Below are 56,374 nucleotides of genomic sequence, written 5' to 3'. Positions count from 1 at the left end.
CGCACCGGGTCCAGGGCACACGATGGGACCAGGCCATGTCGTCGATCCGAGGGAGCGCCGGATGGCAGCGCACCGGCATGCCTCCGGGCCGCCCACGGAGGAACTGCTGCGGGAGTGCGCCCGTGACGTCGTGGACGTCGCCGAGGGCATCCGCGAGGTGTGCGCACGGACCAGCTCCGTCCTGTTCGCCCCGGCGCTGACGGGTTCCGCGCGCCGCCGCCCCCGCACCGGCTACGCAGCCCGCTGGGCGCTGCTGCGGGCGCTGACCAACAGGCAGGGGCTCGGCGGCGCGGCGATCGTGGCACCGGACGGCGTGGGCCGTCTCCTCGGCGCGGCGGGGGAGGCGCTGGGCCGGGAGTCCCTGGCCGCGCTGGTGGCGGTCACCTCGCTGCGGCTCAGGATCGCCGCCGTCCTGCTCGACCACCCCGAGTTCCGGCACGACCCGGGCATGCGCCGGCTGACGGCCGCGGTCACCGCCGACCGGGACTTCGAGGCCGTCCGCGCGCTGCGGGCCCTCTTCAAGGACCAGGACGCCCGGCGGGCGCTGTCCGCACTGGCCCCGATCCTGGCTGAACTCCTCGCCATCCGCGGCCTGTTGGGCGAGGACCCGGTCAACGACGAGACCGCCTGGGCGCTCGCCGCCGGCCGTGAGCTGACCGCCGACCCGGCGCGCGGCATCAGCGCCGCCCACTCCTCGGCCCCGGACCGGGGCGAGGGCGCCGTCCAGGCCGTCGAACCGTCCGCCCGGGAGGCCCAGGGCCTCGCCACCGAGGGCTCCCTGCTCGCCTTCCTGCGCAACCTGGACGTCCTCGACGCCGAGGGCCGCGTCCTGGTCCAGGAGGTGCGCGGCCCCGACGGCGTGCTCCGGTACGTCGTCCAGGCACCCGGCACCGCCCCCGGCCGCCCCCGCGACGACTCCCCGCAGGACTTCGCCGACGCCTGGCGCAACCTGTTCATGACCGACTCGCCCTACACCCGCTCGATCCTGCTGGCGATCCGGGACCACGGCGTCCCGCGCGGCGCCGACCTCGCGCTCGTCGGACACGGCGAGGGCGCGATCGCCCTGCTGAACCTCGCCCAGGACGAGGAGTTCTGCCGCGCCTACCGGGTCACCCACGTGGTCGCCGTCGGCGCGCCGATCGACCGCCGGGAGCCCGCCGACCCGCGCACCTGGGTCGCGGGCATCACCAACCGGCACGACATCGTCCCGGCCCTGGACGGCCGCGGCACGGGCGCCGCCTTCGGCCCGCGCCCCAACCGGTACCGGGCCGACTACTCGGGCCCCGACCACGAGTTCCCGCGCTGCCACCTGCTCCGCGTCTACATCGACCACCTGGAGACGGTGATCCCGCAGGTCACCCAGGACGTCGACCAGGCCCTCACCCCCTACCGGGGCCCCGTGGAACGCACCCGCGTCTACCGGCTCAGGGACCGCTCCCACCCTCCCCAGGGCTACCCCCTGCTGACCGTCCCCACCACCAGCGTCCCCACCTCGGCGGGCCCGGTCGACGTGCCGGTCCGCTACTACGACTCCTCCGCCGCCCACCTCTGCTACCCGGTCGACGCGGACGTCGCCCGCAGCCTGCTGCCGGACGTCACCTGGATGGTCCCCACCCGCTTCGGCCGCCGCGCCCTGGCCGTGCTGTCCCTGTACGAGCACCGCTGCACCACCATCGGCCCCTACACCGAACTCGGCCTGTCCGTCCTGGTCGACGACCTGTGGCGGCCGCACGCCTACGACCTCGCCAGGGACCTGCTGCGCCGCGTCGACCTGCGCCGCACCGGACGGTACGTCGTCGCGCTCGCCGTCGGCACCCGGGAGGCGCGGGCGGTGGCCGAGGAGCTCTGGGCCCAGCCGGCCGTGCACGGACCCGCCGAGGTCGCCCTGCAGGGACGTGAACTCCGGGTCGAGGCACCGGAGCTGGGCCTGAGCGTCGAGGGCAGCCCCGGCCCCGGTGTGCGCTGTCCGGAGGCGGAGTGGGTGCTCTACGGCCGCCGGGGCGACAACACCGTACGCACCCTGGTGCGCGCCGACGGCCGACCGCGCGTCCACACCCGCCCCCGGGTACGGCTGCGGCTCGACGGCGGGCACGGGCCGCTGGCCCGCCAGCTCCAGATCCTCGAACTCGACACGGTCCGGCCCGGGTTCGTCCTGACCAGCCCACGGTTCATCGCCCACAGAAGCGCCGGCGCGCCGCTGCCGCGCTGAGCCGAGAACAGGTGAGCCCTCATGGTGACCGAACCCCGTCCCGCCACCGCCGCCCCCGAACTCCTCGCGTACGTCGACGACCTGAGAGTCGACGCGGACCGGATGGACGGCTACGCGCGACGGCTGCGCGGTGCCGCCGTCACCCTGGCCGGCTGTGCCGAGGCACCGGAGTGGAGCGGGACCACCCTGGAGCGGCAGGCGACGGCCTGCGCGGCCGCGGCGGCCCAACTGCGCTCCGCGGCGACGGCGTTGCTGTCCCACGCGACGAACTGACCGGCGGCCGGCCGGGCGTATCGCGGTGCGCCCTGCGTCAGCGGCGCAGTGCCGCTTCCAGGACCAGCAGGCACGTCTCACCCGGTGCCGAGGAGTCGTCGGGCAGCGCGTACAGCCGGAGCCGGTCGGTGCCGGCGATCTCGAAGTCCACGGCCCTGACGGTGACCGCGCGCCCGGCGGGGGAGCGGGCGGTGACCGCCGCGCAGTCCTGGACACCGACGTGACGGCTCGGCACGGGCGCCCCGTCGACGGGTTCGCCGTCCGTGGACAGCACCAGGACCCGCCGGCCGCCCCAGGTCGCCGCGTGCAGCAGACCGGTCTCGGGGTCACGGGCGATGTCCCGGAGGTGGTCCGGGTACCGGAACATCTCCTCCACCTCGCCGGCCGCCGGGTCCAGGCGGTACACGATGGACCGCGAGTCGGGCCGGTCCTCGGCCACCGCGACCCACACGAACTGTCCGTCGTGGGTGAGACCGCCGGCGTGGTAGACGGTGTCCTCGCCGATCTCCCAGTGCCGCAGCAGCCGCCCCCGCCGGCTCATCTCGAAGAGGTGCCCACGGCCCGTGCCCGGGGTGTACGACGTCCCCTCCGGTCCCGCGGTGGCCCCGGCCGGCCGCAGGATCTCCGAGCTGCTCACGAAGAAGCTGCCGTCGGCCCGGTCCATGCCCTGGGGGCGATGGCAGACGAAGTCCAACGGCACCGTGTCCACGAGGATCCACTCGGCGGCCCCGGCCACGCGGGCGATGGCCTCGTCGACCGTCGGTTTCATCGAGGTGCCGCCTTCCGCCGCGGGCCCCTTCCCTCGATGATGCGGCGCGACCCCGACGGCCGCATCCCGTGCCGGCGCCCGCCCTGCACACACGACGGCCCGGGCCTCGCAGGAGGCCCGGGCCGCGGGGCGTGACGGGGAGCGGGGTCAGCCCGCCGGGGTGGTGTGGGGTTGTTCGGGGCCGGGCTTCGGACGGGTGCGGGTCCAGGACGGGTCGGCAGCGAGGTCGGGATCGGGTGCGGGGGGATGGTTCATGGGACGACGTGCTTCCTGAGATGTGGGGGAGAAAGCGGGGAGGTCAGTCCGGTGCCGTCGACAGCTCGGCCCAGACGACGCGTGCGGAGGATCCCTCCGGCGCGACCGTGACGCCCCAGTCGAGGCTGAGCGCGTCGACCAGGAACAGTCCGCGCCCGTTCTGCTCGTCGGGTCTGGCCTGCCGGGGCGCCGGGAGCGTGAAGCTCCCGCTCTGGTCCTCGACCTCGATACGGATCCGGTCGGGGACGGCGTGCACCCGGCAGATGATCCGCCGGCCGGCCGAGTGGACGATCGAGTTGGTGACCAGTTCGGAGGTCACCAGGACCGCGTTGTCGCAGGCCTCCTCGCACACGCCCCACGAGGCCAGCAGCTCGCCCACGCTGCGGCGGGCGTTGCCCACCGCCCGGGGCGTCGGCGCCAGGTCGAACGCCAGGCTGTGCGGGACGGGCCGGTCCCCGGAGGCGAACCGGTCGAGGCCTTGCGGCCCAGGGAGTCGACCGAGGCGTTCGCCTCCGGGTGGTCGGGGGATGCCCGTCGCGTCCGACGGGCGGTGCGGGCCCTCGGCGGCGGCCGCGAGGGCCGGTCGGGGCAGGCCGGGTATCCGGTCGTCGGGCAGTCGGTCGAGCGGCTGGGGGAGAGAGGGCGGGGCCATCGCCGTGCGCCTTTCGTCCGGCTTCGCAGCGTGGGGGGCTGAGCGGTCGCATCCGCCCCTGCCGCACGCGGGCAGACGACGACCCGTGCCTGGGCGACACCGGATCGCAGCTCAGTCTCCCCCAACTGGACTGCTTCGCCTGCTCCTTGGTCGGTCGGAGCAGTAGGTCCACTCTGGCATCTGCCAACATCGCCTCGCAACCAGCAAGTTGAAAATTGCAAGAAGTGAAGTGCATGCTGCTCCCGACAGGAAGTGATCGAATGAGTCCGCGAGCCGATCACGAACGCGTGAGACGGTGACCCTGAAACCTGGTGCGAGGGGGTAGGGCGTGACCTCGGAGACCGACTGGGGCGGTGCCCCTTCCGTCCTGCGCATGATCCTCGGCCGGCAGCTGGAGGAGATGCGGACCCGGGCGGGGCTGACCTACGAGCAGGCCGGCACCGCGATCGGCGTCAGCCACTCCACGATCCGCCGGATGGAGGCCGCCAAGGTGGCCCGGCTCCGGCTGGCCGACGCCGAGAAGCTGCTGCAGATCTACGGCGTGACGGACCGCCAGGAGGTCGACACCTTCCTGCAGTCGGTGCGCGAGGCCAACAAGCGCGGCTGGTGGCACACCTACCGCGACGTGATGCCGGACTGGTTCGCCGCGTATCTGAGCCTGGAACAGGCCGCGTTGCAGATCCGCGCCTACGAGAACGAGTTCGTGCACGGCCTGTTGCAGACCCGGGAGTACGCCGCCGCTCTGCTCGGCGCCGGCAACCCGCACGCGCCGACCGAGGCCACCGAGCGCCGGGTGGCGCTGCGCATGCGCCGCCAGGAACTGCTCACCCGCGAGGCGCCGCCCAGGCTGTGGGTCGTGATGGACGAGACGGTGCTGCGCTGGCCGGTCGGCGGCGCCGGGGTGATGCGCGCCCAGATCGACCATCTCATCGAGATCAACCGGCTGCCCAACGTCACTTTGCAGATCATGCCGTTCGCCAACGGCCCGCACCCGGCGATGCGCGCCGGTGCGTACCACCTCTTCCGGTTCCGGGCCCCCGAACTGCCCGACATCGTCTATCTCAACGGCCTGGTGGGCGCCGTCTACCTGGACAAGAGCGAGGATGTCGTGGTCTACCGCGAGGCCCTGGACCGGTTGGGCGCCCAGGCGGCGCCCGCCAGGAAGACCGAGGTCATCCTCGGTGCGATTCGCGAGGAGCTCTGACGTGCACCACCCCGTACACAACGGCATTCCGTCCCGGCAACTCGGCGCGCGCGGCTGGTCCAAGCCGTGGAGCGACGACGCCGGCGGCGCCTGCGTGGAAGTGAAGAAGCTCGCCGACGGGCGGATAGCGGTACGCCAGTCGACCGACCCGGACGGCCCGGCGCTGGTCTTCACGCCCCGCGAGATGACCAGTTTCCTGTCCGGTGTGAAGGCGGGTGACGCCGACTTCCTGATGTGAGCCCTGTTCCCGGAACTTCCTTGCTATAGCTGATCGTTGACCAACCCCCCCCACACCTCACACCCCCACACCTCTCACCCCCCACCGGCACCACCTCGCATCGGTACCCCCTCGGTACCGCCTCTCCACCCCCCGCACCCCCTCACCCGAATGGGAGACACGGCGTTGCCCGACAACGGATGGCCGGCCGACCGCATCGACACCGAGAACGCGCACTCCGCCCGGATCTACGACTACATCCTGGGCGGCAAGGACTACTACCCCGCCGATCAGGAGGCGGGCGACGCCATGTCCCGGGAGTGGCCCGCGCTCCCGGTCCACATGCGTGCCAACCGCGACTGGATGAACCGTGCCGTGCGCTGGCTCGCCGAGGAGGCGGGGGTGCGCCAGTTCCTGGACGTGGGCACCGGCATACCCACCTCCCCGAACCTCCACGAGATAGCCCAGGCGGTCTCCCCCGACTCCCGGGTCGTCTACGTGGACAACGACCCCATCGTCCTCACCCTGTCCCAGGGCCTGCTCTCCAGCGCGCCCGAGGGCAGGACGGCTTACATCGAGGCCGACTTCCGCGACCCGGCGGCCATCCTGGACGCCCCCGAGCTGCGCGACACCCTCGACCTCGACGAGCCGGTGGCGCTCACGGTGATCGCCATCGTGCACTTCATGCTGGACGCGGACGACGCGGTCGGTGTCGTACGACGGCTGCTGGAACCGCTGCCCTCCGGCAGCTACCTGGCGATGTCCATCGGCACCGCCGAGTTCGCGCCCGAGGAGGTGGGCCGGGTCGCCCGCGAGTACGCGGCCCGCAACATGCCGATGCGGCTGCGCACCATCGACGAGGCCCACAAGTTCTTCGAGGGCCTGGAACTGGTCGAGCCGGGCATCGTCCAGGTGCACAAGTGGCTCCCGGACGGCCATGGCGAGGAAGGCATCCGCGACGAGGACATCGCGATGTACGGAGCGGTCGCCCGCAAGCCGTGACCCAGAGCTCCGGGGGGGGGGGCCGCGGACGAGAACCGGGCCCGGCCGCGCGGGTGGGGGGGGCCGGGGGGGCCGGTGCCGAACACCCGGCCCCCCCCCGCGGGCCACCCCCCCCCCCCCCCCCCCGCTCCTAGCCGCGCCCCGCCCCCCCCCCCCCGCCCCCCCCCGCCCCCCGCGGGGCGCCCCCCCCCCCGGCCGCCCCGCCCCCCGCTCGTCTCACGGGTACCGTGAGGGCATGACCAGCACGCGCGTCACCCGGCGGGTACAGGCGCCCCCGGCCGCCGTCTACCGGGCGCTGCTCGACCCGGAGGCGGTCGCCGCCTGGCGGACGCCCGACGGCATGACCGCCCGGGTGCACGCCTTCGACGCCCGGGAGGGCGGCGAGTTCCGGGTGTCCCTCGACTACGACGACCCCGGGCGCGCCGGCAAGTCCGGCGGGCACACCGACACCTACCGGGGGCACTTCGCCCGGCTGGTCCCGGACCGCCTCGTCGTCGAGGTCATCGACTTCGAGACCGCCGACGACGCCGTGCGCGGCACCATGACGATGACGACGGCCCTCACCGCGGCCGACGGCGGCACGGACATCGAGGTGCTGCACGAGGGCGTCCCCGAAGGCGTCCGCCCCGAGGACAACGAACTGGGCACCCGGATGGCCCTCGACAACCTGGCCCGGCTCGTCGAGGGCCCCACCTGACTCAGGCGTTCGGGTCGAACGAGATCCCGGACGGCATGGAGTACGACAGGTTGGAGTTGAACGAGCCGTCCTTGATCTTGATGGTGGCGTCGCCGAAGTCCGCGTTCATCAGCTTGTCGCGGTAGCCCGCCGGGTAGCCGTCCCAGCCCACCAGACGCGGGTAGAACCAGCCGCCGGTCACGTTCTCCGGCGGGTCGTCGTTGGAGTTGGCGAAGCGGAAGTCGTGGGTGGACACGCCGTCCTTGTGGTAGACGATCTTCGGGTGGGTGCCGTCGAACCGGATCGCCGAGGCGGCCGCCACCTGGTAGCTGCTGTGCTGCGACACCGAGACGTACTGCACCTGGTTGTTCTGGATCCACACGATGACGTGTTCCCAGTCGTGCCGGTGCCCGATGGCCAGCGGCCCGAGCGTCGCCTGGTCCTTCTCGAAGTAGCTGGCGTACATCACCGCGCACCAGCCGTTGTTGCACTTCTCGCGGGAGTAGGTGTTGGCGTTGGCGAGCTGCGCGTAGTCGTGGCAGTGGCCGTTGACGTCACCGCCGAGCGCCAGGCCGGGGTTGATGGTGCCGTCGGCGCCGATCGCGGCGGTGGTGTAGCAGCCGTCGCCGTCGTAGTCGTAGGCCGGGGAGAAGGTCTGTTCCAGTCCGTCGGCGTTCTGCGGCAGCAGGGTCAGGACGTCGGCGTGCGCGGTGGCGGGCACGGCGACGACCAGCGCGAGGGCGCCGAGGGCGGCGGCCAGAGCCTTGCGCAGCGGCCGTCTGCGGGTGGGGGACTGCAGGTTGGGCATGTCGACTCCCTGTCTCTGAAAGGCGAAGCGGAGTCTGACAGTCAGCCAATGGTCAAGACCACCCTTACGACTTAACTTTGACCCAAAGACAATTGAACAGCTCGGTCAACTCCATTGCTGTCAGAGGCTGTTGACCTGCTGTGAGTAGCTCGGATGCGCTTGCCGCGCCACCCGGCCCGACGCCAGGCTTCTCGTCGGCTCGCCCCCCCCACGACCCGAAAGGGAGCCCGGTGAACGACAGAGACATGCCTCCGGCCGCGCTGAACCGTCGCGGCTTCCTCGGCGCCGCCGCGGCGGCCGGGCTGCTCGGCACGCTGCCCACGCCGGCCGAGGCGGCCCGGAGCGCGGCCGACGCCGACCCGGTCACCACCGAGTCCGGCCGGGCCACCGGAGTCCAGGGCGGCCTGCGGGGTGTCACCGTCTACAAGGGCCTCCCGTACGCCGCCTCCACCGCCGGCGCCAACCGCTGGCGCCCGCCGCAGCCGGCCCCCTCCTGGGACGGCGTCCGCGCCGCCGACAGCTGGGGCCCGGCCTGCCCGCAGCCCGTCACGGGCATCCCGGCCGACCAGGTGCCCGAACTCGGCGAGGACTGCCTCAACCTCAACATCTGGACGGCGGCGACCGGTTCGGGCAACAGCCGTCCCGTCCTCGTCTGGCTCTACGGCGGCGAGCAGGCCCTGTGGTCAGGCCAGGAGATCTACGACGGCTCCCTGCTCGCGTCCAAAGGCGTGGTCGTCGTGACCCCCAACTACCGCGTCGGCCCGCTCGGCGGTCTCGCCCACCCCGAACTGACCGCCGAGTCCACCTACGGCGGCTCGGGCAACTGGGGGATCCTGGACGCCGTCGCCGCCCTGGAGTGGGTCCAGCGGAACATCGCCGCGTTCGGCGGCGACCCGGACCGGGTGACCCTGGCCGGCTGGGCGCAGGGCGCGTCCGTCGCCAACACCCTGCTCGCGTCCCGGCGCGCCAGGGGTCTCTTCCACCGTGCCCTGCTCTCCTCCGGCGTCCGGTACACGAAGGACCCGGCGATCGCCCGGGAGACCGGCCGCTACCGGACCCTCGCCGACGCCGAGGCCAACGGCACCGGCTTCGCCGCCCGGCTGGGTGCCGACAGCCTCGCCGCACTGCGCGCGCTGGGCGCCGACGACATCGTCGCCGGGGCCCTGGCGGACTCCTCCGCCGACTTCGGCCAGGTACTCGACGGACACGTCCTGCCGGACACCTACACGGCCGTGCTGGCGGCTCGCGCCGAGACCGACGTGCCCGTCCTCACCGGTGTCTGCCAGGACGCGAACGGCGCCTCGCCCGGACTGAGGACGACGCTCGACGCGTTCCAGGACCACGCCCGGTCCGAGTTCGGTCCACTGGGGCTCGCCGACACCTTCCTGGAGCTGTACCCGGCGGACAGCGACACGGCGGCGGCCCAGCAGTACAACGCCTACGCCCGTGACGAGGAACGCGTCTCCGCCTTCCTGTGGGCGACCCAGTTCAAGGACACCGCCGGCAACACCGGTCCCGTCCACACCTACTTCTGGACCCGTGTCCCGCCCGGCCACGACGCCACCAACCCGGCCATCGGCACCGACGTGACCGGCGCCTTCCAGGGTTCCGACGTCTACTACCTGCTCGGCTACCTCTACAGCACCGACCGCCCCTGGACCTCCCAGGACTACGACATCGCCGACACCACCGCCTCCTACGTCGCCCGCTTCGCCGCCACCGGCGACCCGAACGGCGGCTCCCTGACCGACTGGCCCGCCCTCGCCACCGACACCCCGCGGACGATGGAACTCGGCGCGGACTTCGGCACGTTCGCGGTGGCGGACAGCGACGCGAAGCTCGCCTTCCTGACGACCTACCTGGAGTCACAGACCAGGGAGTTCTGAGACGTCCCCGGTCCGGGCGCCGCCGTGGCCGAGTATCCCGTGGTGACGGCGGTGCACGCTCGGGGTGCGGTGCAGGGCGATCAGGGCCGCGTCGTCGCCGAGGTGGCCGCCGGCATGGGTCAGCAGATCGCGCCGCACGTGGTGGATCAGGGCCTCGGGAGAGCCGTCGGTCCACTGTGCCACCCGGTCCGCGAGCGGATAGAAGCGGCGCCGGACGTCCCGCGCCTCGGTGACCCCGTCGGTGTACAGCAGCAGGGTGTCGCCCGGCTCGAAGGAGAACACGTCCAGCGTGTACTCCGTGGCCCGCGACCCGCGCACGCCCAGCGGCGGCGACGGATGCAGGCTCGGGACGGTGACCGCGTTCCCGGGGCTGAGCAGGAGGGGCGGCGGATGGCCGCAGCTGGTCATCCGGGTGACCGGGTCCAGATCCGGGATCTCGATCAGCAGGGCGGTCGCGAACCGCTCGCCCGCCTCCTCCGGCGACTCCAGGTCCGCCGCGTACCGGGTCACGCTCTGCTCCAGGACGGCGGCCAGCTCCGGCAGGCTGATGTCCCGGTGCGCGGACTCCCGGAACGCGCTGAGCAGCAGCGCAGCCTCGCCGATCGCGGCCAGCCCCTTGCCCCGGACATCGCCGATCAGGACCCGGACCTGGCCGTCGGCGCGGGTGACCGCGTACAGGTCGCCGCCGATCTGGGCCTCGTCCTCGGCGGCCAGGTACAAGGAGGCGATCCGCAGCGGGCCGATCTGCTCGGGCAGCGGCCACATCAGCACGTGTTGCGCGGCCTCGGCGACCGAGCGGACCTGGGCCAGCTGGGCACGCCGCCGGTCGCGGATCGCGCTGTAGACCACCACCATCACCGAGAGCAGCGTCAGGGTGACGATCTGCACGATGTGGTTCGCGGTGGCCAGCCCGCCGTGGAACACGGCGATCACCACCTGGGCGGCCACCGCGAGTGCCCCGACCAGCGCGGTAGCCCGGGGGCCGGAGAACGACGGGGTGAGCGCGGGGGCGATGACCAGGGCGGGACCCAGATGGATGTTCTCCGGCGCGCGCAGGTCCGCCACCGCGATCACCACGATGAGTGCGATCGGGAGCAGCAGCAGCGCGTGGGACGACTGCCACTGCCGCCGCAGGACCGCCGCACAGCTCCGCAGCTTCCCCATGCCACCAGCGTGCCCCACCCCCCATCGAGCGGCCACCGAGAGCGGAAACCTAGAGGTTCACGCTGTTCATCCCGGCCTCGTCGTAGCGCTCACCCGCGGCCTTGGGTACCTCGGTGTCGATGCGGGCCAGGTCCTCCTTGGTCAGTTCGACGTCGACGGCGCCGGCGTTCTGCTCCAGGTAGGTACGGCGCTTGGTGCCCGGGATCGGGACGATGTGCTCGCCCTGGGCCAGCACCCAGGCGAGGGCCAGCTGGGCCGGGGTCACGCCCTTCTCGGCGGCGATCTCCTTCACCTTGTCGGCGAGCCGCAGGTTCGCCTCCAGGTTGTCGCCGGTGAAGCGGGGGCCGGTACGGCGCCAGTCGTTCGCGTCGAGGTCGTCGGGGGAGGAGAACCGGCCGGCCAGGAAGCCACGGCCCAGCGGCGAGTAGGGGACGAACCCGATGCCCAGCTCCCGGCAGACCGGGATCACCTCGTCCTCCGGGTCGCGCGTCCACAGCGAGTACTCGGTCTGCACCGCCGCGATCGGGTGTACCGCGTGGGCCCGCCGGATCGTCTCGGCGCTCGCCTCGCTCAGTCCGATGTGCCGCACCTTGCCCTCGGCGACCAGCTCGGCCATGGCGCCGACGGTCTCCTCGATCGGCACGTTCGGGTCGACGCGGTGCTGGTAGTAGAGGTCGATGTAGTCGGTGCCGAGACGCTGGAGCGAGCCGTGCACCGAGCTGCGCACGTGCTCGGCCGAGCCGTCCTGCGGACCGATGCTGCTCATGTCGCCGGGGACGGCGTCGTCCATCCGGTAGTTGAACTTCGTGGCGATCACGTACTCGTCCCGGTGCCCCCGGATCGCCTCGCCGACCAGCGTCTCGTTGGTGAGCGGCCCGTAGAGCTGCGCGGTGTCGAGGAAGGTGATCCCGAGTTCCAGCGCACGGTGGATGGTCTGCGCGCCCTCGTCCTGGTCGGCGGTGCCGTAGAAGGCGGACATTCCCATGCAGCCGAGGCCGATGCTGCTCACCTGAAGGTCTCGCAGACTGCGCTTTCGCATGTCACTCCCAGCCTTTCGTTCCTGCTCGGGTCGGGCTCCGGTTCCGGACGGCCCGCGTGCCCCGTTCCATTCAGCTGCGGAATCCGCGCATCGGCATCCCGGCGCCCAGGGCATGGTCCGGTGGAGCGCTTCGGACGCTACGGCTTCGAGCGCACTCGATGTCAAACGGCCGCGCCGGGCCCGCGTTCCCGGTGCGTACCCCCGTCCGGTGCACGTGGACCCCGTGCACGTGTACCGAATCCACATGGACCCGGTGCACGTAGATCCGGTGCACGTGGACCCGATGCACGTGGACCCGGTACACGTGGACCCGGACACGGCGACCGCCGTCGATCCGCCGCCGAGCCCTCCCGGGAGGCCGCATGCTGCTGCGCCGGCTCGAATACCTGGTCGCTCTCGCCCGGGAACGGCACTTCGCCCGCGCGGCCGCCGCCTGCCACGTCTCCCAGCCCTCCCTGTCCGCCGCGATACGCAGACTGGAGCACGAGCTCGGTGTGCCGATCGTGCGCCGGGGCCGCCGCTACGAGGGACTGACCCCCGAGGGCGAGGTGGTACTGGCGTGGGCGCACCGCATCCTCGCCGAGCGGGACGCACTGCGCCAGGAGCTGTCGGCCCTGCGGGACGGCCTGACGGGCACCCTGCGCCTGGGGATCGTCCCCACCGCGGTCCCCGTGGCCGCGCTGCTCACCGGCCCGTTCTGCGACCGGCATCCACAGGCCCGGGTGGCCATGGAGTCCCTGTCGTCCCTCGACATCCGGCGCGGTCTGGCGGAGTTCGAGCTGGACGCGGCCATGACGTACCTGGACGACGACGAACTGCGCCAGGTCCGCCGCTTCCCGCTCTACGAGGAGCGCTACGTCCTGCTCACCCCGGTCGGCGGCCCCCTCGGCGACACGGCCACCGCCACCTGGTCCCAGGCCGCCGCCCTCCCGCTGTGCCTGCTCGGACCGCGGATGCGCAACCGGCGGATCATCGACGACTGCTTCGCCGCCGACGGTGCCGCGCCGGTCCCGGCGGTCGAGTCCGACAGCGTGGCCGGCCTCTACGCCCACCTCCCCGGCGGCCGCTGGTCCAGCGTGATCTCGCACGCCTGGCTGCACATGTTCGGCGTCCCGGCGGGCATGCGCGTGGTCCCCCTGGAGGGCCCGGCCCACGGTCCCCGGGTGGGCCTCGTGGTCGCCCGCAGCGAACCCCAGTCCGTGCTCGCCGAGGCCCTGGTGAAGGTCGCCCGCCAGGCGCGGCTGCGGGACGCGCTCGACACCCTGCTGACCGCCCACCTGGACGGCCCCGACTGATAGCCGCGGGCTATGAGCACATAACAAAGTTCGCTTTGACCTGCGCAGTTGCCCCCGAGGATCGTGAAGGGAAGCCATCCGCAACGGAGTTGAGGAGCCGCCACCATGGCCAAGGTGCTCTGCGTCCTGTACGACGACCCGACCGACGGATACCCGAAGAGCTACGCCCGCGACGACGTCCCCGTCATCGACCACTACCCGGGCGGCCAGACCACCCCCACCCCCGAGGCGATCGACTTCACCCCCGGCCGTCTCCTCGGCAGCGTCTCCGGCGAACTCGGCCTGCGCTCCTTCCTGGAGAAGGCCGGCCACACCCTCGTCGTCACCTCCGACAAGGACGGGGCGGGCTCCGTCTTCGACCGTGAGCTGGCCGACGCGGACGTGGTGATCTCGCAGCCGTTCTGGCCGGCCTACCTCACCCCGGAGCGGATCGCCGCCGCCCGGAACCTCAAGTTGGCGATCACCGCCGGCATCGGCTCCGACCACGTCGACCTCGACGCCGCGATCGCCCACGGAGTGACGGTCACCGAGGTGACGTACTCCAACAGCATCAGCGTCGCCGAGCACGTGGTGATGATGATCCTCGGGCTCGTGCGCAACTACCTGCCCGCGCACCAGGTGGTGCTCGACGGCGGCTGGAACATCGCCGACTGCGTGAGCCGTTCGTACGACCTGGAGGGCATGCACGTCGGGACCGTCGCCGCCGGCCGGATCGGTCTCGCGGTGCTGCGCCGCCTCGCGCCTTTCGACGTGAAGCTGCACTACACCGACCGCGCCCGGCTGCCCGAGTCCGTCGAGCGCGAGCTGAACCTGACCTTCCACGAGAGCGCCGCCGCCATGGCCCCGCACTGCGACGTCGTCACCATCAACGCGCCCCTGCACCCGGAGACCGAGGGTCTGTTCGGCGACGAGCTGCTGGGCACCATGAAGCGCGGCGCGTATCTCATCAACACCGCGCGGGCCAGGATCGCCGACCGGGACGCGGTCGACCGGGCACTGCGCAGCGGGCAGCTGGCCGGGTACGCGGGCGACGTCTGGTTCCCGCAGCCCGCGCCCGCCGACCACCCGTGGCGCACCATGCCGCACCACGGGATGACCCCGCACATCTCCGGCTCCAGCCTCTCGGCGCAGGCCCGCTACGCGGCCGGCACCCGGGAGATCCTGGAGTCCTGGCTCGCCGGCCGGCCGATCCGCGACGAGTACCTGATCGTCGACGGCGGCGGGCTGGCCGGCACGGGAGCCAAGTCGTACTCCGTCAAGACCGGTTAGGGGTCGAGCCGGACGGGCAGCTCGAAGAGGTCGTTCTGGGTGACCACCGGCTTGTTGCGCAGCTCGGACGCCGGTACCGCGAGGTCCAGGCCGGGGAAGCGTTCGTACAGGGCGGGCAGCGCGACGCCCGCCTCCAGCCGGGACAGCGCCGCGCCGGGGCAGACGTGCGGGCCGTGGCCGAAGGAGATGTGCCGGTTCTTCAACTCCCGGGTGACGTCGAACTCCCCGGCACTCGCCCCGTGCGCGTCCTCGTCGCGGCCTATCGCGGCGTACGACACGATCAGCGCGTCGCCCGCCGGCAGCACCTTGTCGCCGACCGGCACGTCCTCGGTGGCGAAGCGGATCAGCACGTGCGAGGTCGGGGTGGACCAGCGCAGGGTCTCCTCGACCACCGCCGACCAGTCCACCTCGCCGGAGAGCACCCTGGCCCGCTGGTCGGCGTGGGTGGAGAGGTTGACCACGGCGTTGACGATCAGGGAGATCGTCGTCTCGTGTCCGGCCGCCACCATCAGCTGGAGGGTGGAGACGATCTCCTCGTCGGTGAGGTGGTCGCCGTCCTCGGAGGCCAGGATCAGCGCGCTGGTGAGATCGTCGCCGGGCTCGGCCCGCTTGGCGGCGACCGTCGCCGCCATGATCCCGGCCAGCTCGGTGAGGGTGGCGATGACCTCCGCGGGCGGGGTCTGGGTCGAGAAGAACTTCTCGAACAGCACCTTCAGACGGGGCAGTTCGGCCTCGTCGATGCCCATCAGGTCGGCGACCACGAACATGGGCAGCGGATAGGCGAAGGCCGCCTTGAGGTCCAGGGTCTCCTGGTCAGCCGGGAGAGCGTCCAGCAGGTCCTGGGTGAGCTTCTCGATCCGTTCCCGCATCTGCTCCACCCGGCGCGGGGTGAGCGCCTGCGCGACCAGCGCGCGCATCCGGCGGTGGTCGGCGCCGTCCACGGTCAGCATGGAACGGCCGGGGTTGGCGAGGCCGATCAGCGGCCAGTCCGGCGGGATCTCCCCGCGCTGCCAGGCCCCCCACACGTTGATGTCCTTGACCAGACGCGGGTCGGTGAGCAGTGCCTTGGCCTCGGCATGACGGGTGACCGCCCAGACGGGTACCCCGCCGGGCAGTTCCACGGCGGCGAGCGGACCGGCGGCACGCAGCCGCGCGCTCTCGCCGTCCAGGTCGGTGACGAAGGGGTCGAGGGCGATCCGGGCTTGTTCGGTACCGGTCGTCATCGTGACGTGCCTCCCAGGGCAGGGTCGGAGTACTGCGCCAATCGGTGCTGTGCCTGACCGTCGGTCGGATTACAGGGCGGGTACGGGCGTGAACCGGACGGGAAGCTCGGTCAGCCCCCGCAGCCAGGGCGAGGGCCGGCGGGCGAGGGAGTCGGCGGGCACCGCCAGATCGATGTCCGGCAGCCGGTCGAGGACCACCTCGATACCGGTCCGGGCGATCACCTCGGCGACCTCCTGCGCCGGGAACGGGCAGCGGTGCTCGCCGTGCCCGAAGGAGAAGTGCGCGCTGTTGCCGCCGGTCAGCGCGGAGGCGTCGGTGCGCACCTGCGGATCGGAGTTGGCGCCCTGGAGGCCGAGGATCAGCAGGTCACCGGCGCGGATCCGGCGGCCGCCCAGCTGGGTGTCACGGGAGGCCCAGCGGCCCGCTATGTTCTGGCTGGGAGTGTCCTCCCAGAGCACCTCGTTCATCGCCTCGGCGACACTGTTGCGGCCGCCGAACAAGGAGGCCGCGAACCGGTCGTCGGTGAGCATCAGGCGCAGCGAGTTGCCGATCCAGTCGGCGGTCGGCTGGTGTCCGGCCGCCATCATGACCATCAGGTCCTGGGAGATCTCCTCGTCGGTGAACCCGCTCTTGTCCTGGAGCATGCGCGACACCACGTCGTCGGCCGGGTCCGCCTTCCGGTCGGCCAGCAACTGCGCCATGGACGTGGCCAGATGCATCTGCCCGGCGATCGCCCGCTCGCGCCCGTCGATCATGTCGTTGAGCGCGGTGACCAGGCCGGGGCCCTCCTCGTCGGAGAAGCCGTACAGCCGTGCCAGCACCCGCACCGGCAGCAGCATCGCGTACTGGCCGACCAGGTCCGCCTCGCCGCTGGTGCACAGTCCGTCGATCAGCTCGTCCGCGAACCGCTCGGCGTGGCCCCGCAGTTCGAAGGGGTCGACGGCCTCCAGCGCGTCGCTGATCATCCCGGCGCGCTCGCGGTGCCGCTCGCCGACCGTGTAGAGGATCGACGGCTGCTTGCGGCCGATCATCGGCAGCAGCGGCCAGTCGTCGGGGATCACGTCCCACTGGTTCCACAGGTCGGAGTCCCGGCTGAACAGCACCGGGTCCCCGGTCACCTGGTGCAGCTCGCGGTAGCCGACGACCAGCCAGGCGGGCACGTCCCCGTCGAGCACGACGGGGGTGACGGCGCCGTGGTCGCGCCGCATCTCGCGGTACAGACGCGCCGGTTCGGTCTGGAACCGGGGGCCGCCGAGCGGCACGGCTTCGGGAATCACACGAACTCCTGTCGGGGCAGGTCCGCCGGTGCCGAGGGGCCGGCGTACCGGTTCTTGACGTGCTGGACCAGCTGGATGAGCACCTGTTTGCCGGACTCCCGGGAGCGGGCGTCACAGGTGACCAGCGGGATGTGCGGGTCCAGGTCGAGCGCGTGCCGGACGTCCTCGGGCGTGTGCACGGGGCCGCCGAAGTCGTTGCAGGCCACGATGAACGGGGTGCCGTGCTTCTCCAGCCGGTCGATGGCGTACCAGGAGTCGTCGATCCGCCGGGTGTCGACGAGCACCACAGCGCCGAGGGTGCCGGAGAACAGCCGGTCCCACAGGAACCAGAACCGCTCCTGGCCCGGCGCCCCGAACAGGTACAGCACGTTGCGGGCGTCCAGCGTGATCCGGCCGAAGTCGAAGGCGACGGTGGTGGCGGACTTGCCGCGCACCTCGCGGATGTCGTCGACCTCCTCGCCGGCCTGGGTCATCGTCTCCTCGGTGTTGAGGGGACGTATCTCGCTGACGGAACGGACCAGGGTGGTCTTGCCGACGCCGAAGCCGCCCACGACCACGATCTTGAAACCGTTGTCGGCGGAGGCACCCAACGGGGTGCGCGCGTCAGAGGTTGCGGAGTCCAACGAGCACCTGCTCCAGGATGTCGGGGTCGGTGATGGCCGGCCGGTACGGATGGCGGGCGCTGACCCGGCCGGCCGCCTGCAGGTCGCACAGCAGGACCTTGGTGATGCTCACCGGCAGCTTCAGCTCCGCGGCGATCTCCACCACCGAGGTCGGGAACTCGGCCAGCCGCAGGATCGCCGCGTGCTCCGACTGCATGCCCGGGGTCGGCTCCGACTCGGCGACGACCAGCGTGACCAGGTCGAAGGGGCTGTCCGCTCCGGTGCTGCTGCGGCCGCCGGTGATGGTGTACAGGCGGTCGGGTGCGTCGTCCCTGCCGGGCCGGCTCATGACGTACGGGGTGGCGCGGTCAGGTGTTCGCCGAGCTGCTCGACCAGTTCGCTCATGTTGTGCCCGACCAGCCCCGGGTCCGCGTCCTCGCTGGTCACCACGGCCAGATGGGCGCCGTCGCCGGCTTCCACGATGAACAGCACGCCCCCGTAGAACTCGGTCATCGCCGACCGCACGCCGCCGCTGCCGTCGCCGAACTCGACGGACGCCCCGTGCGACAGCGACTGGATGCCGGCGGCGATCGCCGCGAGCTGGTCGGCCTGGTCGACGGAGAGCTCCGGAGTACGGCAGAGCTTCAGCCCGTCGCGGGAGAGCACCAGGGCGTGCCGCGCGCCGGGGGTGCGCTCCAGGAGGCCCTCGATGAGCCAGGTGAGCTTGTCGTCGGCGGTGGTCCTGCCGGTCATGAAGTGGTGTCGCCTTCCGGGTGCGCGTGCGGGTGGGACGTGGGCTCGGGGCCGGACTCCGGGTGGGGCGCGGGGACCGGGTCGTGCGCCGGGGTGGGGGTGTACGGGGCTGTGGCGGCGTCGGCCGCGCCCTGGGCCTCGGCCGAGCCGGGCGCGCCGAGGGCGTCGGCGTGGTCGGATGCGCCCGGGGCCTCGGCGGAGTCGGCCGCGCCGGGGCGGACGGCCTGCCGGAAGCTGTTGAAGCGGGCGGCGCGGACCCGGGCGTCCTCGGCGGCGGGCACCGGGCGCGGCTCGGCCGACTGGGGCGCCGAGCGGCGCTCGGCCTCGGCGAGGGTCCGGCCGCGGCGCCGTCTGGGCAGCCCGGTGGGGCCTTCCTCGTCCTCGTCGGGCTCCGCGGACTCGTGCACGGGTACCGGGTCCGACGGGGCCGGCACGGGTTCGGCCGCCTCCGGCTGCCTGGGCAGCGCGGGTGCGTCGGCGACCGGGCGGCTCAGCAGGTCCTGCGGGACCAGCATCAGCACCCCGGTGCCGCCGCGCGCCGATGGCCGGAACGACACCTTCAGACCGTGCTTGCCGGCCAGCCTGCCGACCACCGCGAGCCCGAGCCGGGTACCGGTGAGACCGCCCAGCTCGGTGGTGTCACCGGCGACCGCCCGCTCGGCGCGGCGCAGCTGCACATCGCCCATCACCAGCCCGCTGTCCTCCACGGACACGATGACCCCGGCCGGCACCTCCTCCACATAGACGTGGACTTCGGCCGTCGGGGGCGAGAAGTTCGCCGCGTTGTCGAGGAGTTCGGCGAGCGCGTGCATGACACCCTCGGCCGCGTGCCCGGTGACGGCCGTCTCGCTCACCGAGTGCACCCGCACCCGGCGGTATCCGCTGATGCGTCCCATCGCGCCGCGCAGGATGGACTCCATGCTGATCGGACGCGCCCAGCGGCGGCCGGAGCGTGCCCCGGTCAGGACGGCGATGGAGTCGGCGATCCGGCCCGCCTGGGCGGTGCGGTGGTCGAGGTGCAGCAGGTCGGCGAGCACCGCCTCGTCGGTGTGCCGCTCCTCCATGGCCCGCAGGTCGGCGAGGGTGGCGGTGGCCAGTGCCTGCATCCGGCCGGCCGCGTTGCCGGCCGCGGCGATCGCCGCGGCCCGCTCCCGGGAGGCCTGCTCCAGGTCGGCGGCGAGCCGGCCGTTCTCCTGCCGGTACCAGTCCAGCTCCTGGCTGCTGCCCTCGTGGATCCGCACCCGCTCCTGCTCGAAGGAGTCCGCGAACTCGCTCCGCTGCTGGGCCAGTTCGTCGATCAGCCGCTGCTGCTCCTGGCGCGCCTCCTCGGTCGTGCGGGCCTGTTGCTGAAGCAGCCGACCGATGTCCTGGCTCACCGTCTCCAGCCGGCGCCGGGCGCGCCGGGCGGCCCGCGCCGCGTGGACGGCCCAGGTCACCGCCGCGCACAGCACCAGCGCGGCCGCACTGGCCCCCAGGGCGAGGGGGGTGCGGACCGAAGGCGGCGCGGCGGTCACCGCGGCGACGACCACGAGGGCCGACACCACCGCGGTCGGCGCGAGGGTGAGAACGAGCGTACGGAGGGCAGGTCGATCGCCGGTATGCGTGGGCGCGGTCATCGGTCCGGTCTGGTCCTCGGAGCGGGTAGGGATGTGGTTCCGGTGAAGGAGATGTGACGCTCGGTACTGAACTGGCCGTCACTATACGAGAGTTCGTGATCGAAACAGAACAGTTCCGGTCCCCTTGCGGGAAACCGCTGTCCGCGACGCCGACTTGCGGTGTTCCGACTGTGAGCGATTCTACGAATCGCCTCGCATGAGCACATCAGCCACCACGGCGGCCGCCTCCTTCACCAGCGCCGAGTCGGCCTGGGCGGCGGGGTCGGTGTGGGTGGACAGGACCGCGACGACGACCGGGGCACGGCCCGGGGGCCAGGCGATCGCGACGTCGTTGGCGGTGCCGTAGGCGCCCGTTCCGGTTTTGTCGCCGACGGTCCAGTCCGCGGGGAGCCCCGCGCGGATCCGCTCCCCGCCGGTGGTGTTGGCGAGCAGCCAGCCGGTGAGCCGCCGCCGGTCCGCACCGTCCAGGGCGTTCCCGACGGCCAGCCGCGCATAGCTGGTGCCGATGGCCAGGGGAGTGGTGGTGTCGGTGACCCGGCCGGGCTCCGCCGAGTTCAGCTCCGGCTCCCACCGGTCGAGCCGGGTCACCCGGTCCCCGATCGAACGGCACAGCCGCGTCACCGCCATCGGGCCGCCCAGTTGCTCCAGCAACAGGTTGGCCGCGGTGTTGTCGCTGTACGAGATGGCCGCTGCGCACAGCTCCGCGACCGTCATTCCGGCGGCGAGGTTCTCCGGCTTGCCCGTGATGGGCGCCCCGCCCGACTTCTCGACATCGCTCCGGTCGTAGTGGACGACCTCGCCGAGCACCTCTTCGTCCAGGTCCCGCAGCACCGCGGAGACCGCGAGCGTCTTGAACGTCGAACACATCGGGAAGAGTTCACCGCAACGGTGCCGGACCCGGGCTCCCGAACCGGTGTCCCGGGCGAACACCCCCAGCCGGGCCCCGTGCGCGCGCTCCAGCGCCCGGAATCTGCCCGTGGTGTCCGGGGCGGTGCGGGCGGGCAGTGCGGTTCCCAGGGCCGCGGTCAGCACAACACGGCGCGACGGCTGCTGCATTACCACTCCTTTGCCGAGGTTTCGATGAGGGGGACGTGATCACGCCCCCGGGGGTTCCGTCGTGGACGGGTGACAATCCCGACGCCGATATCCGACCGGTAGTAGCTCCCGCATCGTCGCAAATGATCCAAACGTCTCTACGATGACGCGTGGAACGGCCGGGGAGCGGAGAGGCTCTTCAGGGGCGCAGGGCCGACGGCCGGGGGCCGGTGTCGAGGGGACGATGCCTTTCATGACGGGGAACGGAAGCCGGAGGACGGCGGCCGCACGTGCGGTCCGGTTCGTAGGGCGGACCCTGCGCGACGAATGGCGCTCCATAGTCGTGGTGCCGGTGCGGCAGCTCGTACGGCGTGGTCTCTCCGGGATCGTGCTGGCGTTCGTGGCCGCGTTCGGCGTCATCTTCTTCCACGGCATCGCCCAGCACCCCTTCGGCAGGAGGCTGGTGTGGCACCTCGGCGGTGTCACCGCCGACCTCCCCCTGTGGCTGTCCCTGCTGCGCACCCCGGTCTCGCTCTACGTCCCCGCGCTCGACCTCCCGGTCTGGGCCGGCATCACCCAGCTCTTCCTCGCCTTCGCCCTCGCCGAACTCGCCCTGGGCCGCGCCCGGACCCTCGCCGTCGCGTACCTCACCACCCTGGCCGGCACCATGACCGCCCGGGTGATGGTCGCGCTGGGCCCCGGCTGGTGGGGCTTCGGCCTGCCGCCCCAAGCCGGCCGGATCCTCGACACGGGGCCGTCCGCCGCCGTGGTGGGCCTGTTCACCTATCTGGCCGTGGTCCGCCGGGCGCCCGTCGTCTTCGCGCTGACCGGCGGTTCGATGGTGTGGGAATCTGTCGCCGTACCGAACCTCGCCGGCCGCGAGCACCTGATCGCGGTGGCCACGGCGATCGTCCTCGGCCTGCTGCACGGCCGCAGGCTGCCGATCTCCACCCGGCTAGTCGAACGCCCCGCCGAACGCCTCGGCACCCCGCCGACCCCACCCCGGTCCGACCCGCCGGTACCCCGGCCCGACCCACCGCAGCGCCCCGTACCGTCGCTCCGGATCCCCTGAGACTCCCCAACCCTGCCGTGTTCCCCGAAACCCCATAAGTCACGCGGCCGACCCGCCGAACTGCTCAACGACGTCAATGTGATGGTTTTCGCACTTCAGCCGGTCCGGGCAACCCCTAATGTTGCGCGGGCTACGGCAGGGCGCGGCTGACACCATGGTGTTTGTCGCCGGCAGGCTGAAGGGATCCAGGGATGTTCCGCAAGGTGCTGGTCGCCAACCGTGGAGAGATCGCCATCCGCGCTTTCCGCGCGGGCTATGAACTGGGCGCGCGCACGGTCGCCGTGTTCCCCCACGAGGACCGCAACTCGCTGCACAGGCTGAAGGCCGACGAGGCCTACGAGATCGGGGAACCAGGACATCCGGTACGGGCCTACCTCTCCGTCGAGGAGATCGTGGCCGCCGCCCGGCGGGCCGGGGCCGACGCCGTCTACCCGGGGTACGGCTTCCTCTCCGAGAATCCGGAGCTCGCCCGCGCCTGCGAGGAGGCGGGCATCACGTTCGTCGGGCCGAGCGCCCAGACGCTGGAGCTGACCGGTAACAAGGCCCGCGCGGTCGCCGCCGCCCGCGCCGCCGGGGTACCGGTGCTCGGCTCCTCGCAGCCCTCCAACGACATCGACGAACTGGTCCGCGCCGCCGACGAGATCGGCTTCCCGGTGTTCGTGAAGGCCGTCGCCGGTGGCGGCGGCCGCGGCATGCGCCGGGTCGAGGACCCGGCCACGCTGCGCGAGTCCATCGAACAGGCCTCCCGGGAGGCGGCCTCCGCGTTCGGCGACCCGACCGTCTTCCTGGAGAAGGCGGTCGTCGACCCGCGCCACATCGAGGTCCAGATCCTCGCCGACGGCGAGGGCAACGTCATTCACCTCTTCGAGCGGGACTGCTCGCTGCAGCGCCGCCACCAGAAGGTCATCGAGCTGGCCCCCGCGCCCAACCTCGATCCCGAACTGCGCGACCGCATCTGCGCGGACGCGGTCCGCTTCGCCCGCGAGATCGGCTACCGCAACGCCGGCACCGTCGAGTTCCTCCTCGACCCGCACGGCAACCACGTCTTCATCGAGATGAACCCCCGCATCCAGGTCGAGCACACGGTCACCGAGGAGGTCACCGACGTCGACCTGGTCCAGGCTCAGATGCGCATCGCCTCCGGCGAGACCCTGGCCGACCTCGGGCTGTCGCAGGACACGGTGAAGCTGCACGGCGCCGCCCTCCAGTGCCGTATCACCACCGAGGACCCCGCCAACGGCTTCCGCCCCGACACCGGCCGGATCAGCGCCTACCGCTCCCCGGGCGGCTCCGGTATCCGCCTCGACGGCGGTACCACCCACGCCGGTACGGAGATCAGCGCCCACTTCGACTCGATGCTGGTGAAACTCACCTGCCGGGGACGGGACTTCAAGGCCGCCATCGGCCGCGCCCGGCGTGCCGTCGCCGAGTTCCGCATCCGCGGCGTGTCCACCAACATCCCCTTCCTGCAGGCCGTCCTGGACGACCCGGACTTCCAGGCCGGGCGGATCACCACCTCGTTCATCGAGCAGCGCCCGCACCTGCTCACCGCCCGCTCCTCCGCCGACCGCGGCACCAAGCTGCTCACCTACCTGGCCGACGTCACCGTCAACAAGCCGCACGGCGAGCGCCCCCACCTGATCGAGTCGACCACCAAGCTGCCCCCGCTGCCGGCCGGAGAGCCGCCCGCGGGCTCGCGGCAGCGCCTGGTCGAGCTCGGCCCGGAGGGCTTCGCCCGCCGGCTGCGCGAGTCGCCGACCATCGGCATCACCGACACCACCTTCCGCGACGCCCACCAGTCCCTGCTCGCCACCCGCGTGCGCACCAGGGACCTGCTCGCCGTCGCCCCGGTCGTCGCCCGCACCCTGCCCGAACTGCTCTCCCTGGAGTGCTGGGGCGGCGCCACCTACGACGTCGCGCTCCGCTTCCTCGCCGAGGACCCCTGGGAGCGGCTGGCCGCCCTGCGCGAGGCCGTCCCCAACATCTGCCTCCAGATGCTGCTGCGCGGCCGCAACACCGTCGGCTACACGCCGTACCCGACCGAGGTGACCGACGCCTTCGTGCACGAGGCCGCCGCCACCGGCATCGACATCTTCCGCATCTTCGACGCCCTCAACGACGTCGGCCAGATGCGCCCCGCCATCGAGGCGGTACGGGAGACGGGCACCGCGGTCGCCGAGGTCGCCCTCTGCTACACCGCCGACCTCTCCAACCCGGACGAGCGGCTCTACACCCTGGACTACTACCTGCGGCTCGCCGAGCAGATCGTCGAGGCCGGCGCGCACATCATCGCCGTCAAGGACATGGCGGGCCTGCTGCGCGCCCCCGCCGCCGCGAAGCTGGTCTCGGCGCTCCGCCAGGAGTTCGACCTCCCCGTCCACCTGCACACCCACGACACGGCGGGCGGCCAGCTGGCCACCTACCTGGCCGCGATCCAGGCGGGCGCGGACGCGGTGGACGGCGCGGTGGCCTCCATGGCCGGTACGACCTCGCAGCCCTCGCTGTCGGCGATCGTGGCCGCGACCGACTACTCGGAGCGTCCCACGGGGCTCGACCTGCGGGCGATCGAGGACCTGGAGCCGTACTGGGAGAGCGTCCGCAAGGTCTACGCGCCCTTCGAGGCGGGCCTCGCCTCCCCGACCGGCCGCGTCTACCACCACGAGATCCCCGGCGGCCAGCTCTCCAACCTGCGTACCCAGGCCGTCGCGCTCGGCCTCGGCGACCGCTTCGAGGACATCGAGGCGATGTACGAGGCCGCCGACCGTATCCTCGGCCGGCTGGTGAAGGTCACCCCGTCCTCGAAGGTGGTCGGCGACCTGGCCCTGCACCTGGTCGGCGCGGGGGTGCAGCCGGAGGACTTCGAGGCGACCCCCGACAGGTTCGACATCCCCGACTCGGTCATCGGCTTCCTGCGCGGCGAGCTGGGCACCCCGCCCGGTGGCTGGCCCGAGCCGTTCCGCACCAAGGCGCTCCAGGGCCGCGGCGCCGCCAAGCCGGCACCGGAGCTGGGCACCGAGGACCGCGAGGGCCTCGCCAAGGACCCTCGCGCGACGCTGAACCGGCTGCTGTTCCCGGCCCCGACCCGGGAGTTCGAGACGCACCGCCAGACCTACGGCGACACCAGCGTCCTCGACAGCAAGGACTTCTTCTACGGCCTGCGCCCGGGCAAGGAGTACGCGGTCGACCTGGAGCCCGGTGTCCGGCTGCTCATCGAGCTCCAGGCGATCGGCGAGGCCGACGAGCGCGGTCTGCGCACGGTGATGTCCAGCCTCAACGGCCAGCTGCGGCCCATCCAGATCCGCGACCGGGCGGCCGCCTCGGACATCCCGGCCACCGAGAAGGCCGACCGCGCCGACCCCGGCCATGTCGCGGCCCCGTTCGCCGGAGTCGTCACCCTCGCCGTGCAGGAGGGCGCGGAGGTCGAGGCGGGCGCCACGGTGGCCACCATCGAGGCCATGAAGATGGAGGCCACCATCACCGCCCCGAAGGCCGGCCGGATCTCCCGGCTCGCCATCAACCGCATCCAGCAGGTCGAGGGCGGCGACCTGCTGGTCGAGATCGCCTGAGTCGGAGTCGGCGTCAGGGCGAGGGGAGGGCCGGCCGGTGCCGGGCCTCCCCTCCTCGGCTAGGAGCGGGCGAAGTGGGCGCCCAGATGCGCCTTCAGCAGGTTCGGGTCGCGCTGGGTGGAGTAGGCGCCGCCCGCCACGAACACGTCGCGGCCGTTCACGGCCAGCGAGGTCGGGTTGGACAGGCCGTCCTGCACGGTGAGGACGGTGCTGCGGGTGCCGTCCGGGCGGACCATGACGACCTCGTTGGACGGGTTCAGCGCGGCGAGCACGACGTCCGAGTGCCCGGGGAAGACGAAGTCGTCGACGCCGGTCAGGCCGGTCGCCCGGGTCTCGGTCGCCCCGGCCGAGCCGTCGGTGCCGACCGGGATGCGCAGCAGTGTCCCGCGGTCGCTGTTGGTCACCCAGACCGCGTCCTGGTGCACCTTGATCCCGTTGGCGCCGAAGCCGCTGGCCGGCGCGGGGAGTCCGCGCAGATCGGTGCCCGTGGCCCAGGCCTTTGGCGTGCCGCCGGTCTGCGGGATGCGCCACACCGTGCCCAGCGCCGAGTCGGCGGCGTAGAGCACGCCGTGCCGCTCGTCGAGGGCCAGACCGTTGGGCAGGCTCTCCGACGGCAGCTGGGCGATCCGCTCGGGTGTGCCGCCGCCCGCCGGGACGCGCCAGACGCCGGTCCTGTCGGTGCCGGTGGCGTAGTTGACGTACAGCGTGCCGTCGTGGGCGCGGGCCAGGCCGAGGGTGACGGCGCCGTCCATCAGGGAGGTGCGGGGGTGTTCCTCGGCGGGCAGGGTGGCCAGCACCCGCACCCGGCGTTCCCGGGTGACCTTGGCGACCTGCCGGGCGAACGCGAAGGTCACGTCGACCGAGCCGCCTCGCTCGGTGACGACGTTCTCGGGCGTCTGCCCGGCGGCCAGATCGAAGTGCGCGATGACGTGCGGACTGGAGAGGACCGGCTCGTCGCCCGCGGCGGGAGCCGCCGCGAGCAGGCCGATCGCGGCCGCGGCGGGGGCGACGGCGGCCGGGCGGAGAAATCGGGGCATGTGACCTCTTTCGACGGGAGCGCGAAGCTCCGGCGTACCGGTCACACCAACATGACGGCTCGGCGGTCCCGGCCCGGGTCAGCCCCGGCCGGGACGTCGCCCGCCCGGCGCACGGCGTGGCCCCGCTTGCCGTGCAGCCGGGTGACGGTCCCGCTCAGTTCCACAGCGGGTAGTTCATGACCTGCGTGTATCCCTCCGGCTTGGCGCCGGCGTAGTTCAGGCTCATCCGCGTGAACTGCTGCACGTTCGGATGCTTCGTCCAGGCCGTCGGCCGGTCGAGCCGTATCGTCACCGCGTACTTGTGGAAGTGGCCGGCCGCGCAGTACGGCTTGCAGTCGTTGACCGCGTTCACGCCCTGGCCGACCGCCGTGTTGTCGTTCCACTGGGTCCAACGCATGCCGGTCAGCAGGCTGTTGCCGTCACCGCAGGCCAGCAGGAAGTCGGTCGGCCGGAACCGCTGGTGCCAGAGGCAGTCGACGAGCACCGGGTGCTGGACCGCCCGCGACGCGGCCGGTGTCGGCGGAGTCGCGGAAGCCGTCGTCATGCCCGCCGTGAGCAGCAGGGCCGCCCCGAGTCCGATCGCCGTTCCCACCACTGGTCTGCGCATGGTCGCTCCCACCAGTTCCGCCGTATTGCCTTCCCTTCGACGCTACGACCGTCCCGCCGGATGTACCACTTGCGCCGGGTTCGCGAGCCCGTTGTCGTCGTGGTCGGCGGTGGGGCGGGAGAAGACCTGGGTGAGCAGGCCGAGAACCAGGAAGACCCAGACGAGGACCTTCGCGGTGGTGTCCAGGAGCAGCGGCCGGGTCGCGGAGCGGGCCTCCTGCGCCGTGGCGGCCGGCTGGTCGCCGAACAGCCCCTTGGGGTAGACGGGCGTCAGCAGGCCGGCGTACGCGCCGAACCGCATCCGGTAGCGGGCGACCGCCGCCGTCGCCGCGAAGACCGGCCCGGGCAGCCGCCCCAGCACGATCCCGATGATCCAGAAGATCCAGCCGATCGCGAACCAGCCGGCCGCCGCGAAATTGGCGATGATCCCCGCCGGGATCATCAGGATCAGCCGGAACAGCACCGCGAGCCGGTTCAGGGTGGTGGGCCGCAGCTCGATCTGCACCGGGTACTCCGGTGCGGTCAGGGCGAACGGCGGATAGCGGTCCACCAGGAGCATGGAGCTGGCCGCGACTCGGGTCTCGTACGCCAGGTACTTGCCCAGGAAGCCGGCGATCCCGTCGGGCAGCCGGCCCAGGACGAGCGCCGCGAACCAGCCGGCCACCGTCACGAAGAACGCGGCGATGCCCAGCAGGCAGACGGCGATGAACTGCGGGATCAGCAGCAGCCAGCGCAGCAGCACCGTCCAGCGGCGCTGCGGCCCGGGTGCCGGGATGTCCAGCGCGGGCCGCCACTCGGCGTCGTCCGCCGTGACGGGAGGACGTGGTCCCCAGCTCTGCGTCATGAGTCCTCCCGTCGTCCGGCCCGCGGCGCGGATGGCATGTCCATCGTGCTGCGGAGTCACCGCCTCGGCCAGAGGGGTGCGGCCGAACTCAGCCGTGACTGACGGTCAGGCCGTAGAACGCGACCCGGGCGCCGTTGGTCGTGCTGTCGGAGGAGGACTGGTTGTACGAGCCCGCCTTGAAGTACTGCTTGTACGGGTTGAAGGAGGACGGAATGGCGTAGTGGGTCGTGGTGCCGTTGACGGTCAGGTCGATGGTGTTCCCGCCGGAGACGGCGATGGTGTAGGTCCAGGTCTTGCCGATCGACACGTGGCCCACGTTGTGCGTGGTCTGGCCGCCGGACGGGGAGTTCTCGGTGCCGAGGACGATGTCGCCGTTGGAGTGGTAGTACAGCTCCAGCAGGGGCTTGGTGGAGGAGCCGCCGGTGCCGAGGTGGATCTGGCCCACGCACACGTTCTGGGTCACCGAGACCACCCGCAGCGTCGCGCTCATCCTGTGGCTGCCGCTCAGCGACCAGTTGGCGGCGCTGCCGTCGCGGTTCATCTCGCGCAGCTCGGAGCGGGCGTAGTTGGAGTTCGGCGTGGTGACGCCCTTCTCGGGCGCCCAGAAGGTCATCGCGCCGTCGCGGGTGTCGGTGTAGAAGTACGCGTCCTGGTAGCCGTTGGCCCCCTGCAGCCTGGACGAGGGGATGGTGGTCGGCGAGCCGGGGGAGCCGACCGGCTCCTGGAGCTGCCAGATGGACAGGTCGAAGTTGCCGCCGGGCGCCTTGCTCGGGTCGGCGGCGCCCGCGCTGCCGCCGGTGAGCAGGACGAGGGCGAGGGCGAGGCCCGCGGCGGCCGGAGCCGCGAGCAGCCGGGAACGGTTCACGTGGGGGGCCCTTTCGGAGGAGGGGTGCGTCCGGAACTCAGCAGGCGTTCATGTCTGTGAACGCCGGACGCATCCATAACCGTCGATGACCCGTGAAGCTAAAGGTCCGAACCAATCCCGTCAAGAGGTTCAGCAGGCGCCCTCGTCCTGCCAGGGGCCCCAATCCGAGGCGCTGGGCACCTCGTTCTGGGTCCACCACTTGGCCTTCCAGTTGTGGCTGTTGTACGAGACCTCGTTGCCGGCCGTGTACACCGCCGTCGAACTCCACGCGGTCTTGCAGGAGGTGGACGGCGGGGTCGGGGTCGGGGTCGGCGTGGGGGTGGGGGTGGGCGTGCCGGTCGGCGGGGTGACCCCGGCGAACCTCACCGAGTACTTGGCGAAGTCCCAGTCGCTCTGCGCCACGCTGGAGCAGGTCCCGGACGTGGTGCCGTTGTTGTCGGCCGGAGTGCACTGCCGGTCGCGGTTCAGGGACCAGAACGTGAAGCGGTCCATGTTGTGGCTCGTGGCGTAGTCGAGCACCGTCTGGAAGTCCGCCTGGCTGAAGTACTCGCCGCTGTCGCTGCGGCCGTTCATCCCGGAGAAGCCCTCGTGGGCGTAGGCGGTCGCCTGGTCCCAGCCGAAGGTGGACTGCAGGATCGCGTTGAAGTTGGTGAGCGCGCTGGTCTGCGCCGCCGCCCCGCTGAAGCCGCCGTCGAACGGCATGATGGAGAAGTTGTTCGGCGTGAATCCCTGGGACTTCGCTTCCAGCAGCATCTGCTTGCCGAACCAGCCGGTCCCGTCCGCCGTGCCGGCCGTGGTGACCGAGACGTACAGCCCGGGGTTGTTCTGCTGGAGGATCTTCGCGGCGCCGATCTCGTTCTTGATCGCCGCGGTGTTCTCGTACTCCGGCTCCTCGAGGTCGAAGTCGATCGCGTGCAGTCCGTACTTGGTGATGACCTGCTGGTAGGCCGCCGCGGTGGAGGCGGCGTCCGCGCAGGTCTGGCCCAGCTTGGTGCCGCCGTAGCCGCCGATCGAGACGGAGACGTCGCCGCCCTTGGCGCGGATGGTGTTGATGACCGACTGGACGGCGGTGTCCGAGGAGACCGCCGCCGTGCCGCCCCAGGTGGGGGAGCAGCCGCCGCCGTTGGGTGCCAGGACGAACGCCAGCTGGAAGGCCTTGAGCCCGGTGGCGTCCATGATGGTGGCCGCGTTCGGCGGGTTGTTGTCCAGCGGCATCAGGTAGGGGGCGGCCGCGTACCACCGGTTGCTCAGCGCGGTGGTCGCACCCGAGGCGTTGCTCGCGACGAGCGCGGTCGTGCCGGCGGCGGCGAGGGTGACGGCGGCCGCCGCACCCAGACATGCGCGAAGGGGTCTCACTGGTGCCTCCAGGGGGCGGGGGAGGTGGGGTGTGCCCCAGCTTCCGGAGGTGTCGCGATCACGTCAATAGATTGGACTGGACCAGAGTGCACTTTGGACTAGACCATACGAGTTCTTTACCTGGTGTGCCGGGACAGCGTCGGCCGCCCGAACCGCACCTTCACGCCCGGGGACCAGAGCACGCTGACCGGCGGGCCGGCAGGTGCGGGCAGGCCCGCCGCCGCAACCAACTCGTCGTCCAGATCGAGGAGTTCGGCCCGGTGCAGCGGCCAGGGTGCGTGCTCGGCCGACTGGTGCATGGTGCGCCCGTGCCAGGTGGCGTGCAGCCCCCAGCGCGCGGTCAGGAAGTGCTCCAGCGGCGACGGCTCGGCGATCGGCGGCCCGATCCGTACGACCGCCCGGCTGCCGGTGGCCGGGCGGCCCCGTCGCCGGCAGGTGTAGGTGATCGTCTCGCCCTCGCGGCGCAGCCGCATCGAGGACCAGAGGTACGGCAGACGGAACCCGAGCCGGCCCCCCAGTGCGGGGAGCAGCCGGGCCGCGTCCAGGGACCTGAACACCACCCCGCGCCGACCCTGCTCGTCCACCGAGTACAGCCGTACGTTCGTCTCGCAGAAGGTCCCCAGATACGGCAGCCCGGGTCCCGGGCCCAGACCGACACCCCGCATCAGGAAGGGGACCAGGCCGACGTAGCTGACCCCGTCCAGCGTGTCCGGCCGGGTGCCGGCGGGCAGCAGCCCCGCCACCCGCTCCGGCTCCACCGGCCAGTGCAGGAAGGTGAGTTCGTGCCAGCCCTGCACCTGGGTCGGCCGTCGCACGGGCCGTGGGGTGGAGGTGGTGATCGGCTCGGGTTCCATGGACAGGGTCTTAGCACGCCAGTGCGAGGCGACGGTGCGGAGGGTGGCGGACCGGATGCCGCGGCTGCCGTGCGTGATCAGGACTTTCGCGCCTCCCACCCCGCCCACCTGGGTAAACTGTGGACGACACAGAGGCCTTGAGGACGAGGAGCCGGGATGCCGTCGCACAGCTCTTCCTCGGCCGGGGTCCCGGCCGAGGGCGAGGAGCACGACGGGCCGCCTCCCGTCCGGCAGGCGCTGTCGGACAGTGTGTACGAGAGCATCAAGGCGATGGTCATGGACCACGAGATCGCCCCCGGCGCCCGCGTCGGCATCGACGCGCTCTCCCGCACCCTCAAGGTCTCGCCCACCCCGGTCCGCGAGGCCCTGGCCCGGCTGGAGTCCGACGGACTGGTGGTCAAGCGCGCCCTGTCCGGATACCGGGCCACGGAGCTGCTGACCCGTCAGGGCCTCGCGGAACTCTTCGAGATGCGGCTGCTGTTGGAGCCCCGGGCCGCCGCCCTGGCCGCCGTCAACGCCACCGAGGACCAACTCGACGACCTCGAACGGATCGTCGAGGAGATGCAGGCCCAGCCCAGTCCGAACGGCCGGTACGCGTCCTACCGCGACTTCGCCGGGCTCGACCAGCGCTTCCACGAGGCGATCGGACAGGCCGCGCACCGCCCGCTCCTCGTGGACGCGGTGGAACGCCTCCACGCCCACCTGCACATCTTCCGGCTCAGCAAGGTGGTCGGCGCCGGCGGCCCGACCGTCGCCGAGCACGAGCGGATCGTCCGGGCCGTACTGCGCCGCAACCCCGAGCGGGCGGCCGAGGCGATGACCGACCACCTCACCCGCAGCATGGAACGCCAGCTCGGCGAGGGCGAGCGCGAGGGCGAGCGCGAGGGCCAGGGCGCCGGCGAGGACGACCGCGAGCCGCCGGCTACTCCCTGACCCGGGTCGCCCCGCGTTTCACGAGCCCACCGGATCCTGAGCGTGGATCTGGCGGATGATCCGGCCGCTCATCCGCTCGTAGCCACGGTCGTTGTCGAGCTCGCCGCGGACGCGATGGTCCGTCATGACCACGATCCGGTCGGCGAGGGTGACCATCTCCGCGAGGTCGCTGCTGATCAGCAGGATGGGCAGGCCGTCGCCGGCCAGCTCCCAGATCAGCTCGTGGAAGGCACGCTTGGTGCGGACGTCCACCCCGACCGTCGGCTCGTCCACGATCAGCAGCCGGGTGTCGGCGGCCAGCCACTTGGCGAGACTGACCTTCTGCTGGTTGCCGCCGGAGAGTTCGCCGGCGTTCTGCGAGAGGCCGGTGATCCGGATGCCGAGCCGGCCGACGAGGTCCTGGGCGACCGCGCGCTCCTCGGCCGCCGGGACGAACCCGAACGCCCTGGCCAGCCTCCGCCACACCGTCACCGTGATGTTGCGGACGATCGGCTGCTCCAGGAAGACGCCTTCCTCCTTGCGGTTCTCGGTCACGTACCCGATGCCGAATTCGTGCAGCGCCTGGCGCGGCGAGGCGATCCGGGCCGGCCTGCCGTGCACCCGCACCTCCCCGCCGGTGACGCGGTCCAGGCCGAGCACCGCCTTGACCAGTTCGCTCCGCCCGGCGCCGACCAGCCCGTACAGACCGACGATCTCCCCGGGCCGCACCGCCAGGCTGATGTCCCGGTGCCCGCCGGCCGTGGCGACCGCGTCCAGCTCCAGGACCGGCGCGGCGGACCGGTCGACCGTGCGCGGGCGCATCTGAGCCGCCGCGTGGGCGCGGCCCACCATGAGGCTCACGATGTCGTCGTGGGTGTGCTCGGCCAGCGGCGCGGACTCCAGAACCGACCTCCCGTCCCGCAGCACGGTGACGGTGTCGCAGACCGCGAACACCTCTTCCAGCTTGTGACTGACGAACACCACACAGGCGCCGCGTTCGGCCAGCCGCCGGACCACCTCGAACAGGCGCTCCGTCTCCTCGGGGGACAGCGAGGCGGTGGGCTCGTCCAGGAGCAGCACCCGGCTCTCGGTGTACAGGGCCTTGGCGATCTCCACCAACTGCTGCTGCGCGACGGACAGTTCACGCACCGGCCGGTCCGGGTCGAGGTCGACGCCCAGCTCGGTCAGGCAGGTGACGGCCGGTTCGGTCATGGCCGCGTAGTCCACCAGTCCGCGGCGCGCGGGCGGCTTCTGCAGGGTGATGTTCTCGGCCACCGAGAAGCCCGGGATCAGGTTGCGTTCCTGGTGGACGACGCCGATGCCGGTGCGGGTCGCCTCCAACGGCGAGCGGAGCTGCACCTGTTCGCCGCACCAGGCGAGGGTGCCGCCGTCGGGGGCGTGCACCCCGGTCAGGACCTTGATGAGGGTGGACTTGCCGGCGCCGTTCTCCCCGAGGAGCGCGTGCACACTGCCGGCGGTGAGCCGCAGCCCCACGCCGTCCAGCGCGCGGACCCCGGGGAAGACCTTGACCAGGTCGCGGCATTCGAGGAGGACCGGATTCACCGCGCACCTCCCGGCTGCGGGGACGGGGTGGTCTTCGCCAGTCGGGTCTGGTGCAGGTGGCCGCCGGCGACCGTGCCGAGCACGACCAGCCCGATCAGGAGGTTCACCCAGCTCGGGTCCAGCGAGAACTGGGCGCGTGCCGCGTCGATGAGCCGGGTCACGAAGGCCGCCAGCACCGTCCCGAACACGGCGATGGAGCCGCCGGTCAGCGCGACACCGCCGATGATCGGCGCCGCGAAGCTAGGCAGCAGCCAGTCACCGCCGACGCTGCGGTTGACGCCGGGCAGCGAGGCGGTCGCCGTCACGGCGGCCACCCCGACCAGCAGTCCGGACAGCGTGTGCGCGACCACGATCTGCCGGTCGGTGGAGATTCCGGACAGCCGGGCGGCCAGTGGATTGCCGCCGGCGGCCAGCAGTCGCCGTCCCGCGACCGTGCGGTACACGAACCCGCCCAGCAGGACCGCCGCGACGATCGCCGTGACGAAGACGAGCGGGACGTTCAGCGGCGCCGCCGTGCCGAGGTCGCGCAGGGCCGGTGAGTAGCCGTCGACGGTACGGGTGCCGGTGAGCCGGTACTGGGCGCCGAGCAGGATCGTCATGGTGGCGAGCGTGACGATGAAGCCGTTGATCTGCGTGGTCACGATGACGATGCCGGTCACCAGGCCGACGGCGGTCGCCGTCAGCAGGCCCACCGGCACGGCGACCATGGCCGGCACCCCGTGATCGGCCATGAGCACCCCCGTCAGACAGGCGGTGAAACCGCCCAGGGCGCCGACGGCGAGATTGAGCTGGCCCACGCACAGCGCCACCATCTGCGCCAGACCGATCAGGATGGGCGTGGCCAGGTACTGCAGGAAGACCCGTACCGAGGGGCCCTCGAAGAAGGAGCCCGACGACGCCACCTCCAGCGCCACCGAGCCGGCCACTACCACCAGCAGCAGCATGGCCGTCGTCGTACGGGAGAACCGGTGCAGCACCGCGGCCGCACGGCTCTGCTGATCGCGGATCGTGCTCATGTGGAGCGCACCACCTTGCGATAGGACACCACGGTGCGGATCCGGTCGGCCGACAGGGCAAGCAGCAGGATGCAGCCGAGGTAGATGTTCAGGCTTTCCAGGCCGACGCCGAGCAGGTCGAGCCCCTTGCGGATCACACCGACCAGCGCGGTGCCGAGCAGCGTGCCCAGGACGGAGACCACCCCGCCGGTGAGCAGGGTGCCGCCGAGCACCGCGCCCAGGAAGGACGGCAGCATGAAGTCGTCGCCGATGGAGGCGCGGAACGTGCCCGTCCCGGCGGCGGCCATGAAACCGGCGAGCGCCGCGAGCATCCCGGAGAGGGTGTGGGCCAGCAGGACCCGGCGTCCGGTGGGGATCCCGGACAGCTCCGCGGCGGCCGGGTTCGCCCCGGTGAGCAGCAGTTCCCTGCCGATGCGCGTACAGCCGTACAGAAAACCGAGGCCGAGCATGGCGTACACGGTGAACTGGGCCAGCTGCGGGATGGCCGGTGAGCCGCAGATCGGTCCGACGCAGATGTCGGCGAGGGAGTAGGACCGCAGCGCGTCGATGCCGGCCGGGCGGTTGGTGAAGGCGGCGTCCTCGGTGAGGGCCGAGTACAGCAGGGAGACCAGGCCCAGCAGGGCGAAGTCAATCGCCAGCGTGACGACGAAGGAGCTCACCCCGGTGCGGGCGATCAGCCAGCCGGTGACCGCGCCGATCGCCGCACCGGCGGCCAGGCACAGCAGCAGCCCGGCCTGCATCGGGAGATGGAGCCGGTCGTAGCCGAGGCCCGCGAACATGGCCCCGAACGCCGCCATCCGCCCCACCGCGAGATTCATGTGTCCCACGGACAGGGCGACCATCTGGGCGAGCGCCACCACGGTCAGCGTGGCGACGTCCCGCAGCAGCGGGAAGAGCACCAGGCGCTGGTCGAGGAAGGCCGGCCGTAGCACGCCGAACAGGACGCCGAGCGCGATGACCAGGACGAGCAGGCCGAGCCGCTGGTTGACCCAGAACGGCATGCGGTGACCGGCTGTCCTCTCCTCCGGGACGGTGTCCGGTGGGCTGACGGACGTCGTCATGCCACCCTCCGGTCGTCGAGGGCGTCCCGGTCCCAGTCGATGCCGATGCCCGGCACGTCCGGGGCCACCGCCATGCCTTCGCGGATGGTCAGCTCGGTCCGGGTCACGGCCCGCAGCTGCGGGATGTACTCCACGTACCGGCCGTTGGGCACCGCGGCGGCCAGGCTGACGTGCAGCTCCATCAGGAAGTGCGGGCAGACCATCACGTTGTGGCTCTCCGCCAGGTGCGCGACCTTCAGCCACGGGGTGATGCCGCCGATCCGGGCGGCGTCCACCTGGACGACGGAGGCGGCACCGGCCTCCAGGTAACTCCGGAACTGCGCCAGCGAGTACATGGACTCGCCGACGGCCACGGGTATCCCGGTGGCCCGGGCGAGCCGGGCGTGCCCGCTGATGTCGTCCGCCGGGAGCGGCTCCTCCAGCCAGTAGGGCGCGTACGGCTCCAGCGCGGCCGCCAGCCGGAGCACCGAGGACGCCGTCTGGGACTGGTTGGCGTCGGTCATGATGTGCAGCGCGGGGCCCACGGCCTCGCGCACGGCGCCCAGCCGCTCCGCGTCCTCGGCGGGATGCGGCCGGCCCACCTTGATCTTGACGCCCGCCCAGCCCGCCTCCTGGGCTCGCAGGGCGCTCTTCACCAACTCCTCGGTACTCAGATGGAGCCAGCCGCCCTCGGTGTCGTAGACCGGGACCTCCTGGCGGTGTCCGCCGGCCAGCCGCCACAGCGGCTCGCCCGCCCGCTTGCAGCGCACGTCCCACAGGGCGGTGTCCACGGCGGCGAGCGCGAGGGAGGTGATGGCTCCGGTGGTGGTCGCCCGGGTCAGCGCGAACAGCCGCTGCCACAGGGCCTCGACATTGCGGGCGTCCTGCCCGACCAGGGCGGGCAGCAGATGGTCGCGCAGCAGGGCCAGTACGGAGCTGCCGCCGGTGCCGATCGTGTAGGCGTAGCCGGTGCCCGTGAGGCCGTCCGCCGTCTCCAGGTCGACCAGGACCGTCTCCTGCTTGACGAAGGACTGCACCGCGTCGGTACGGTCCGTCTCGACGGCGATGTCGGCCAGCCTGGCGGTCGCGGTCGTGATGAGGGTCATCGATGTCCGTTCTCTGTCGGGGTGGTCAGCCGCACGCGAGGATCCTGTCGGCGAACTCCTGTTTCAGCTGCGCGGTCTTCGCCTGCCGGGCCTTGTCGTAGTCGGCCACGTTCGCCTTGTCGACGACGAACGAGCCGGAGTCCACCTCCACCCCGGGGTCGCGCACGGTGCACTGCTTCGTCTGGAGCAGCGCGAGCGCCCAGACGCCGATCTCGGCCTGGCCCACCGGGTTCTGGACGACCGTGGCCGTGACCGTGCCCTGCCTGATGCCGCTGAGGATCTTGGCGTCGTCGTCGATGGCGATGACCTTCGCCTTCGACCCGGACGACCGGACGGCGTCGGCGGCGGCGACGGCCGGGTTGTAGGCGGTGGCGACGATGCCCGTGATCCGGTCGCCCTTCGCCGCCATCAGGTCGGACACCGCCTTCTGCGCGGTCCCCAGGTCGGTGTCGATGTCGGTGACGGTCTGCAGGAGCCGCACCTTGCCGCCGGACTCCCTGACGGCCCGGGTGACACCCTTGATCCGCAACTGGGTGTTGGCGTCCACGTTGTTGCCGGTCAGATGGACCAGGGTGCCCTTTCCGCCCATGGCCTCGATGGCCGCCTTCGCCGCCTTGTAGGCGGCGAGTTCGACGTTCGTGGAGAGACAGAAGTCGGCCTCGTCGGTGCCGCCCGCCGGACACGAGCCGAGGGAGGCCACCGGGAAGCCCTGCGACTTGAGGTCCGCGAAGGTCGTGTTGATGTCGGTGGGGGAGACCCCGAACACCCCGAAGGCGTTGTAGCCGCGCGCCGCGAGCGTGGACAGCAGGTTGTTCTGCTTCTGCTGGTCCCACTCGGCCGTCTCGTCGAAGGTCACGGACCCGAGGCCGTACGTCTTCTTCGCGGCGGCGCCCGCCGTCTTCCAGGGCTGGAAGTAGGGATGCGCGCCACCGGGCACCAGGGCCACCTCGGTCCGGGAGCCGTCCGCCAACTCGGCACCGCTGCCCGTCCGTTGGGCAGTCGTGGCGCCACCGGCCGCGGGGCCGGTGGCGTTGCGGTAGGTGCAGGCCGCTGTCCCCGCGGCGAGCAGGGCCGCTGTGAGAAGCCCGGGCAGGACGGATCTGGTCGGGAAGTGCATCGCCCACCCCTGCGGAATCAGATAGGAAATCGTTGCGGAGATCGTGGGTCAGGGAGGCGTGTGCGTCAAGACTTTGCGCAGGAGTAGATGCCATCAGGGGGGATGCGGGAAGGCCTCGGTCCAGAATCACCCTTCGCACCCAAAATCCTATAGGAAATCGCTTGCCCGTCTGATGCCTCTTGCCGCCCTGGGATATCTGACCATCCCCGTGTGCAGAACTCTGCCGCCGCCCGCCACCTTGGGCTACCGTCGGTAACACCCTGTCGTCTCGGCAGTCTCGGACCTGTCTCCCGCACCGCCCGCATCCGTACGGAAGGCACCCCCACCCATGGTGAATCCCAGAGCAGGCGCCGGCCCGGTCGACGGCACCGACCAGCCGTCCCGGTTCACCCGCCGTCAGGTGCTGACGGTGGCCGGCGGCACGCTCGCCGGAATGACCCTCGGCCAGGCAGGGGCGTTCGCCGCCGAGTCCCAGGACGCGGACGCGATCGTCGTCGGCCACGGCCTCGCCGGCCTGGTCGCCACCGCCGAACTCGCCGCCGCCGGCCGCAAGGTGCTGCTGCTCGACCAGGAACCGGAGGCGAGCCTGGGCGGCCAGGCCTTCTGGTCCTTCGGCGGACTGTTCTTCGTCGACTCCGACGAACAGCGGCTGATGGGCGTCAAGGACTCCCACGCATCGCCAAGGAGTTCGCGCTCTCCGGCTCGGAGCAGAACCCCGACCTCACCAACAAGAACGTCTGGCAGCTGCTGTCCCGGATCTGGCAGACCCCCGAGCCCATCGAGAAGTTCAAGAACAACGGTGTCGACTTCGTGGTCGCCGACAACCTCACCGACCTCGTCACCGGCATGAACAAGCTGACCGGCGACAACCTCATCGACCTCGCCGACCTCAAACGGCAGATCGAGGCCCGCGACCGCGAGATCGGCAATCCGTACACCAAGGACGTCCAGGTCCAGGGCATCCGCAACGCCCTGAGCTACATCGGCGACTCACTGAGCCGTACGGCGCCGATCCACCGGATCCTGGACTCCAGCGCCGGCCCGCTGATCGCCGTCCGGCTCAACATCCTCACCCGCAAGACCCTGGGCGGTCTCCAGACCGACCTCTCCGGACGCGTGACGGCTCTCCGGTGCCCGGCCTGTACGCCGCCGGTGAGGTCGCCGGCTTCGGCGGCGGCGGGGTGCACGGCTACCGCTCGCTGGAGGGCACCTTCCTCGGCGGCTGCCTCTTCTCGGGCCGCCAGGCGGGCCGGGCGGCGGCCGCGGCGACGGCGACCTGACGGAAAGCACCGGGAAAGTCCGAGTCACCCCACCCCCATCCCGCCGTGAAAGTGGCACTCTTGACAGCGTGCGTACTGTTTCGCGACGTTTGAGCGACACCTCCGGACCGGCGATCCCGTCGCCGGTCGCGGACCGAAGGTGTACGGCGGGGAACAGGAGCTGTTCGTAGCAACGGCAGAACGCGGAATCCGCGTTATGGGGGGGAGTGGTCGCCCATGCGATCCAGAGGCCAGTGCAGAGGCCCGTCCGGGAGTCGGTCCCGGAGTCATGCGCCACACACCTCGTCAACCGAAGGGCGGTTGATCTGAGGTGGACATCACGATCCACAGACCCGGCGAGCTGACCCAGTCGCTCTGCCGGGCCTGGCACCACGCGATGGACGAGTCACCGGAGTACGCCAATCCCTTTCTGGCCCCGGAGTTCACGATCGGGGTCGGCAGACACCGCGGGGGCGTCCGGGTGGCGGTCCTGCGCGACGCCGGTGAACCCGTCGGTTTCTTCCCCTTCGAGCGCAACGCCCTCGGCGTGGGCCGGGCCATCGGCCTCGGCCTCTCCGACTGCCAGGCGCTGGTGCACCGGCCCGGAGTCACCTGGGACGCCCAGGAGCTGCTGAGCGCGTGCGGGATGTCCATCTTCGAGTTCGACCATCTGGTCGCCGAACAGGGACCGTTCGCCGGTCATGTCACCGGCACCTTCGCCTCGCCGGTGATCGACGTCAAACCCGCCGACGGGGGCTACCCCGAGTGGCTGCGCGCCACCTACCCCGGCCTGGCGAAGACCACGCTGAAGAAGGAACGGCGCCTCGGCCGTGACATCGGCGACCTGCGCTTCGAGTTCGACGAGCGCGACCCGGCGGCCCTGCGCACCCTGATGCGCTGGAAGTCCGCCCAGTACCGGCGGACCGGACGCATGGACCGCTTCGCCCGCCCCTGGATCGTCGACCTCGTGGACCACCTCTTCCATGTCCGCGAGGAGCACTTCACCGGTGTGCTCTCCGTGCTCTACGCGGGCGACCGCCCGGTGGCAGCGCACTTCGGGCCGCGCTCGGGCACCGTTCTGGCCGCCTGGTTCACCGCCTACGACCCCGAACTGCACTACTACTCACCCGGGTTGATGATGCATCTGCGCACCGCCGAGGGCGCGGCCCGCGGGGGTGTGACCCTCGTCGACCTCGGGCGCGGGGACAAGGAGTACAAGGACTGGCTCAAGACCCGCGAACTGCGGGTGGGCGAGGGGTTCGTCACCCGCACCCATCCGGTGGCCGCCGCACACCGGCTGTGGCGCCGCCCGGTCCGCGGGCTGCGCAACACCGTCCTCGCCCATCCCCGGCTGCGTGAGCCGGCGGACCGGCTGCTCAAGACGGTCGGCACGCTGCGCGCCTCGCGCCGCCCCGACGGGATCCGCCAGGGGTGAACCCCTCGTCCTGACCGCGGGCCCGCCCCGCCCGCCGGGCCGTCCCGTGGTCAGGACGGCGACGGCCGACCGCGCCCGGCCGTCGCCGGTGCGGCCGACCTGGTGCCCGTCATCCGCACTATGATCCTGTAAAGGTGAAAATCTAAGGGTTTGTCCTGGAAAGGCTGCCGCCCCGGCCGGAGTGATCCATGCCCCGCAAGCGCTCAATGGACGACGACGAGCTGCTGGTCAGACTCAGGTCGCTCACCGCCCAGGCACGCGAGCGGGCCGAGTACCAGCGCTCCCAGGTCGAGCTGGCGATCGCCCTGCAGCGCGGCATGCTGCCCCGGGACCTGCCCGACACCCCCCGCTTCCACCTGGCCGTCCGGTACGCGCCCGCCACCTATGGGCTCAACGTGGGCGGCGACTGGTACGACGCCTTCACCCTGCCCGACGGCCGTATCGGCCTGTCCATAGGCGACGTCCAGGGCCACAACATCGAGGCGGCCGCCTTCATGGGCCAGGTCAGGGCGGGGCTGCGGGCGCTCGCCTCGGTGACCAGCGAGCCGGGCGAACTGCTGGCCCGGACCAACGACCTGCTGGTCTCCCTGGGCAACGACCTCTTCGCCACCTGCACGTTCATGCGGCTCGACCCGGAGACCGGGGTGCTTGAGAGCGCCCGGGCCGGTCACATCCCCTTCGTCTGGGCGACCGCGGACGGAAAGTCCGGGGTCGGCGAGGACGAGGGCGGGCCGCCGCTGGGCATCGAACCCGGCTTCGAGTACCCGGTGTCCCGGTTCCGGCTCACCACCGGAGGCATGTTCGTGCTGCTCACGGACGGGGTGGTGGAAGGGCCGTCGATGAGCATCGAGGAGGGGCTCGACCAGGTGGTACGACTCGCCGGCATCGCCGCCGTCGCCGGCCTGGAGGCACACTCCCTGGCCGCCGCCGTGATCAAGGGCGCGGAACAGGTGGGCCACGAGGACGACGCCGCGGTCCTGGTCGTGGGCCACGACAGCCTCGACCGCACGCCGTGAAGACCCTCGGCCGCACGCTTCAGCGGCACGGCCGTGGGCCGGGTACGCCGGCTGCGGGGGCGTGGGCATTGGCCCGGCAGTGGTTCTTCCCGTCGGACGCGGGGGCGGCGGGCGTCGGTCCGGCACGTCGGCCGTAGGCGGCTCCCGCCTCGCCGACCCGGCCGCCTCGGTGTCTGATGGCTGCTGTGGTGGGTATCCAGGAACCGCGCCGACCGGCCGTCTTCGCCCTCCGGACGCTGGCCGTCGCCACCTGCTACTACGCGGCAGGGCGGCTGGGCCTGCTGTGCCGGCTCACCGTCGAGGGTGCCGTCTTCACCCCCGTCTATCCGTCGACCGGAGTGGCGCTGGCCTGTCTGCTGGTCTTCGGCCTGGGCTGCTGGCCGGGCGTCACGCTCGGCGCCTTCTTCCTCGTGCTGTCGCTCGGCACGCCCGGACCCGACGTCCTGGGCATCCTCCTCGGCAACACGGCCGGGCCGGTGTGCGCCTACCTGATGCTGCGCCGGGTCGGCTTCCGCACCGACCTCGGCCGACTGCGGGACGGCCTTGCCCTGGTGTTCCTCGGGGCGCTCGCCGCCATGCTGATCAGCTCCACCGTCGACGTGGTCACGCTGATCCTCGCCGGCAAGCTCGCCGCGACCCACTTCTGGCCCATCTGGCTGGCATGGTGGGTCGGCGACGCGATGGGAGTCCTGATCGTCACCCCGGTTCTGCTGGCGCTGTTCGAAGCCCGCCGGCTTCCGTCCCTGGCCCGCTGGAAGGAGACGCTGGCTCTCGCGCTCGCCGCAGCCGTCCTGGTCCCGGTGGCCACGCGCAGCTCCATGGGCGCGCTGTTCCTCGTCTACCCGCTGCTGATCTGGGCCGCGCTGCGGTTCCGGCTGGCGGGAAGCATGCTGTGCGCCCTGTTCGCATCGGTGATGGCCACGGTCGCCGCGACGGAGGGCGTCGGCGCGTTCGCCCGGCTGTCCCCCGTCGAGGTGATGCTGAAGCTCCAGCTGTTCAACGGCGCGCTGGCCCTGACCGCGCTGCTGCTGTCGGCCGTGATCACCGAGCAGCGCAACACCCGGCTCTCCGTCGAGGAGGCCTGCCAGGAACTGGCCGAGGCCCTGGAACACCTCACCGCGCACGATCACCCGGCCGGCCGCGCCCCGCCGGAGGTCGAGGAACTCCGGCGCGCACGGGACAAACGGTGACCGGGCGGTCGCCCGGTCACCGTTCACATGTGGGGGGCCGTTGTCAGACGGTGCCGCTGGCCGTGATCTCGATCTTGGCCTTCGGCGCACCGCTGGAGCTGCCGTAGCCCTCGATCTTGTCGACGATCTCCGAGCCCTCGACGACCTCGCCGAAGACCACGTGCTTGCCGTCCAGCCACGGAGTCAGAACAGTGGTGACGAAGAACTGCGAGCCGTTGGTGTGCGGGCCCGCGTTGGCCATGCTCAGCAGGTACTTGCGGTCGTGCTTGAGCTGGAAGTTCTCGTCCTGGAACTTCTCGCCGTAGATGCTCTTGCCGCCGGTGCCGTCACCGCGGGTGAAGTCACCGCCCTGGAGCATGAACTGGGGGATGACCCGGTGGAACCCCGAACCGGCGTAGCCGAAGCCGTTCTGCCCGGTGGCGAGCTCACGGAAGTTGCGGGCCGTCTTCGGGACCACGTCGTCGAACAGGTTGAACACGATCCGGCCGGCCGGCTCGTTGTTGATCGAGATGTCGAAATAAACGTTGTCGCTCATGCAGGCCAACCTATCGCGAACCGTCCCCCGGTCCCTTCCACGGGGGCGGACAGGCCGTGGTGTCGGACCGTCCGAGCCGCTCGGGCGCCGCCCCCCCCGTGGAACACGGCACCCGAGCCGCTGCCGACCAGCTCCTAGTGCCGCCTGTCCAGCCGCTCCAGCACCGCCCCGGCCATGGCCGCCTCGCCCTTGGCGTTGGGGTGGGCGGGAGCCGCCGGTGAGGTCGGCTGGAGGGGCTCGATCCAGCGGTCGGCGGGGGCCTTGCACATGTCGTGGCCGACGGTCGGGCCGTAGGTGTCCACGTACCGGGCGCCGTTCCACGCGGCGACCAGGCGCAGCATGAGGTTCAGCCGCTTCCCGACGTCCCGGAGGTAGGGGAAGTCCTTGGCGGCGAAGGGCACCGTCGGATAGCAGCCGCTGCCGTCGTCGGGCAGCAGGTCGGGGTAGCCGACGACCAGGATCCGGGCGTGCGGCGCCTGGGCCCGGACGGCCCGCAGCACCTTGTCGACCTTGGGTGCGGTCTGCGCGATCCTGACCGTCAGCTGGTCGGTGCCGGAGGCGTTGTAGTACCGCTGGCAGGGGTTGCCCGTCAGGTCCGTGGCACTGAGCGTCGCGCAGGTGCCGATGATGGAGCTGAACCCGATGTCGTTGCCGCCGATCTGGACCGTCACCAGGTCGGTGTCCCGCCGGACGGCGTCGAGCTGAGGGCCGTTGGTGCCCTGGGCCTTCCACATCTCCGCGGTCGTCGCACCGCCGCAGCTCACGTCCTTGAACGCGCTGACGTGCCGGGCCGCCGCCACCAGTGAGGGGTAGTTGTGGTCGGAGCGGGCGCAGTTGGCGTCGACCTGCGTCGGGATGACGGGGCCCGAGGTGTAGGAGTCGCCGAGCGCCGCATAGCTGGTGCCGCGGTCGTGGCCGCCGTGGTGGCCGCCGCTGTGCGCCGCGGCCGGTGTCGTGGAAGCGGCCACCAGGGCGCAGCCGCCCAGAGCCGCCGCCACGGTGGCCTTCCGCCGGTGCCGTCTCGCCGAACCGTCGGACGGGGTGCCGTACGCCATGAAGATCCCCCCTGGAACCGGGACGCGCGCGCAACCTGTCCCGACGGGCGGTCCGCACGCGTGTGTCGGGGGTCTGTATACCGCCCGGTAGGAGTCCGGAGCCAGAGGTCGGACGCAATGAACTGGATCGAGTAACTCGCCCTGCCCGTAAGGACATCCGGTGCGGCCGGCGGCCGGGCGTCACCCTCCGCGTTTGAAGTCGGAAACCGATCGGTTTACTATGGTCGCAGCCGTCGGAAACCGATCGGTTTCCGGCTCTGTCCAAGTCTGGAGTGTGAGTGTCATGACCGCGATCAAGGACTCCGTCGTCCTCGTCACCGGCGGCAGCCGGGGCGTCGGAAAGGCGCTGGTGGAGGAGTTGTACGCACGCGGCGCCGGCAAGGTCTACGCCACCGCCCGCGACCCGCGCTCGGTCACCCACCCCGACGCGGTGGCGCTGGCGCTGGAGGTCACCGACCCCGACTCCGTGGCCGCGGTCGCCGAGCAGGCCCAGGACGTCACCCTCCTGGTCAACAACGCGGGGGTCGCCACCGGCACCCGCTTCCTGACCTCCTCGCTCGACGACATCCGCCACGAGTTCGAGATCAACTTCTACGGGCCGCTGCTGCTCACCCGCGCCTTCGTGCCGCTGATCGAGCGCAACGGCGGCGGCCACATCCTGAACGTCCACTCGGTGCTGTCCTGGTTCGCCGAAGGCGGCGCCTACAGCGCCTCCAAGGCGGCGTTCTGGTCGCAGACCAACAGCCTGCGCCTGGCGCTCCAGTCGCGGGGCATCGGCGTCACCGGCCTGCACATGGGGTATGTCGACACCGACATGGCGGCCCATGTCGAGGCGCCCAAGGTGAGCCCGCAGGATGTCGCCGCGGCGGCCCTCGACGGTGTCGAGTCGGACGCCTTCGAGGTGCTCGCCGACGACCTCACCCGCTGGGTCAAGGGCGCCCTGTCCGGCGACCCCGCCGCCATGTACGAGCGACTCGCCGCCCGGTGACCTGATCCCCGCCGGCCTCCCTCCGCCCCGTCGCGGAGGAGCGGTCGTCGAAAAATCCGGTGCCGAAGGGTTGTCGCCCGGTTGCCTCATCACTTAAATCAAATCCTGAACTAAGCACGGAGGTGCGTCCGTCGGGCGCGTCCGTGCCCATCTCAGGGAGCCGCTGATGAGACTGAGATCCCTGGGCGTAGCGCTCGCCGCCATGGCGGCGCTGCTCGCCCTGCCCACCGTGCACGCCCCGGCGGCCCAGGCCGCCGACACCCCCCTGTCCCAGGGGAAGACGGCCACCGCCTCCTCCGAGGAGAACGCCGGGACCGTGGCGGCGAACGCGGTCGACGGCAACACCGGCACCCGCTGGTCGTCCGCCTTCACCGACGACCAGTGGCTCCAGGTCGACCTCGGCGCCACCGCCACGGTCACCCAGGTGGTCCTCAACTGGGAGACCGCCTACGGCAAGGACTACAAGGTCCAGATCTCCGCGAACGGCAGCAGCTGGACCGACCTCACGTCGGTCACCGGCGGGGACGGCGGCACCGACACCCTCGCCGTCTCCGGCCAGGGCCGTTACGTCCGGATGCAGGGCGTGCACCGTGCCACCCAGTACGGCTACTCGCTCTGGGAGTTCCAGGTCTTCGGCACCACCACCGGCACGCCCCCGGTCCAGGGCGGCGGCGACCTCGGCCCGAACGTGATCGTCGTGGACCCGTCCACGCCGAACCTCCAGGCGAAGTTCGACTCCGTCTTCGCCCAGCAGGAGTCGGCCCAGTTCGGCACCGGCCGCTACCAGTTCCTGCTCAAGCCGGGGACCTACAACGGCATCAACGCCCAGATCGGCTTCTACACCTCGATCTCCGGCCTCGGCCTCAACCCCGACGACACCCAGATCAACGGTGATGTCACGGTCGACGCCGGCTGGTTCAACGGCAACGCCACGCAGAACTTCTGGCGTTCGGCGGAGAACCTCGCCATCACACCGTCGAACGGGACGGACCGCTGGGCCGTGGCTCAGGCGGCCCCCTTCCGTCGTATCCACGTCAAGGGCGGCCTCAACCTGGCCCCGAACGGCTACGGCTGGGCCTCTGGCGGCTACATCGCCGACTCGAAGATCGACGGCACGGTCGGTCCGTACTCCCAGCAGCAGTGGTACACCCGGGACAGCTCGGTCGGCGGCTGGACCAACGGCGTCTGGAACATGACCTTCTCCGGAGTCCAGGGCGCACCCGCGACCAACTTCGACTCCGGCCCGTACACCACGCTGGACACCACCCCGGTCTCGCGCGAGAAGCCGTTCCTGTACCTGGACGGCAGTACCTACAAGGTCTTCGTGCCGGCGAAGCGCACCAACGCCCGGGGCGTCTCCTGGCCGGCCAACGCGGGCACCTCGCTGCCGCTGGACCAGTTCTACGTCGTCAAGCCCGGCGCCACCGCCGCCACCATCAACCAGGCCCTCGCCCAGGGCCTCAACCTCCTGTTCACGCCGGGCATCTACCACCTCGACCAGACCATCAACGTCACCCGCGCCAACACGGTGGTGCTCGGCCTGGGTCTGGCCACCCTGGTCCCGGACAACGGCGTCGACGCCATGCACGTGGCCGACGTCGACGGCGTGAAGCTCGCCGGGTTCCTCATCGACGCGGGCTCGGTCAACTCCGACACCCTGCTGCGGATCGGCGACCCCGGTTCCGCCGCCGACCACTCCGCCAACCCGACCAGCATGCAGGACGTGTTCGTCCGCATCGGCGGCGCCGGTCCCGGCCTCGCCACCAACTCCGTGGTCGTCAACAGCAACAACGTCATCATCGACCACACCTGGCTCTGGCGCGCCGACCACGGCAGCGGCGTCGGCTGGAACACCAACCGCGCCGACTACGGCCTCCGGGTCAACGGCAACGACGTCCTCGCCACCGGCCTGTTCGTCGAGCACTTCAACAAGTACGACGTCTACTGGAACGGCGAGAGGGGCCGCACGATCTTCTTCCAGAACGAGAAGGCCTACGACGCCCCGAACGCCGCCGCCATCACCCATGACGGCGTCGTCGGCTACGCGGCCTACAAGGTCGCCGACACCGTGACCAGCCACGAGGCATGGGGTCTTGGCAGCTACTGCAACTACACGGCCGACCCGTCGATCGTGCAGTCCAACGGCTTCCAGGTGCCGACCGGTTCGGGGATCAAGATGCACGACCTGCTGGTGATCTCCCTGGGTGGCATGGGCCAGTACGCCCACGTCGTCAACACCACCGGATCGCCGACCTCGGGGACCAGCACGACCCCCTCCAAGGTGACGCAGTTCCCGTAGCCGGCTAGGCCGTCGTCCGCCGGGCCGGGCGCCGCAGCAGCAGCCGTCGCGCGGGCCGCTCCACTCCCTCGTAGAGGAGCCAGGACAGGCCCAGCGACACGGCGAACGCGACGGTGGCGGCGGCCGCCCCGGTGAGCAGGCCGAAGCGCGGGCGGGTGCCGAGCAGGTGGGTGCCCGTCCGCAGCACCAGCAGATGGACCATGTAGAACGCGAACGACAACTCGCCGAGGCGCACCAGCCACCGGCGCCGCCACAGCGAGGGCAGCCCGCGCAGGTCCGCGAGGGCGGCCGCCGGGATGAGCAGCGCGAAACCCGTGATGGTGCAGGCGGTGGCCGCGTACTCGTCGGTGAACTGCGGGACCAGGAAGTAACCGATGACCGCCAGCGCGAGCGAGGCCTCCAGGCCGGGGCCGCGCCAGCGGCCGAGCAGCACCAGTCGCGCGGCGGCCGCGCCGAGCACGAACTCGGGCAGCCGGGCCGCCGGGAAGGAGCTGATCGGCTGGTCCCACCAGTGGTGGGCGTCCGTCCAGGCCAGCACCAGCACCGCGAGCACGGACACCCCGGCCAGCAGCCTGGCACCCCGCACGTCCAGCCGGCGCAGCACCAGGGCCAGCAGCGGGAAGGCGGCGTAGAAGAAGGCCTCGCAGGCCAGCGACCAGCTGACCGGGTCCAGCGTCTGCCACCAAGGCCGCCACCAGGAGTGCACCAGGAAGAGGTCGGCCAGGCCCTGCGGCAGGGTCGGCCTCGGCTGGCGGGGCAGCGTGAGGGCCATCAGCAGGGCGATGACGACGGTCACCAGGTGCACCGGATAGACCCGGGCGACGCGCCGCCACCAGAAACGCCCCGCCCGGTCACCCGGCCGCGCGGACCACATCAGCACGAACCCGGACAGCACGAAGAAGAACGACACCCCTGACGCGCCGGCCTCGAATCCCCAGGACATGAAGCGCGCGCCGGTGCCGCCGAAGTAGCGGAAGTTGTGCACGTGCAGTCCGAAGACCAGCAGCGCGGCCATCCATCTCAGCCCGGTGAGGGACGGCAGCGAGGGGGCGGGGGCGGACGGCTGGGTACGGGAGGGTGGCGCGGCGGCCGGAGCGGTCAGAGGGGCCTTGGTCGCCGTCGTCATCAGGTCACCTGCCGGAGGGTTCGCGCGTGGAGCATGGAACGGAGCGTTGCCCGTTCCACACCTTTCATTCCGGCCTCGTACGAAACATCACACCAACGCCGAGCAGCGGCCTCGGCCAAACGGGCCGTAGCGGCCGGATGGGCGGGTGCGACCCTACCCGGACGGCCGACACGGACCGTGGCCCTCGCGGGGGGCCGCACCCCCCGCTCCGACGCCCTGGCCCGCGCGTTCGCAGGACAGGCGGCGCGCCGAAACACGGGGGCACGAACGGGTGATGCGATCCTTCGTCATGTTGACACCGCTATGACTGGGGCCGCGTGGCGACGGCGCTCGGCCGGTCCTCGGAGGGCGTGACCCGCACCGCCGACGGAGCCGTCGACGGCCCACGGGTGGGCACCTGTGTGGTGCGGCTCCGTCCGGGCGTGGTGCTGGGGCTCGGTGTCGGGCTGCGGGGCACCGGAGACGCCGGGACGCGGTGCGGGGCCGTGGGGCTGACGGCCGGCGGCGCGAGGGGGACCCGCGGGGACACCGGTGCCGAGGGCGCCGTCAGACGCATCGGCAGGGCCACCAGGAGGGCGACGGCACAGGTCACCCCGGCCCCGGCCGCCGCACGCACCAGTCGGCGGCGGCCCGCGGCGCGCCGGATCTCCTCGTACCGGCCCGGCGGCGGGCCCAGATGGGCGGCCGGCGGCCGCAGCACGACGGTGAGGGGGTCGTCGGGGCCGTCGAACTCCGGCTCCTCGTCAAAGCGTGTGGTCAAGGCTTCTCCTCAGATGGCCGCGGAGCAGTTCACGGGCCGCGTGCAGATCGGCCTTGACGGTTCCCTCCTTGCGCCCGGTCAGCTCGGACACCTCCCGGATCGGCATGTCAGCGTAGTAATGCAGCAGGATCGGGACGCGCAGTCGCTCCGGCAGTGACTGCACCAGCAGCCGTACCGAGGGGTCCGCCTGCTCGGCGTGCGGGCGGCTCGCGGCCTCCGAGCCGACGCGGCGCACGGTCCGGCGCTCGCGTTCCAGCTTGCGCCAGTGGTCCCGGACGAGATTGGCCGCGGTGACATAGAGGAACCCGCGGGGCTCCTCCACCGACGTCCACCGGGCCCACAGCCGGGTGAACGCCTCCGAGGCGATCTCGTGCGCCGTCTCGTCGTCGTCGACCAGCCGGCGGCACCAGCCGGCCAGGCGCGGGTACAGGGCGGCAAAGAGCTCGGACGCCGCCTTGTCACGGGACCGTTTCAACGTTCTCCAGGGTCGAAGGGCTCGTCGGGTCGATGAGGAGGATGCGGAACCGGTTCGCCACGTTCCACCGGTCCCGCATCCGGGTCCGCCGGGTCAGGCTGTCGTGCCGGCCAGCGTGGCGAAGACGATCACGTTGTCGAGGTAGCCGTCGCCGCCCCGCGGGCCGCCGCACGTGATCAGCCGCAGCTCCGGGCGGTCCACGTCCCCGTACACGTCCTCGGTCGGGAAGTGGGCCTTGGCGACCGTGCGCACCTCGTCGACGGTGAACACCGCCGACCGGCCGTTCTCCAGACGCGCCACGGCCTGCTCGCCCCGGTGCAGCTCCGCGAGCCGGCGGAAGACGCCGTCACCGTAGGAGCCGACCGTGACATGGCCGAGGATCACCGACGGGCCGACCTGCCCCGGGGTGGGGGAGTGGCGGTACCAGCCGGCCCGGTCGTGCGCGGTGATCGGCGGCACCTGCACGGTGCCGTCGGCCGCCAGCCCCAGTCGCAGCAGCGGAGTGTCGACGCCGATCGCCGGGATGCGCAGCCGGACCGGCACGGAACGCCCGAGCGCGGTCGGCGTGGCGGACGGCGAAGGCGCCGGCGGCTCCTCGTGGCGGACGGTGGTGGCCGTCGAGTGGGCCGCCTGCCCCGCACAGCCCGCCAGCAGCGAGGCCGTCGCGGCGGTGACGAAGGCGCGCCTGGAGAGCGAGGTCATGCCCCGGTCGCCCGGCGGCGACGCACGGCGAAGACCACGGCGCCCGCGGCGAGCGCCGCCGCCGCGCCGCCGCCGATCAGCGCGCTCTCGGTCCCGGAGTCCGAGGACGGCTCCGTCACCCCGGTGTCGGGCGCGCCCTGGGGCACGGCCGCGACCTGGCCGCTGTCCCGGGTCGGTGCGGGGGTCGAGGCCCGGGTGGGCTCGGCGGACGGCGCCTGGGAGGGGACGGCGGAGGGTTCCGCGGAGGGGGCGGCGGACGGTGCCACGGTGGGGACCGGGCTCGGGCTGGTGCCGTCGGCGAACGCGGGCACGGTGCCGGCCAGGACGGCGGTGCAGGCGAGTGCCGTGGCGGTCAGGACAGTTCGGCGCATGGAGACGCTCTCTTTCGTCGGCCCGCGGTGGTCAGGGCGGGCTGAGTAACGGATCGAGCGGAGAGACGACCGGGCACCGGGACGGGTTGTAAAGAGATGGCAAAGTCCGCGGACGGATGATGACGGAGGGATGGGGGTTGTCTGCTTCGGCACCAAACTTGAACAGTTTGTTTTCTTGAATCACTCGTGTTTATGAGGATAGGTTGGCGCCATGACCGCATCCCAGCCCCCGACCACCGCCGACGAGCTGCGTGGTGCCGGCCTGCGGGTGACGGCCGCCCGCGTCGCGCTGCTGGAGACCGTTCGCAACGGCGATCATCTCGACGTCGAAGGGGTCGCCTCGGGCGTCCGCGAGCGCGTAGGCCACATATCGCTTCAAGCCGTGTACGACGCGCTGCACGCGCTCACCACGGCAGGACTCGTACGCCGTATCGAACCAGCCGGCAGCCCGGCCCGGTTCGAGGGGCGCGTCGGCGACAACCACCACCACGTCCTGTGCAGGTCGTGCGGTGCCGTCGCCGATGTCGACTGCGCGGTCGGCGACGCCCCGTGCCTGACCGCCTCGGACGACCACGGCTTCGCCATCGACGAGGCCGAGGTCATCTACTGGGGCCTGTGCCCCGCCTGCTCCACCGTCAGTAATTCCTGAGTACGTCGATCCGCCCCTTCCGGAAGGATTTCCCCCATGTCCGAGACCCAGGAGAACGCCGCGGGCAAGTGCCCGGTCGCGCACGACCGTGCCCCGCATCCCACGCAGGGCGGCGGCAACCGCCAGTGGTGGCCCGAGGGACTCAACCTGAAGATCCTTGCCAAGAACCCCGGTGTCGCGAACCCGCTGGACGAGGGTTTCGACTATGCCGAGGCGTTCCGGGGCCTTGATCTCGCGGCCGTGAAACGGGACATCGCGGAGGTGCTCACCACCTCGCAGGACTGGTGGCCGGCCGACTTCGGCAACTACGGCCCGCTGATGATCCGGATGGCCTGGCACAGCGCGGGCACCTACCGCATCTCCGACGGCCGCGGCGGCGCCGGCGCCGGCCAGCAGCGCTTCGCCCCGCTCAACAGCTGGCCGGACAACGGCAACCTCGACAAGGCCCGCCGGCTGCTGTGGCCGGTCAAGAAGAAGTACGGTCAGGCCATCTCCTGGGCCGACCTGATGATCCTCACCGGCAATGTGGCTCTGGAGTCGATGGGCTTCGAGACCTTCGGCTTCGGCGGCGGCCGCGAGGACGTCTGGGAGCCGGAGGACGACGTCTACTGGGGCCCCGAGAAGGTCTGGCTGGACGACCAGCGCTACACCGGCGACCGTGACCTGGAGAGCCCGCTCGGCGCCGTCCAGATGGGCCTCATCTACGTCAACCCGGAGGGCCCCAACGGCAACCCGGACCCGATCGCCGCGGCCCGCGACATCCGTGAGACGTTCCGCCGCATGGCGATGAACGACGAGGAGACCGTCGCCCTCATCGCCGGTGGCCACACCTTCGGCAAGACCCACGGCGCCGGCCCCGCGGAGAACGTGGGCGCCGAGCCCGAGGGTGCGCCGATCGAGCAGCAGGGCCTCGGCTGGAAGAGCACCTACGGCACCGGCAAGGGCGGCGACGCGATCACCAGCGGCCTGGAGGTCACCTGGACCACCAAGCCCACCCAGTGGAGCAACGACTTCTTCGACATCCTCTTCGGCTACGAGTGGGAGCTGAGCGAGTCCCCGGCCGGCGCCAAGCAGTGGGTCGCCAAGGACGCCGAGGCGATCATCCCCGACGCGCACGACCCGTCGAAGAAGCGTCTGCCCACGATGCTCACCACCGACCTGTCGCTGCGCTTCGACCCGATCTACGAGTCCATCTCCCGCCGGTTCCACGAGAACCCGCAGGAGTTCGCGGACGCCTTCGCCCGCGCCTGGTTCAAGCTGACCCACCGTGACATGGGCCCGAAGTCCCTGTACCTCGGCCCGGAGGTACCGGCGGAGACCCTGCTGTGGCAGGACCCGCTGCCGACGGCCGAGGGCGAGGCCATCGACGCCGCCGACGTCACGGCCCTCAAGGCCAAGCTCCTCGACTCGGGCCTGACGGTCTCGCAGCTGGTCTCCACCGCCTGGGCGTCGGCCTCGACGTTCCGCGGCAGCGACAAGCGCGGCGGCGCCAACGGCGCCCGCATCCGCCTGGAGCCGCAGCGCGGCTGGGAGGCCAACGACCCCGACGAGCTGGCCCAGGTGCTGCGCGTCCTGGAGGGCGTCCAGCAGGAGTTCAACTCCGGTGCCAAGAAGGTCTCCCTGGCCGACCTGATCGTCCTCGGCGGTGCCGCCGCCGTGGAGAAGGCGGCCAAGGACGCCGGCGTCGACATCGAGGTGCCCTTCACCGCGGGCCGGGTCGACGCGACCGACGAGCACACGGACGCCGAGTCCTTCGCGGCCCTGGAGCCGACGGCCGACGGCTTCCGGAACTACCTCGGCAAGGGCAACCGCCTGCCGGCCGAGTACCTGCTCCTGGACCGCGCCAACCTGCTCGGCCTGAGCGCCCCCGAACTGACCGTCCTGGTCGGCGGTCTGCGTGTGCTCGGTGCCAACCAGGGCGGGTCGAAGCACGGTGTCCTCACCGAGACTCCGGGCGTGCTGACCAACGACTTCTTCGCCAACCTGCTCGACTACGGCACGGAGTGGAAGTCGACGTCCGAGGACCAGACCACCTTCGAGGGCCGTGACCTCGCCACCGGCGCGGTCAAGTGGACCGGCACCCGTGCCGACCTGGTCTTCGGCTCCAACTCCGAGCTGCGCGCGGTCGCCGAGGTCTACGCGAGCGACGACGCCAAGGAGAAGTTCGTGAAGGACTTCGTCGCCGCCTGGACGAAGGTCGCCAACGCGGACCGCTTCGACCTGGTCTGATCCCGGCGGGTCTGATCCCGGCGAAGCCCGGTGTACGACGCCCGGGCCGGCCCCACCGGCCGGCCCGGGCGGCTTTGTGCGTACAGCTCCACGGGCGGCTTTACCGTCCGCCTGCAGTGCTTTACTTCCGCGTGTGCCGTCTTTACGTGCCAACTCCCCGTAGTTTGCTGCACATCAGCGGTTCTTTACCTCACCATGACCTCGACTCCCGTTATTCACGCGACCTTCGCAGACTCTGCACGTCCTGGAGTCACCCCCCGTCCCGACGGCCCGCGGGAGTTCGCGCATGAGCCACGGTCACAGCCACGACCACGGTCATCATCACCACCATCACCACCACACGGTCGGCGACGCCTCGTCGCTGCCGCCCGCCCTCGATCTGTCGGTCCCCGACGAGGAGCTGACGCCCTGTCAGCTCTCCCGCCGCTCGATGCTGCGCCGCACCGGTCTGCTGGGCGCGGGCCTCGCGGCCGGCAGTGTCCTCGCCGGCGCGGGTCAGGCCGCCGCCTCGGTCTCCTCCTCCCACTCCCAGAGCGGCCGCTCCGGCGACTTCCTGTGGCTGGCGGGCGACCACCACATCCACACCCAGTACAGCTCGGACGCCAAGTACCGGGTCGTCGACCACGTCCGCCAGGCGAACGCGCACGGCCTGGACTGGATGGTCATCACCGACCACGGCAGCGAGCAGCACGCCAAGATCGGTGTCGAGAAGGTCAACCCGGACATCGTCGCGGCCCGTGACGAGATCGACGACACGCTGGTCTTCCAGGGCCTGGAGTGGAACATCCCGGCGGCCGAGCACGGCACCGTCTTCGTCCACCCCGGCAAGAACGAGGTCGCCGTCCTCAAGGAGTTCGAGAACTCCTTCGACGGTTCGGTCAAGGGCGCCTCCGCCAACACCCCGGCCAATGAGGCGCTGGCCATCTCCGGCCTGAACTTCCTCGCCGAGCAGGTGCAGCGCCGCAAGGTCAAGGACGCCCTGTTCCTCGCCAACCACCCGGCGCGCAAGGGCATCGACTCCCCGCACGAGATCCGTGCCTGGCGCGACGCCCAGCCGTCGATCGCCGTCGGCATGGAGGGCGCCCCCGGCCACCAGGCGGGCGGCCTGCCCAAGCCGAACGGCCCCGGCTCCGCGCGAGGCATCTACGACAACAGCCCGAGCGCGGACTCCTTCGGCGGCTACCCGCTGGAGAGCTACCGCACCTGGGGCGGCTTCGACTGGATGACCGCCACCGTCGGCGGCCTCTGGGACAGTCTGCTCGCCGAGGGCAAGCCCTGGTGGATCACCGCCAACTCCGACTCCCACAACGTGTACGCCGACACCGCGGTGCGCGGCCCGAACAGCGACTTCAACGCCAACGGCCGTTACAACGACCCGGTCTACGGCGGCAGTGTCAGCCTCACCGACACCGACTTCTGGCCCGGCCAGTACTCCCGTACCCACGTCGGTGCCGCTTCCTTCTCCTACAAGTCGGTCATGGACGGCATCCGGGCCGGCCGGGTCTGGGTCGACCACGGCGGCCTGATCAGCGGCCTGAACGCCCAGCTGCGCTCCGGCTCCCGCGCGGTCACCCTCGGCGGCGTGCTCCAGGTCCGCAAGGGCAGCCAGGTCGACCTGGTCATCGAGATCAGCCTCGCCAACGGCCCCAACTGGGCGCAGTTCGTGCCGGCCCTGGCCCGCGTCGACGTCATCCAGGGCGCCGTCACCGGCAAGGCGAGCGACAAGGACACCTTCGCCGCGCCCGCCACCAAGGTCGTGAAGTCCTTCGAGGTCAACAAGGCCACCGGCGCCGTCCGGCTGACGTACTCCCTCGGCCGCCTCGACAAGCCGGTCTACGTCCGGCTGCGCGGCACCGACGGAAACCGTTCGGCGGTCGGCATCAACGGGGCCGCCGTGGACCCGGCGGGCCCGGCCATCGACGTCCTCGGTGACGCCGACCCGTGGAAGGACCTGTGGTTCTACTCCAACCCGATGTGGGTCCTGCCCGCATGACCTCACCGCACCACGCCGCCGGGGGGGGGGGCCGCGCCGGGGGCGGGGGGGGGGCGGGGGGCGCGCGCGCGCGGGCGGGGCGGTGGGGCGAGTGCGGTGGGGGGCCGAGCGGC

Annotated in this window: 50 protein-coding genes and 2 pseudogenes; 22 read left to right on the top strand and 30 right to left on the bottom strand. The window is 71.7% G+C overall.

Translation table 11 applies throughout. The features are described 5' to 3' along the window. The first annotated feature begins 61 nt into the window (after positions 1-61). Together ACWGJB_RS21585 and ACWGJB_RS21580 are read left to right on the top strand one after the other, a co-directional pair. Complete coding sequence (locus ACWGJB_RS21585; protein WP_453381750.1) at positions 62-2,209, top strand: hypothetical protein; 2,148 nt, start codon at positions 62-64, stop codon at positions 2,207-2,209. A 21-nt stretch (positions 2,210-2,230) separates the two neighbouring features. Continuing rightward, positions 2,231-2,482 (top strand): hypothetical protein, encoded by a 252-nt coding sequence (locus ACWGJB_RS21580; protein ID WP_453381749.1) that lies wholly within the window; start codon positions 2,231-2,233, stop codon positions 2,480-2,482. 37 nt (positions 2,483-2,519) lie between these two features. Here ACWGJB_RS21580 and ACWGJB_RS21575 read toward each other — a convergent pair whose 3' ends face one another. Both ACWGJB_RS21575 and ACWGJB_RS21570 read right to left on the bottom strand, forming a co-directional pair. After that, positions 2,520-3,251: a DUF6454 family protein gene (locus tag ACWGJB_RS21575; RefSeq protein ID WP_453381748.1), complete on the bottom strand. Its 732-nt coding sequence runs from the start codon at positions 3,249-3,251 to the stop codon at positions 2,520-2,522. Positions 3,252-3,549: 298 nt separating this feature from the next. Continuing rightward, positions 3,550-4,158: an ATP-binding protein gene (locus ACWGJB_RS21570; RefSeq protein WP_453381747.1), complete on the bottom strand. Its 609-nt coding sequence runs from the start codon at positions 4,156-4,158 to the stop codon at positions 3,550-3,552. Between the two features lie 328 nt (positions 4,159-4,486). Between ACWGJB_RS21570 and ACWGJB_RS21565 the strand changes: the two genes are divergently transcribed. The 4 genes from ACWGJB_RS21565 to ACWGJB_RS21550 all read left to right on the top strand — a co-directional run bounded on the left by ACWGJB_RS21565 (position 4,487) and on the right by ACWGJB_RS21550 (position 7,278). Beyond that, complete coding sequence (locus ACWGJB_RS21565) at positions 4,487-5,362, top strand: helix-turn-helix domain-containing protein (protein WP_453381746.1); 876 nt, start codon at positions 4,487-4,489, stop codon at positions 5,360-5,362. A gap of 1 nt (position 5,363) precedes the next feature. Next, entirely contained in the window at positions 5,364-5,600 is a 237-nt protein-coding gene (locus tag ACWGJB_RS21560) for a DUF397 domain-containing protein (RefSeq protein WP_453381745.1), read from the top strand. A gap of 165 nt (positions 5,601-5,765) precedes the next feature. After that, a complete protein-coding gene (locus ACWGJB_RS21555; protein ID WP_453381744.1) occupies positions 5,766-6,581 on the top strand; it encodes an SAM-dependent methyltransferase in 816 nt (271 codons plus the stop codon). 235 nt (positions 6,582-6,816) lie between these two features. Continuing rightward, positions 6,817-7,278 (top strand): SRPBCC domain-containing protein, encoded by a 462-nt coding sequence (locus ACWGJB_RS21550; protein ID WP_453381743.1) that lies wholly within the window; start codon positions 6,817-6,819, stop codon positions 7,276-7,278. Position 7,279: 1 nt separating this feature from the next. On the opposite strand, the gene ACWGJB_RS21545 is transcribed toward ACWGJB_RS21550, so the two are convergent. After that, positions 7,280-8,065, bottom strand: a complete 786-nt coding sequence (locus ACWGJB_RS21545) for an NPP1 family protein (protein ID WP_453381742.1) — start codon at positions 8,063-8,065, stop codon at positions 7,280-7,282. Between the two features lie 230 nt (positions 8,066-8,295). Between ACWGJB_RS21545 and ACWGJB_RS21540 the strand changes: the two genes are divergently transcribed. Then, positions 8,296-9,951: a carboxylesterase/lipase family protein gene (locus ACWGJB_RS21540; RefSeq protein WP_453381741.1), complete on the top strand. Its 1,656-nt coding sequence runs from the start codon at positions 8,296-8,298 to the stop codon at positions 9,949-9,951. On the opposite strand, the gene ACWGJB_RS21535 is transcribed toward ACWGJB_RS21540, so the two are convergent. Both ACWGJB_RS21535 and ACWGJB_RS21530 read right to left on the bottom strand, forming a co-directional pair. Beyond that, positions 9,931-11,115 carry a PP2C family protein-serine/threonine phosphatase gene (locus tag ACWGJB_RS21535; RefSeq protein WP_453381740.1) on the bottom strand — a complete coding sequence of 395 codons (1,185 nt, stop codon included), beginning with the start codon at positions 11,113-11,115 and terminating at the stop codon, positions 9,931-9,933. The two genes, ACWGJB_RS21540 and ACWGJB_RS21535, sit on opposite strands and share 21 nt — an antisense overlap. A gap of 49 nt (positions 11,116-11,164) precedes the next feature. Then, positions 11,165-12,154, bottom strand: a complete 990-nt coding sequence (locus ACWGJB_RS21530; RefSeq protein WP_453381739.1) for an aldo/keto reductase — start codon at positions 12,152-12,154, stop codon at positions 11,165-11,167. 362 nt (positions 12,155-12,516) lie between these two features. Here ACWGJB_RS21530 and ACWGJB_RS21525 point away from each other — a divergent pair, with 362 nt between their 5' ends. Together ACWGJB_RS21525 and ACWGJB_RS21520 are read left to right on the top strand one after the other, a co-directional pair. Next, positions 12,517-13,449, top strand: a complete 933-nt coding sequence (locus tag ACWGJB_RS21525; protein WP_453381738.1) for a LysR family transcriptional regulator — start codon at positions 12,517-12,519, stop codon at positions 13,447-13,449. 105 nt (positions 13,450-13,554) lie between these two features. Then, positions 13,555-14,718 (top strand): NAD-dependent formate dehydrogenase, encoded by a 1,164-nt coding sequence (locus ACWGJB_RS21520; protein ID WP_453381737.1) that lies wholly within the window; start codon positions 13,555-13,557, stop codon positions 14,716-14,718. On the opposite strand, the gene ACWGJB_RS21515 is transcribed toward ACWGJB_RS21520, so the two are convergent. The 7 genes from ACWGJB_RS21515 to bla form a co-directional block, all read right to left on the bottom strand. After that, positions 14,715-15,941, bottom strand: coding sequence for a cytochrome P450 family protein (locus ACWGJB_RS21515; protein WP_453381736.1), 1,227 nt, complete (start codon positions 15,939-15,941; stop codon positions 14,715-14,717). The genes ACWGJB_RS21520 and ACWGJB_RS21515 overlap by 4 nt on opposite strands. Positions 15,942-16,010: 69 nt before the next feature. Then, positions 16,011-17,219 carry a cytochrome P450 gene (locus tag ACWGJB_RS21510; protein ID WP_453381735.1) on the bottom strand — a complete coding sequence of 403 codons (1,209 nt, stop codon included), beginning with the start codon at positions 17,217-17,219 and terminating at the stop codon, positions 16,011-16,013. Beyond that, complete coding sequence (locus tag ACWGJB_RS21505) at positions 17,216-17,842, bottom strand: GTP-binding protein (protein WP_453381734.1); 627 nt, start codon at positions 17,840-17,842, stop codon at positions 17,216-17,218. Before ACWGJB_RS21505 ends, ACWGJB_RS21510 begins: the two co-directional genes overlap by 4 nt. Next, the gene (locus ACWGJB_RS21500) at positions 17,823-18,170 is read right to left on the bottom strand and encodes a DUF742 domain-containing protein (RefSeq protein ID WP_453381733.1); all 348 of its coding nucleotides are present in this window, start codon (positions 18,168-18,170) and stop codon (positions 17,823-17,825) included. The genes ACWGJB_RS21505 and ACWGJB_RS21500 overlap by 20 nt, the downstream gene beginning before the upstream one ends. Then, positions 18,167-18,574, bottom strand: a complete 408-nt coding sequence (locus tag ACWGJB_RS21495) for a roadblock/LC7 domain-containing protein (protein ID WP_453381732.1) — start codon at positions 18,572-18,574, stop codon at positions 18,167-18,169. Before ACWGJB_RS21495 ends, ACWGJB_RS21500 begins: the two co-directional genes overlap by 4 nt. Beyond that, the gene (locus ACWGJB_RS21490; RefSeq protein WP_453381731.1) at positions 18,571-20,190 is read right to left on the bottom strand and encodes an ATP-binding protein; all 1,620 of its coding nucleotides are present in this window, start codon (positions 20,188-20,190) and stop codon (positions 18,571-18,573) included. Before ACWGJB_RS21490 ends, ACWGJB_RS21495 begins: the two co-directional genes overlap by 4 nt. A gap of 180 nt (positions 20,191-20,370) precedes the next feature. Continuing rightward, entirely contained in the window at positions 20,371-21,246 is an 876-nt protein-coding gene (bla, locus tag ACWGJB_RS21485; RefSeq protein ID WP_453381730.1) for a class A beta-lactamase, read from the bottom strand. A 232-nt stretch (positions 21,247-21,478) separates the two neighbouring features. On the opposite strand from bla, the gene ACWGJB_RS21480 reads away from it, so the two are divergent. Beyond that, a complete protein-coding gene (locus ACWGJB_RS21480; protein WP_453381729.1) occupies positions 21,479-22,297 on the top strand; it encodes a hypothetical protein in 819 nt (272 codons plus the stop codon). A gap of 191 nt (positions 22,298-22,488) precedes the next feature. Then, entirely contained in the window at positions 22,489-25,863 is a 3,375-nt protein-coding gene (locus ACWGJB_RS21475; protein WP_453381728.1) for a pyruvate carboxylase, read from the top strand. Between the two features lie 59 nt (positions 25,864-25,922). Here the strand turns inward: ACWGJB_RS21475 and ACWGJB_RS21470 are convergent, their stop codons facing one another. The 6 genes from ACWGJB_RS21470 to ACWGJB_RS21445 all read right to left on the bottom strand — a co-directional run bounded on the left by ACWGJB_RS21470 (position 25,923) and on the right by ACWGJB_RS21445 (position 31,425). After that, positions 25,923-26,900 (bottom strand): SMP-30/gluconolactonase/LRE family protein, encoded by a 978-nt coding sequence (locus ACWGJB_RS21470; protein ID WP_453381727.1) that lies wholly within the window; start codon positions 26,898-26,900, stop codon positions 25,923-25,925. A 154-nt stretch (positions 26,901-27,054) separates the two neighbouring features. Continuing rightward, the gene (locus ACWGJB_RS21465; protein WP_453381726.1) at positions 27,055-27,507 is read right to left on the bottom strand and encodes a hypothetical protein; all 453 of its coding nucleotides are present in this window, start codon (positions 27,505-27,507) and stop codon (positions 27,055-27,057) included. Between the two features lie 42 nt (positions 27,508-27,549). After that, a complete protein-coding gene (locus ACWGJB_RS21460; protein ID WP_453381725.1) occupies positions 27,550-28,350 on the bottom strand; it encodes a DUF4389 domain-containing protein in 801 nt (266 codons plus the stop codon). Positions 28,351-28,438: 88 nt separating this feature from the next. Beyond that, a complete protein-coding gene (locus ACWGJB_RS21455) occupies positions 28,439-29,215 on the bottom strand; it encodes a polysaccharide lyase family 7 protein (protein ID WP_453381724.1) in 777 nt (258 codons plus the stop codon). A 129-nt stretch (positions 29,216-29,344) separates the two neighbouring features. Next, on the bottom strand, positions 29,345-30,571 hold the full coding sequence (locus ACWGJB_RS21450; protein WP_453381723.1) for a carbohydrate-binding protein: 1,227 nt from the start codon (positions 30,569-30,571) through the stop codon (positions 29,345-29,347). 116 nt (positions 30,572-30,687) lie between these two features. Continuing rightward, on the bottom strand, positions 30,688-31,425 hold the full coding sequence (locus ACWGJB_RS21445; protein WP_453381952.1) for a YqjF family protein: 738 nt from the start codon (positions 31,423-31,425) through the stop codon (positions 30,688-30,690). A gap of 156 nt (positions 31,426-31,581) precedes the next feature. Between ACWGJB_RS21445 and ACWGJB_RS21440 the strand changes: the two genes are divergently transcribed. Continuing rightward, the gene (locus ACWGJB_RS21440) at positions 31,582-32,358 is read left to right on the top strand and encodes a GntR family transcriptional regulator (protein ID WP_453381722.1); all 777 of its coding nucleotides are present in this window, start codon (positions 31,582-31,584) and stop codon (positions 32,356-32,358) included. Positions 32,359-32,376: 18 nt separating this feature from the next. Here ACWGJB_RS21440 and ACWGJB_RS21435 read toward each other — a convergent pair whose 3' ends face one another. The 5 genes from ACWGJB_RS21435 to ACWGJB_RS21415 are packed head-to-tail and all read right to left on the bottom strand — an operon-like array spanning position 32,377 to position 38,179. Continuing rightward, positions 32,377-33,900 (bottom strand): sugar ABC transporter ATP-binding protein, encoded by a 1,524-nt coding sequence (locus ACWGJB_RS21435; protein ID WP_453381721.1) that lies wholly within the window; start codon positions 33,898-33,900, stop codon positions 32,377-32,379. Then, a complete protein-coding gene (locus tag ACWGJB_RS21430; protein WP_453381720.1) occupies positions 33,897-34,916 on the bottom strand; it encodes an ABC transporter permease in 1,020 nt (339 codons plus the stop codon). Before ACWGJB_RS21430 ends, ACWGJB_RS21435 begins: the two co-directional genes overlap by 4 nt. Next, positions 34,913-35,977: an ABC transporter permease gene (locus ACWGJB_RS21425; protein WP_453381719.1), complete on the bottom strand. Its 1,065-nt coding sequence runs from the start codon at positions 35,975-35,977 to the stop codon at positions 34,913-34,915. The genes ACWGJB_RS21430 and ACWGJB_RS21425 overlap by 4 nt, the downstream gene beginning before the upstream one ends. Continuing rightward, a complete protein-coding gene (locus ACWGJB_RS21420; protein ID WP_453381718.1) occupies positions 35,974-37,062 on the bottom strand; it encodes a mandelate racemase/muconate lactonizing enzyme family protein in 1,089 nt (362 codons plus the stop codon). The genes ACWGJB_RS21425 and ACWGJB_RS21420 overlap by 4 nt, the downstream gene beginning before the upstream one ends. A gap of 25 nt (positions 37,063-37,087) precedes the next feature. Continuing rightward, positions 37,088-38,179, bottom strand: coding sequence for a sugar ABC transporter substrate-binding protein (locus ACWGJB_RS21415; RefSeq protein WP_453381717.1), 1,092 nt, complete (start codon positions 38,177-38,179; stop codon positions 37,088-37,090). Positions 38,180-38,507: 328 nt separating this feature from the next. On the opposite strand from ACWGJB_RS21415, the pseudogene ACWGJB_RS21410 reads away from it, so the two are divergent. The 5 genes and pseudogenes from ACWGJB_RS21410 to ACWGJB_RS21390 form a co-directional block, all read left to right on the top strand. Continuing rightward, positions 38,508-38,801 (top strand): annotated as a pseudogene (locus ACWGJB_RS21410) (FAD-binding protein); the annotation flags it as partial. A gap of 53 nt (positions 38,802-38,854) precedes the next feature. Further along, positions 38,855-39,459 (top strand): annotated as a pseudogene (locus tag ACWGJB_RS21405) (FAD-binding protein); the annotation flags it as partial. A 310-nt stretch (positions 39,460-39,769) separates the two neighbouring features. After that, a complete protein-coding gene (locus ACWGJB_RS21400) occupies positions 39,770-40,873 on the top strand; it encodes a GNAT family N-acetyltransferase (protein WP_453381716.1) in 1,104 nt (367 codons plus the stop codon). Between the two features lie 188 nt (positions 40,874-41,061). Continuing rightward, positions 41,062-41,889, top strand: a complete 828-nt coding sequence (locus tag ACWGJB_RS21395; RefSeq protein ID WP_453381715.1) for a PP2C family protein-serine/threonine phosphatase — start codon at positions 41,062-41,064, stop codon at positions 41,887-41,889. A 176-nt stretch (positions 41,890-42,065) separates the two neighbouring features. Continuing rightward, positions 42,066-43,079 carry an MASE1 domain-containing protein gene (locus ACWGJB_RS21390; protein WP_453381714.1) on the top strand — a complete coding sequence of 338 codons (1,014 nt, stop codon included), beginning with the start codon at positions 42,066-42,068 and terminating at the stop codon, positions 43,077-43,079. Positions 43,080-43,122: 43 nt separating this feature from the next. Here the strand turns inward: ACWGJB_RS21390 and ACWGJB_RS21385 are convergent, their stop codons facing one another. Both ACWGJB_RS21385 and ACWGJB_RS21380 read right to left on the bottom strand, forming a co-directional pair. After that, positions 43,123-43,614, bottom strand: a complete 492-nt coding sequence (locus tag ACWGJB_RS21385) for a peptidylprolyl isomerase (protein WP_360478482.1) — start codon at positions 43,612-43,614, stop codon at positions 43,123-43,125. A gap of 134 nt (positions 43,615-43,748) precedes the next feature. Further along, entirely contained in the window at positions 43,749-44,669 is a 921-nt protein-coding gene (locus tag ACWGJB_RS21380; protein WP_453381713.1) for an SGNH/GDSL hydrolase family protein, read from the bottom strand. A gap of 283 nt (positions 44,670-44,952) precedes the next feature. On the opposite strand from ACWGJB_RS21380, the gene ACWGJB_RS21375 reads away from it, so the two are divergent. Together ACWGJB_RS21375 and ACWGJB_RS21370 are read left to right on the top strand one after the other, a co-directional pair. After that, a complete protein-coding gene (locus tag ACWGJB_RS21375) occupies positions 44,953-45,657 on the top strand; it encodes an SDR family oxidoreductase (RefSeq protein ID WP_453381712.1) in 705 nt (234 codons plus the stop codon). A 166-nt stretch (positions 45,658-45,823) separates the two neighbouring features. Continuing rightward, complete coding sequence (locus tag ACWGJB_RS21370) at positions 45,824-47,956, top strand: discoidin domain-containing protein (RefSeq protein ID WP_453381711.1); 2,133 nt, start codon at positions 45,824-45,826, stop codon at positions 47,954-47,956. Positions 47,957-47,960: 4 nt separating this feature from the next. Here the strand turns inward: ACWGJB_RS21370 and ACWGJB_RS21365 are convergent, their stop codons facing one another. The 5 genes from ACWGJB_RS21365 to ACWGJB_RS21345 all read right to left on the bottom strand — a co-directional run bounded on the left by ACWGJB_RS21365 (position 47,961) and on the right by ACWGJB_RS21345 (position 51,390). Then, positions 47,961-49,082, bottom strand: coding sequence for an acyltransferase family protein (locus tag ACWGJB_RS21365; protein WP_453381710.1), 1,122 nt, complete (start codon positions 49,080-49,082; stop codon positions 47,961-47,963). A 301-nt stretch (positions 49,083-49,383) separates the two neighbouring features. Beyond that, positions 49,384-49,842, bottom strand: a complete 459-nt coding sequence (locus tag ACWGJB_RS21360; protein ID WP_453381709.1) for a hypothetical protein — start codon at positions 49,840-49,842, stop codon at positions 49,384-49,386. Further along, the gene (locus ACWGJB_RS21355) at positions 49,826-50,317 is read right to left on the bottom strand and encodes an RNA polymerase sigma factor (protein ID WP_453381708.1); all 492 of its coding nucleotides are present in this window, start codon (positions 50,315-50,317) and stop codon (positions 49,826-49,828) included. The genes ACWGJB_RS21360 and ACWGJB_RS21355 overlap by 17 nt, the downstream gene beginning before the upstream one ends. Positions 50,318-50,410: 93 nt before the next feature. Further along, positions 50,411-51,019, bottom strand: a complete 609-nt coding sequence (locus tag ACWGJB_RS21350; RefSeq protein ID WP_453381707.1) for a class F sortase — start codon at positions 51,017-51,019, stop codon at positions 50,411-50,413. Then, the gene (locus ACWGJB_RS21345; protein ID WP_453381706.1) at positions 51,016-51,390 is read right to left on the bottom strand and encodes a sortase-dependent protein; all 375 of its coding nucleotides are present in this window, start codon (positions 51,388-51,390) and stop codon (positions 51,016-51,018) included. Before ACWGJB_RS21345 ends, ACWGJB_RS21350 begins: the two co-directional genes overlap by 4 nt. A 211-nt stretch (positions 51,391-51,601) precedes the next feature. Here ACWGJB_RS21345 and ACWGJB_RS21340 point away from each other — a divergent pair, with 211 nt between their 5' ends. The 3 genes from ACWGJB_RS21340 to ACWGJB_RS21330 all read left to right on the top strand — a co-directional run bounded on the left by ACWGJB_RS21340 (position 51,602) and on the right by ACWGJB_RS21330 (position 56,261). Next, complete coding sequence (locus tag ACWGJB_RS21340) at positions 51,602-52,039, top strand: Fur family transcriptional regulator (protein WP_384481734.1); 438 nt, start codon at positions 51,602-51,604, stop codon at positions 52,037-52,039. Positions 52,040-52,075: 36 nt separating this feature from the next. Further along, complete coding sequence (gene katG / locus ACWGJB_RS21335; protein ID WP_453381705.1) at positions 52,076-54,268, top strand: catalase/peroxidase HPI; 2,193 nt, start codon at positions 52,076-52,078, stop codon at positions 54,266-54,268. A 286-nt stretch (positions 54,269-54,554) separates the two neighbouring features. After that, a complete protein-coding gene (locus tag ACWGJB_RS21330; protein WP_453381704.1) occupies positions 54,555-56,261 on the top strand; it encodes a PHP domain-containing protein in 1,707 nt (568 codons plus the stop codon). Positions 56,262-56,374: the final 113 nt, after the last annotated feature.

Source organism: Streptomyces sp. NPDC054813, assembly GCF_053611365.1.
The sequence above is the reverse complement of the archived record's forward strand: the minus strand, read 5'-3'. Positions and strand labels throughout refer to the sequence as shown.

Excerpts from the sequence above, each read along its gene's own strand:
- ACWGJB_RS21520 (WP_453381737.1), top strand. The coding sequence starts at position 13,555 with ATGGCCAAGGTGCTCTGCGTCCTGTACGACGACCCGACCGACGGATAC.
- ACWGJB_RS21480 (WP_453381729.1), top strand. The coding sequence starts at position 21,479 with ATGACGGGGAACGGAAGCCGGAGGACGGCGGCCGCACGTGCGGTCCGG.
- ACWGJB_RS21350 (WP_453381707.1), bottom strand. The coding sequence starts at position 51,019 with ATGACCTCGCTCTCCAGGCGCGCCTTCGTCACCGCCGCGACGGCCTCG.
- ACWGJB_RS21430 (WP_453381720.1), bottom strand. The coding sequence starts at position 34,916 with ATGAGCACGATCCGCGATCAGCAGAGCCGTGCGGCCGCGGTGCTGCAC.
- ACWGJB_RS21395 (WP_453381715.1), top strand. The coding sequence starts at position 41,062 with ATGCCCCGCAAGCGCTCAATGGACGACGACGAGCTGCTGGTCAGACTC.
- ACWGJB_RS21370 (WP_453381711.1), top strand. The coding sequence starts at position 45,824 with ATGAGACTGAGATCCCTGGGCGTAGCGCTCGCCGCCATGGCGGCGCTG.
- ACWGJB_RS21500 (WP_453381733.1), bottom strand. The coding sequence starts at position 18,170 with ATGAGCCGGCCCGGCAGGGACGACGCACCCGACCGCCTGTACACCATC.
- ACWGJB_RS21340 (WP_384481734.1), top strand. The coding sequence starts at position 51,602 with ATGACCGCATCCCAGCCCCCGACCACCGCCGACGAGCTGCGTGGTGCC.
- ACWGJB_RS21425 (WP_453381719.1), bottom strand. The coding sequence starts at position 35,977 with ATGACGACGTCCGTCAGCCCACCGGACACCGTCCCGGAGGAGAGGACA.
- katG (WP_453381705.1), top strand. The coding sequence starts at position 52,076 with ATGTCCGAGACCCAGGAGAACGCCGCGGGCAAGTGCCCGGTCGCGCAC.
- ACWGJB_RS21525 (WP_453381738.1), top strand. The coding sequence starts at position 12,517 with ATGCTGCTGCGCCGGCTCGAATACCTGGTCGCTCTCGCCCGGGAACGG.
- ACWGJB_RS21465 (WP_453381726.1), bottom strand. The coding sequence starts at position 27,507 with ATGCGCAGACCAGTGGTGGGAACGGCGATCGGACTCGGGGCGGCCCTG.
- ACWGJB_RS21545 (WP_453381742.1), bottom strand. The coding sequence starts at position 8,065 with ATGCCCAACCTGCAGTCCCCCACCCGCAGACGGCCGCTGCGCAAGGCT.
- ACWGJB_RS21415 (WP_453381717.1), bottom strand. The coding sequence starts at position 38,179 with ATGCACTTCCCGACCAGATCCGTCCTGCCCGGGCTTCTCACAGCGGCC.
- ACWGJB_RS21530 (WP_453381739.1), bottom strand. The coding sequence starts at position 12,154 with ATGCGAAAGCGCAGTCTGCGAGACCTTCAGGTGAGCAGCATCGGCCTC.
- ACWGJB_RS21535 (WP_453381740.1), bottom strand. The coding sequence starts at position 11,115 with ATGGGGAAGCTGCGGAGCTGTGCGGCGGTCCTGCGGCGGCAGTGGCAG.
- bla (WP_453381730.1), bottom strand. The coding sequence starts at position 21,246 with ATGCAGCAGCCGTCGCGCCGTGTTGTGCTGACCGCGGCCCTGGGAACC.
- ACWGJB_RS21550 (WP_453381743.1), top strand. The coding sequence starts at position 6,817 with ATGACCAGCACGCGCGTCACCCGGCGGGTACAGGCGCCCCCGGCCGCC.
- ACWGJB_RS21470 (WP_453381727.1), bottom strand. The coding sequence starts at position 26,900 with ATGCCCCGATTTCTCCGCCCGGCCGCCGTCGCCCCCGCCGCGGCCGCG.
- ACWGJB_RS21420 (WP_453381718.1), bottom strand. The coding sequence starts at position 37,062 with ATGACCCTCATCACGACCGCGACCGCCAGGCTGGCCGACATCGCCGTC.
- ACWGJB_RS21380 (WP_453381713.1), bottom strand. The coding sequence starts at position 44,669 with ATGGCGTACGGCACCCCGTCCGACGGTTCGGCGAGACGGCACCGGCGG.
- ACWGJB_RS21490 (WP_453381731.1), bottom strand. The coding sequence starts at position 20,190 with ATGACCGCGCCCACGCATACCGGCGATCGACCTGCCCTCCGTACGCTC.
- ACWGJB_RS21365 (WP_453381710.1), bottom strand. The coding sequence starts at position 49,082 with ATGACGACGGCGACCAAGGCCCCTCTGACCGCTCCGGCCGCCGCGCCA.
- ACWGJB_RS21495 (WP_453381732.1), bottom strand. The coding sequence starts at position 18,574 with ATGACCGGCAGGACCACCGCCGACGACAAGCTCACCTGGCTCATCGAG.
- ACWGJB_RS21475 (WP_453381728.1), top strand. The coding sequence starts at position 22,489 with ATGTTCCGCAAGGTGCTGGTCGCCAACCGTGGAGAGATCGCCATCCGC.
- ACWGJB_RS21585 (WP_453381750.1), top strand. The coding sequence starts at position 62 with ATGGCAGCGCACCGGCATGCCTCCGGGCCGCCCACGGAGGAACTGCTG.
- ACWGJB_RS21515 (WP_453381736.1), bottom strand. The coding sequence starts at position 15,941 with ATGACGACCGGTACCGAACAAGCCCGGATCGCCCTCGACCCCTTCGTC.
- ACWGJB_RS21330 (WP_453381704.1), top strand. The coding sequence starts at position 54,555 with ATGAGCCACGGTCACAGCCACGACCACGGTCATCATCACCACCATCAC.
- ACWGJB_RS21440 (WP_453381722.1), top strand. The coding sequence starts at position 31,582 with ATGCCGTCGCACAGCTCTTCCTCGGCCGGGGTCCCGGCCGAGGGCGAG.
- ACWGJB_RS21460 (WP_453381725.1), bottom strand. The coding sequence starts at position 28,350 with ATGACGCAGAGCTGGGGACCACGTCCTCCCGTCACGGCGGACGACGCC.
- ACWGJB_RS21375 (WP_453381712.1), top strand. The coding sequence starts at position 44,953 with ATGACCGCGATCAAGGACTCCGTCGTCCTCGTCACCGGCGGCAGCCGG.
- ACWGJB_RS21390 (WP_453381714.1), top strand. The coding sequence starts at position 42,066 with ATGGCTGCTGTGGTGGGTATCCAGGAACCGCGCCGACCGGCCGTCTTC.
- ACWGJB_RS21580 (WP_453381749.1), top strand. The coding sequence starts at position 2,231 with ATGGTGACCGAACCCCGTCCCGCCACCGCCGCCCCCGAACTCCTCGCG.
- ACWGJB_RS21570 (WP_453381747.1), bottom strand. The coding sequence starts at position 4,158 with ATGGCCCCGCCCTCTCTCCCCCAGCCGCTCGACCGACTGCCCGACGAC.
- ACWGJB_RS21575 (WP_453381748.1), bottom strand. The coding sequence starts at position 3,251 with ATGAAACCGACGGTCGACGAGGCCATCGCCCGCGTGGCCGGGGCCGCC.
- ACWGJB_RS21445 (WP_453381952.1), bottom strand. The coding sequence starts at position 31,425 with ATGGAACCCGAGCCGATCACCACCTCCACCCCACGGCCCGTGCGACGG.
- ACWGJB_RS21385 (WP_360478482.1), bottom strand. The coding sequence starts at position 43,614 with ATGAGCGACAACGTTTATTTCGACATCTCGATCAACAACGAGCCGGCC.
- ACWGJB_RS21345 (WP_453381706.1), bottom strand. The coding sequence starts at position 51,390 with ATGCGCCGAACTGTCCTGACCGCCACGGCACTCGCCTGCACCGCCGTC.